Raw genomic sequence first — 57671 nt, 5'->3', positions numbered from 1 at the left:
GACGGCGCGGTGGGCGGCGGCGTCCTGGTGCCGAGTGCCTGCGCGGCGGTCACCGCACGCACGCGCTTGTCCGCCCGCAGGGCGGTCACCTGCTCGGCGGTCAGCTTCGCGGAGAACCCGTTGAAGGCGGCGGTGTACGCCGCCTTGACGGTGACCCCGGCGGCGGCAGCGACGGCCTTACGCTGCGCGTCGAGGTGCCCGCGGTAGGCCCGCGAGGGTGCCGAGGTCACGTCCAGCCGGGCGCCCACCTCCGGACGGGTCCGCGCCAGCCCGGACACACCGCCGGCGTACGCGGTCAGCGGGTCCTCGGCCAGTTCGACGACGTACATGCCCGAACCGGTTGCGTCCACGGCGGCCCGTTGGCTGGCCGCGTTCCGGCCGCCGGGTCGACGATCGGCCCCGTCGGTCAGGGTGACCTTCTTGTCCTGCCCGGTGGTGAAGTAGCCGGTGCCGCTGCCCGATGCCCCTCCGGGCGCCGCCGACGCCGATCCCGCAACCCCGGTGGTGCCAGTGATCAGGGCGACGACAAGCGTCGGTATCGCTAGTCGTCGCAGCCTGTTTCCGCTCGTGCCTGTAGCCACGAGGCTCCTTTCGATGGCTCCCTTGTGGAGCTGTTCCACGATCACGATCCGCTCATGGGAGCGCTCCCCCACCTAAGCCGCCGATGGTTAATCGATGGTTTGCGCGGTGTTACGGATCGCCGGTGCGTATAAGATCACGTTCGGTCGGCCGTGCCTAGATCAAGTTTCCCCGATGCGGCCTGAGCAGGGCGGACCCCGGCAAGCCCTCGAGGCGCACGGTCAGCGGTCCTGTCTGACCTTCGCGATGTCCAGATCCAGCCGGAGGCCGAAGGACCTGGTGAAGTCCTCCAGGCAGTCCGATCGGAAGATCTCCCGCGCACCGTCGAGGATGGCGACTGCCCCGGACGGGAGGTCGAAAAGGTAGCCGACAACCTCCTCGTCCCTGATGAGAACGAAGACCTGCGGCACTTCCGCCACGACAACCGTCGGGATCTCAGGCATCGGCGGCTTGCTCGCGGGTCGCAGCTAGCCTGGCTCGCGACGATTTCCAGTCATGTACGCCCGCCTCCTGAACATGCCGGTGCGCCCGGCTTCGACGGCTGACCCACCCTCGCGCCTCCGGACGCCAGATTGTCTTGGGACAATCGATACAAGATAGTCTGGGGACAATCTGGCTCAGAGTCAAGGATTGTCACGGGACAACCGGGAAGGGTGTGGGCGTGCCGGTGCACTCGCGCTACCTGAACATCGCGGCCATGATCCGCGAGCGGATCGAAGCCGGAGAGTGGGAACCGGGCGCGCGGCTTCCGACCCTCAACGAACTCGCTGCCGCATACGACGCCAACCGCGACACCGTCGGGCGGGCCATCGCCCTGCTGGAGACGGAGGGCTACGTGTGGGCTGTGCAGGGGCGGGGCATCGCCGTTCGATACGGCACCATGCGTCCACGTCGACCCCGCGGCGATCTGGTCAAGCGCAACGAGCAAGCAACCGGATACTCATTCCCTTCGGCTAGCAGCCAGGAGGTATGGGTTCGCCACGGCAAGGCCATCAATGCGCCGGCCCCACTGGACGATCCCCGCATCGCCAAGCTTCTTGGCGTGCAGCCCGGCACCGAAGTGCTTCGCCGGTTTCGGGTTACCGGACCAGTGTCGGAAGCCCCATTTCAGATCAACATCTCGTGGATTCATCCACGTGTCGCCGACATCGTCGCCGACCTGGACGCGAACCCGGCGGCGGGCGAGTGGCTGCACCACATCGAGGCCGCCGGCCACTGGCCCATCAGTTGGATGGAGATTCACCGCGCCCGGATGCCCAGCAAAGACGAAGCAGCCCTCTTGGAGATCCCCACCAACCTGCCCGTACTGGAGATCGTGCGAGTCGGCACCTCGGGAGGCGACAAGAAGCCGGTCGAGGTGACCGAGTACGTCGTGGCGAGCGACCGAGTCGAAACGGTCCACGTCCTGCACCGCGACTCGAACGCCAAGGAGCCGTGGCCCGACGCCGAACCGAGAAATGGGTCATGACCATGGCCCTCACGGTCGAAGCCGCCAGCCGCACGCACCAGGGCCTCATCCGCAAACGGAATGAGGACTCCTACAGCCAAGGGCAATGGCTCTATGTCGTGGCCGACGGTCTCGGCGGCCACGTCGCCGGTGACATCGCCAGCAGCACAGCCATCGCTGCCGTGCAGCCGTACGACCGCCCGGTAGATCCGGAGGATCTTGCTGATGTCCTGGGACGGGCCGTCAACGAAGCGAGCGAGGCGTTACGCCGGAAAGTCCGCGAGGACCCGAAGCTGGCGGGGATGGGGACCACGTTTGTCGCTTTACTGCGATCCGGCAGTCAGGCGGTCGTGGCGAACGTCGGGGACTCCCGCGCCTACCTGATCCGACGCCATGGTTCCCACGACAATCCCTTGCTCCAGATCAGTGAGGACCACACCTACGATCATCTCGTCGCCGGCGCTCGAAAGGTGCCCAACCTCCCCGAGAAGTTGACCCGCTTCCTCGACGGCCGCAACGACGGCCGGTCGGCCGACCTGACGCCACTCCGGCTCCATCCCGGCGACCGGGTCCTGCTGTGCTCTGACGGACTGAGTTCGTACGTGCCACACGAGCAGATAAGGGCTGCGCTCGACTCCGATGGCAGCTCGGGGGACGTCGCCGATCAACTCGTGGCCTCGGCGATCGATCAGGGTGGGCACGACAACGTCACCGTCATCGTCGTTGACGTGACATCGGCGCCCGGATCGATCCGTCATCGGTTCGTCGAGTCGATCCATTGAACCCGGGTCCTCGAATTCCGCGGCCCCGCCTACTCCCCTTGCCGTACTAGGCTTTCGCCATGCTGATCATCGATGGCGCGGGCCGGTGGACCGCGCCCGCCGGGGCCGCCAACGACTGGGTCGAACAGCTGCGAGTGCCGGACCTGTCGGTGGGGACGTACTGCATCCCGGCGGGCGGCCGCGACGACCAGAGCCCGCACACCGAGGATGAGATCTACGTGGTCACGGCGGGTCGGGCGCGGATCGTGACCCCGGACGGCGCGGCCGAGGTGCACCCGGGTTCGGTGATCTTCGTGCCGGCTGGCGAGGAGCACCGGTTCGAGGAGGTGACCGAGGACCTGGCGCTGCTCGTGGTGTTCGGCCCGGCGTACGGCTCGCGCGCTCCGGACCGGCCAGCCGACTAGGCGAGCCGAGGCGCTAGTCGGACAGGCCCGCCGGTACGGGCACCGTGAGGTGCGTCAGGAGGGCGGCGACCTCACGGTCGAGTTCCCGGCCCACCTCGTGGATCGCGTCCACCCCCAGGGAGCCGAACGCGCGGCTGGGTTGCTCGATGACGAACCGCGCTCCGCCGTCGGGTCTGTCGCTGATCAACGTGCGCAGCGGCGCGTACAGCATGACCGCCGGGTCGTGGCGGAACATGCGCTCAGCGGTGGTGTGGTTGCCCATCAGGTATTCGACGCAGTGCCTGGGGTCGCCCGCGAGATTCATCATCGGTCGCAGGTCGCCGCTGCTCCAGTAGATGAGGAAGTCGTGTGGCGCCCGCTCGCGCATGAGGGCGACCACGTCGTCCCAGGGCGCGCCGCGGGCCACCAGTGCGTTGAACGCCGCCGCGTCGTAGGGCGGGACGGCCTGCTCGTACTGCCGCCGGAAGTCCTGGTAGGAGCGATCGACGGCGATGTCCAGGCACCGGGCCTGGTAGCGACGTTCGGCCCATCCCTGTTCCATCAGACCCCCTTCACCTACCGGGCTACTTCCTGGAACCTAGCAGCAATAGTCCGAAATGCGAGTTTAGTATCGAATCACTGTTGATCCGGGCGGCGACGGGGTGACGTGTGTGAACGGCGCAGAAGCACTACTGCGGACGCTTGTCGACGGCGGGGTCGAGGTGCTCTTCACGAACCCGGGCACCACCGAACTGCACCTGGTCGGCGCGCTGGAGTCGGTGCCCGAGATGCGCGGCGTACTCGCTCTCTTCGAGGGCGTGGTCAGCGGCGCGGCCGACGGTTACGCCCGGATCGCGGGCAAGCCCGCCGCGACACTGCTGCACCTCGGGCCGGGGCTCGCGTACGGCCTGACGAACCTGCACAACAGTCGACGCGCCAACTCGCCGGTGGTCAACATCGTCGGAGACCACGCGACGTTCCACACCGCCTTCGACCCACCGTTGAACTCCGACATCGCCGCGCTGGCGGGATGGCTGCGCGGCCCCGTCCGCCGCCCCGAGGACGCGGCCGGCGCCGGCCCGGACGCCGCCGCAGCCCTCGCCGCCGTCCTGGAGCCCCCCGGGCAGATCGCCACCGTGATCATGCCGGCGGACGTGTCCTGGTCCGACGGAGGCGCGGCCGGTACGCCCGTGCCGCCCCGGCCGGCACCGACCATCGACCATGAGGTGATCACCCAGGTCGCGGCGGCTCTTCGGAGCGGCGAACCGACCGCGCTGGTGATCGGCGGAGCGGCACTGCGGGAGGCGGGCCTGCTGGCCGCCGGCCGGATCGCCGCGGCGACCGGTGCACGTGTCTTCTCGGAGCTCTACTCCAACCGGGTCGAACGAGGAGCGGGCCTACCCGCGTTTCCCCGGCTCGGCTTCTATCCCGACCAGGTGCTCGACCAACTGCACGGCGTGCGGCACGTCATCGTCGCGGGCACCAAGGCGCCGGTCTCGTTCTTCGCCTACCCCGACCAGCCGAGCCTCCTCGTGCCCGAAGGCGCCCAGACGCACGTCCTGGCCGAGGTCGGTCAGGACGCCGTCGACGCGCTGGTCCGACTCGCCGACCTGGTGGCACCGGACACCGCCGCCCCGGTCACCGACCCGCACCGACCGGCACTGCCCACCGGCGCACTCACCCTGCAGAACTGGGTCGACGTCATCGCGGCGCTGCTACCCGAGCGGGCCATCATCATCGACGAATCCGTCAGCTCCGGCATCGCCCTCGCCGCCGCCACCGCCGGCGCTCCCCGACACGACGTGCTCATGCAGACCGGTGGCGCCATGGGCGACGGCCTGCCCCTGGCCGTCGGCGCCGCCGTCGCCGCACCCGACCGGCCGGTGGTGGCACTGGTGGCCGACGGCTGCGTCATGTACACCGCCACGGCGCTCTGGACCCAGGTACGCGAGCAGTTGAACATCACCAACGTGATCCTCAACAACCACGCGTACGCGATCCTGCGCCAGGAGTGGGGATACTTCAGCAACCGCCCGGGCCGCGCCGAGCCCGGCGCCAATCCGATGTTCGACCTGACCAACCCTCAGATCGACTTCGTCGGGCTGGCGAACGCGTTCGGCATGCCCGCGACCCGCGCCACCACCGCAGAGCAACTCGCGGAGCAGTTCTCCCAGGCGCTGGCCCGGACCGGCCCACACCTCATCGACGCCACCATCCCGCCCGCCGCCTAGCCGGCGACAGCGCCCGGTCACCCCGCGGGAAAGGGCTTTCTCTGCGGTACCGTGGCGCTAGCCGGCACGGCGAGACGCCGTCGACAGACCGAGAGGGCGGGCCATGGCGACCCTGTCCGATGTGGCACGCCGGGCGGGCGTCTCACCCGCCACCGCCTCCCGCGTGATCAACTGCAGCAGCAAACCGGTGACCGACGAGCTGCGGGAGCGGGTGCTCGCCGCCGTCGCCGAGTTGCAGTACGTGCCGAACGCCCACGCTCAACTGCTGGCCCGCTCGCACCGCAGCGCGGTGGGCGTGATCGTGCACGACGTCTCCGACCCGTACTTCGCCGAGATCACCCGCGGCCTGCAACGCGTCGCCACCGACCAGGGCCGGCTGCTGATGATCTGCAACAGCTACCGGGATCCGGACCGCGAGCTGGAGTACGTGGAGCTGCTGCGCGGCCACCAGGTCGCGGCGCTGATCCTGGCCGGGTCCGGTTACCACGACGAGGCGTTCACCCGGCAGCTCAACGAGAAGCTCGCCGCGTACGAGGCCACCGGCGGGCGGGTGGCGGTGATCGGTCGGCACGAACACTCCGGCGACGCGGTGATGCCGGACAACCGGGCCGGCGGCTACCTCGCCGGACGGGAGCTGTGCGGGCTGGGGCACCGGGTGATCGGGGTGGCCGCCGGTCCGCGCATCCTGACCACCACGACCGACCGCCTGGCCGGCCTGCGGCAGGCCCTCGGCGAGCAGGGCCGGGACCTGCCGGAACGGCGCATCCGGTACGCCGGGTTCGACCGCGACGGCGGCGCCGAGGCGACCGCCCGACTACTCGACGCCGACCCGGAGCTGACCGCGATCGTGGCCCTCAACGACTCGATGGCCATCGGGGTGCTCGCCACCCTGCGGACCCGTGGGCTGGACGTGCCGCAGCAGATCTCCGTGGTGGGGTTCGACGACATGCCGATCGCCCGGGACGTCACCCCGGCGCTGACCACCGTGCGGTTGCCGCTCGTGGACCTGGGAGTCCGGGCGATGTCCCTGGTGCTCGGTGCGGAGGCCCCGACCCCGCGGGTCGAGGTGCTCCCCGCCGAGCTGGTCCGCAGGGACACCGCCGGTCCCGTTCCGCCCGCCGCACCGGTGACCGTCGGCGCCGCGCCGCGCGCTCGAGCGGGTGACACCGTCTCGTGACCGGCGTCAGCCCGACGCAGCGTCTGCTCACCGGTGACGACGTGGCGTATCTGGTCCGGGCGTCGTTCGGCCCGCACACCCGGGTCCGGGACGCCGGACCGCTGGCCGGCGGCGGATACGCGACGGTCTGGTGGGCACGCCTCGACGACGACCGCCGGGTGGTGCTGAAGCTCGCCCCGCCGGCCGGTACGCCGCTGCTGCGCTACGAACGCGGACTCTGCGCCGCCGAGGCCCGCTACTTCCGCCTCGTCGCGGAGCACGCCCCGCAGGTACCCGTACCCCCGGTGTTGTGGCACGGCACCGACCCCCCGTACGGCGAGTGGTTGGTCACCGCGCTGCTGCCCGGCCGGTCCCTGTCCGAGCTGGCCAAGGCCGACGTCGCCGTCGACGACGCGCGCTACGACCTCGGCGTCGCCCTCGCCGCGTTGCACCGGGTCACCGGCGACCGGTTCGGGTACGACGGCGACCGGGCCGGCGCAGCGACCTGGCGGGTGGCGTTCACGGCGATGCTCGACGCGCTGCTCGCCGACGCGACCGACTGGCACGTGCGGCTGCCGGTGACCCCGGATCGCCTGCACACGCTCGTCGGGCGGCACGCCGACGTGCTGGACGAGGTACGCCGACCGGCGCTGCTGCACTTCGACTGCTGGGACGGCAACGTGCTGGCCGCGCCCGACGCGCAGGGTCGGCTTCGGCTGTGCGGCCTGGTCGACGGCGAACGGTTCCTCTACGGCGACCCCCTGCTGGACCTGGTCTCGCCGCTGCTCTTCCGGCGCGTCGAGGACGAGCCGGAGCATCCGCTGTTGCGCGGCTACCGCGACGCCGCCGACACACCCTTGGTGCTGGACGCCTCCGCACGCCGCCGCCTCGGTCTCTATCGACTGCACCTGTACCTGCTGATGACCGTGGAGATGCCCAGCCGTGGCATGACCCCGAGCAGCCATCCGCAGCGGCACGCCCGGCTCGCAACGCTGCTGGACGCGGAACTTCGCGCGCTCACGGCCTGACCCCAATTCCGTTTGTCCGGGCGGCTCGCCGCTCCTACCCTTCTCGGCGTGCAGATTCGGGAGTTCGTGGCGGAGGACTGGTCGCAGGTGTGGCCGATCGTCGAGGACGTGATCCGGACCCGGGAGACCTTCCCCTACGACCCGGCGATGACCACCGAGCAGGCGTACGGCATGTGGGTGGAGACGCCGCCGGGTCGGACCGTCGTCGCGGTCGACGGCGAGCGGGTGCTCGGCACCGCGAAGATGGGCACCAACCGGCCCGGGCCGGGAGCGCACGTGTCCACCGCGAGCTTCCTGGTCGCCGCCGAGGCCCGGGGCCGGGGCGTGGGCACCGCGCTGTGCCGCGACGCCCTGACCTGGGCCCGCCTTCAGGGGTACGCCGGCATGCAGTTCAACGCCGTGGTGGAGAGCAACAGCTCAGCGGTCGAGCTGTACCGGCGGGAGGGTTTCGCGGTGGTCGGCACCGTGCCCGGCGCGTTCCGCCACCCCACCCTCGGCCGGGTCGGTCTGCACGTCATGTACCAGGAGTTCTGACCGGCGGCTGACCGGCCTCGGCCTCGGCCGGCGGACGACGCGCCTCGGCGCCGGCGCGGCGGACCGGGGTGAAGAGGCCACCGACCGCGACCAGCAGGCAGCCAGCGCCGGCCGCGAGGGTGACCGCCTGGACGCCGTACCGGCCGGCGGCCCAGGTCAGCGTGGCGGCGCCGATCGGCCCGAGGGCGTAGTGCGTGCTCCAGAACGCCGAGGTGACCCGACCGAGCAGGTGGTCGGGGGTGATCTCCTGGCGCAGCGACATCGAGCAGATCCCGCCGACACTCAGGCAGCACAGGTACACCGCGGTCAGCGCGGTGACCGCCGGCACGCTCGTCGCGAGGCCGACGCCCGCCACGGCGAAACCGCAGACCGAGTGCGCGCCGATCCAGGTCGCGCCGAAGCCACGTCGACGGCGCAGCGGGGCCACCAGCAGCGCACCGGCGACCGTGCCCAGCGCCGCCAGGCCGAGCACCGCGCCGACCGTGCCCTCGGAGCCGCCGAGGTCGTGGGTGACGTGGTAGATCAGCACGTCGGTGAAGCCGTAGGTCAGGAAGATGAACACCGACAACAGGACGGTCAGCGCGCGCAGCACGGGCTGCCGCCACAGGAACCGCGCACCGGCCAGGAACTCGGCCAGTGGCCGCTCGCGGGTCGCCGGTGCGGCGGCGTCGGCTCGTACGGGTCGCAGCCGGATCAGCCACAGACCGGTTGCCGAGAGGGCGAAGCTCGCCGCGTTGACGGCGATGGCGAGCGCCGGGCCGAAGCTGGCCGACACCACGCCGGCGAGCAGCGGCCCGAGGACGGCCGCCGCCGCGTACGTCGCCTGCAACCGGCCGTTGGCCTCGGTGATCCGGTCGGAGTCGACGAGGTTGCGGACCGCGGTCACCGCCGCGACCTGGAACAGCATGCCGACCGCCTCGCAGATCGGCAGCACGACGAAGAGCAGCCAGACCTGCGGGCCGGCGAGCCAGGCAAGTGGCACCAGGCCGTAGAGCACCAACCGAGCCAGGTCCGCCACGATCATCAGGGTGCGGCGGTCGTACCTGTCGACGAGCACCCCGCCGAAGATCCCGGCGACGACGGACGCCGCGCCCGCGACGGCGGTGAGCAGGCCCATCTGCGCCACCGACCCGGTGGCCTGGAGGACCAGCAGCGGCACCGCCAGGTAGGCGAACGAGTCACCGGCCGCGGAGAGCGACTGGGCGACCCAGTACGTGCCGAAGGTGCGGTCCCGCCACAGCGGAGGCCGGCCGAGGGCGGCGGATCGGCTCATCGCGACGAGGGTAGTGGACCCGGCCACCCAGTGCTGGCCGTGGCGGGCGTCACACCGACCCGATGTCACGAAGCCGGGGCCGCCGCGCATCTCGTGGTCGTCAATCCCCGCAGAGAGGCGACAACAATGAGCACAGCGCACACCACCGGCCCGGCGGGCACGCACCACGTCCTGATGCTCGGTGCGGGTTACGCGGGCATGGCCGCGGCGACCCAGCTCGCGGCCCGGACCAGGAATGCCGACGTGCGGGTGACCCTGGTGAACGCGCACGAGCGGTTCACCGAGCGCCTCCGGCTGCACCTGACGGCGACCGGGCAACGCGTCGCCGAGTTGGACATCCCCACGCTGCTGGCGGACACGGGCGCACACTTCGTCCGCGGCTGGGTGACGGCTGTCGACGCGCAGGCGAGGACCGTCCGGATCGACGACAGTCGGGTGCTGCGCTACGACACCCTGGTGTACGGGTTGGGCAGCGTGACCGACACGGCGGTGGTGCCGGGTGTCGAGGAGCACGCGTACACGCTGGACGGTCCGAGCGACGCGACGACGCTGGCGGATCGGCTGGCGCGGCTCGGCGGCGGCACGGTCGTCGTGGTCGGCGGCGGGTTGACCGGCGTCGAGTCGGCCGCGGAGATCGCCGAACGCCACCCGGAACTCGACGTCGTGCTGGTGGGCCGGCAGGATCCCGGGGCGAGGATGACCGCGAGGGCGCGGTCGCACCTGCGGGCCGCGCTCACCCGCCTCGGTGTCCAGGTGATCAGCGGGACAGCGGTCACGAAGGTGCTGCCCGACGGGGTCGAACTGGCCGGTGCGCGGACCATCGCGGCCGACGTCGTCCTCTGGACGGCCGGTACGCGGGTGTCGCCGCTGGCCGTCGCCGCGGGGCTGACCGTGGACGAACGCGGTCGCGTCGTCACCGACGCCACGTTGCGGTCGGTGTCGCACCCCGACGTGTACGCGATCGGCGACGCGGCGGCGATCCGGCAGGGCTACGGCGTCCTGCACGGAACCTGCCAGAGCGGCATGCCGACCGGAGTGCACGCGGCGGTGTCGATCGTCCGCTCGCTGCGGGGCAGGCAACCCCGGCAGTTCCGGTTCGGTTACTACCACACGCCGGTGAGCCTGGGCCGAAACGACGCGGTCGTGCAGTTCACCCGCCCCGACGACAGCCCTCGCCGCGGGTGCCTGACCGGGCGTCCGGCGGTCTGGTACAAGGAGACCGTGAGCGCCTCACCCTGGCCGACGTACCGGCGCATGACGACCATGCCCTCCTCCGGCGTCTTCTGGCCGCGTGGCGGCCGCTTCACCCGTCGGCGGGACGACGCGCGGTGACGCACCCGCCCGACCCGGACGAGCAGGTCTTCCACCGTCACCGCAACCTGCTGTTCTCGGTGGCCTACCGCATCCTCGGCACCGCGGCCGATGCCGAGGACGCGGTGCAGGACGCCTGGATCAGGTGGTCCTCGGCCGACCGCGCCCAGGTCGCCGACCCCAAGGCGTACCTGGCCCGCATCGTGGCGAACCTCGCGCTGGAGCGCCTGCGCTCGGCCCGACGGCACCGCGAGACCTATCCGGGACCGTGGTTGCCCGAGCCCGTCCTGACCGCTGGGGACACCGCCGACGCCGTCACCGACGCCGAGTCGGTGTCGATGGCGATGCTCGTGGTGTTGGAGACGCTCAGCCCGCTCGAACGCGCGGTGTTCGTCCTGCGGGAGGTGTTCGAGTTCAGTCACGCGGAGATCGCGGTGGCGGTGGAACGCTCCGAGGCCGCGGTCCGCCAGACCGCCCACCGTGCGCGCGAGCACGTACGGGCCCAGCGGCCCCGCTTCACCGTGGACCGGTCGCAGCAGCGCGGCGTGACCGAGCGGTTCCTCGCCGCCGCGACCGGCGGGGACCTCAACACCCTGCTGGAGTTGCTGTCCCCGGACGTGACGTTGTGGACCGACGGTGGCGGAAAGGTCCGCCAGGCCCGACGTCCCGTCCGGGGCGCGGAGTCGGTCGCCGCCTGGTTCGCGGCCATCGGCACCGTCACCTACCAGGGCGTCGAGCCGCACGACATGCACGCCGCCCTGGTCGAGATCAACGGTGGTCCGGGCCTGGTGTTCAGCGGTGCGGGCCGCGTGGTCGCCACCATCTGCCTCGACATCGACGCCGCTGGCCGCGTCACCGCCATCCACAACGTGGCCAACCCCGACAAGCTCCGAGCGGTCGCCGACGGCACCACCCACCATCTCCGGACGGGCTGAGCCGCTGACGGGCCGGCCGGTCAGCCGGTCCTGGTGAGGTCGGTCGTGGCCGCGAGGTCGGTTACCACGTCCAGGAGCCGGCGCAGGGCGGGCGCGGCGTCGCCCGGCAGCCAGACCATCTCGGTGTGGGCGTAGGCGCCGGTCAGTGGGACGAACACCACGCCGCTGCGGCGAAGGCTGGCTGCCGAGCTGGCGAGCCGGGTGACGCCGACTCCGGCGGCGACCAGGCCGAGGAGACTCTGCACGCTGGCGTCCTCCTGGACGACGTTCGGCACGAACCCGGCCTCCCGGAACTGCTCCTCGAAGGTGCGGTGCCAGGGTTCCCAGGAGGTGCGCGGCGTCGTCACCCACGGTTCGTCCGCCAGGTCGGCGAGCGTCAGCTCGGCGCGGTCCGCGAGCGGGTGGCCCTCGGGCAGCACCGCGCACACCGGTTCGGTCGTCAGCCTCCGGGACGTCAGGCCGGGGACCAGCGGGGTCCGGGTGAAGGCGACGTCGTAGTGGCCGCCGAGCACGCCCCGCACCAGCGGCGCGATGGCGGTGGACTCGGTGGCCAGGTGAAGATCGGGAAGTTGCCGGTGCACGGCCCGGACCACCGGGGGCAGGAGGTGGTTGGCGACGGTGGTCAGGAAGGCGAGTCGCAGGCTGCCGACCTCGCCCCGCAGGGCGCGCCCCACGACGGCGACGGCCTCGTCGGCGCGGTCCGTCACGGCCTGCGCCTCGGGCCGGAACAGGGCACCGATGTCGGTCAGGGTGGTGCCGCGGGAGTCGCGGTCGAACAGCTTCGCCCCGAGGGTGCGTTCCAGTGCGGTGATCTGCTGGGACAGCGACTGCTGGGCGATCATCAGCCGGGCGGCGGCACGGGTGTAGCTCAGCTCCTCCGCGAGGACCAGGAAGTATCGCAGTTGCCGCAGCTCAGGGGTGGCCACAGGGACAGACTGTAGCCAGGTCAGGAAGCGTGTGTTGGCCGTCTCGTCGGACCTCCGCGCAGGATCGTTCGGGAGGCGGTAACGGCCTCCCGACGACACCCACCGAAGGAAGCCGATCATGAGTGCAACACGACTCACCACGCCGTTCCACGCCCGGTCCACCGCCAGTGACGTGGTGGCCGGTGTCGACCTCAGCGGGCAGCGCGCCGTCGTCACCGGCGCCTCGTCGGGCATCGGCGTGGAGACGGCCCGAGCCCTCGCGAGCGCGGGCGCCGAGGTGACCCTACCGGTACGGGACATCCGGGCCGGGCAGCGGACAGCGCAGGACATCGGGGACGGCGCGTCCATCCGGGTCGTACCGTTGGATCTTTCCGACCAGCGGTCGATCGCGGCCTTCGTCGCGGCCTGGGCGGGTCCCCTGCACATCCTGGTCAACAACGCCGGTGTGTCGGCGACCCCCGAGACGCGCACGCCGGAGGGCTGGGAGTTGCAGTTCGCCACGAACCACCTCGGCCACTTCACGCTCACCACCGGGCTGCACCGGGCGCTCGCGGCGGCCGGCCGGGCCCGCGTGGTGTCGCTCAGTTCCATCGCCCACGTGCAGGCGCCGATGGTCTTCGAGGACGTCAACTTCCGCGCACGCCCCTATGACCGGCTGCTCGCCTACGGCGAGTCGAAGACCGCCACCGCGCTGTTCGCGGTCGAGGCGAACCGGCGCTGGGCCGACGACGGCATCACCGTCAACGCGGCCAACCCGGGAGCGGTCGCCACGAACCTGGGGCGGCACCTCACCGAGGAGGACTACGCGGGGCTGCCGGCGTTCGACTTCAAGACCCCGGAGCAGGGGGCGGCGACCTCGGTGCTGCTCGCCGCCTGGCCGCAGCTCGACGGCGTCGGCGGTCGCTACTTCGAGGACTGCGACCAGGCTGCACGCCACCGCCCGGAGACGCCGTTGCAGGGCGTCGCCGACCACGCGACCGATCCCGTGGCGGCGGCGCGGCTGTGGCAGGTCTCGCTCGACCTGCTCGCCGACGCGGGGCGGGCCTGACCACCCGGGAGGCGGACAGACGCAGACGGCCGCGGGAGGGATCCCGCGGCCGCCTACGGACGTGCTCGAGACGATCAGGCCTGGCGCAGCGGCGCGAGCGCGGCGCTCCAGGCGACCACCTGGTCGAGGGTGGTGGTGAGCGCGTCCCGCTGGAACTCGTTGGGCTTGAACACGCTGAAGTTCTCGAAGTCGGTGAAGAGCGACAGCGCGACCTGCGAACGCACGTCGGCCATCTGCAGCTCACCGGAGATCAACCGCAGGTGCTCCACGGCTCGCGCGCCGCCGACCGAGCCGTAGCTGACGAAGCCCACGGCCTTGTTGTTCCACTCGGCGTACAGGAAGTCGATCGCGTTCTTCAGGGCACCCGAGGTCGAGTGGTTGTACTCGGGGGTGACGATGATGAACCCGTCGTAGGAGGCGATCGTCTCGGCCCACCGCTTCGTGTGCGGCTGGGAGTACTGGCCCATCGACGGCGGGTACGCCTCGTCGAGGTGCGGCAGCTGGTAGTCGAGCAGGTCGATCAGCTCGTACTCCGCGTCGGAGCGCTGCTTGGCGATCTCGAGCACCCAGCGGGCAACGGCTTCACCGTTACGCCCCGGGCGGGTGCTGCCGAGAATGATCCCGATCCTGGTCATGGTGGCGCCTTTCCTCGGTGCTTGGGCTGACGGCCCGACGCTAGCCGGTGATTGCTTGGTCAAGCAAATGTCGCCTCTATGGTCGTGGTCACACGCTGAGTAATCAGTTGCTCAATCAAGCAAGTATGCTGTGAGGATGTCCAACCCCGCCGCAGAACCCCTGCAACCCCTCAACCCCGACGAGGAGGCCCTGGTCCGCGCCCTGGGTCAGGTGATGCACGTGCTGCCCCGCGCGATCGACGCCGACATGGTCGGTGACCGTCAGCTACCGCTCACCGAATACACCGCTCTGATGAACCTATCCGAGGCGCCGGACCGGCGGATGCGGATGAACGAGCTCGCCGCGGCCTGCTACCTCTCGCTCAGCGGCATGACCCGCACCATCATCCGGCTGGAGACACAGGGCCTGGTCAAGCGGGAGCGCTGCGCGGAGGACGCGCGCGGCTGGAACGCCGTGCTCACCGACGCGGGGTTCGCCCGCCTGGAGGAGTCCTGGCCCAGCCACCTGGACGCCGTCCGCCGGCGCTTCCTTCAGCACTTCGAGAGCTTCGACCTCGCCCAGCTGACCCGCGCGTTCCAGCGGGCCGGCACCGCCGAGAGCACCGAGACGACCGACTGAGCCCGGCCCGGCCCAGCCGGTCGTCCGGCGACTCAACCGGGTAGCCGCCCCGCCACGACCAGCGCCCACGCCAGCAGCCCGAAGGCGCCGGTCGACGCGACCGCGCGGAGCACGTTGCCGCGTACCCAGCTCACCTCGAAACGCTCCCGTAGGGCCGCGAGGTCGGTGCCCCCGTCCACGTCGCCGGCGCGGGCCAGCACGTTGTTGAGCGGCACGTTCACCGCGGCGGTGACACCGAGCACCACCAGGTACAGCAGCAGCCCGGCGACGATCCAGGGCAGCACCGCCCGGCGGTCGGCGGCCAGGTGCAGCGCCGCCGCCAGCAGCGTGAACAGCAGCGCACCGCCGAAGCAGACGGCGAACCACCCGTTGAGGATGGACTCGTTGATCCGTCGCATGGCGAGCACCAGCGTCCGGTCGTCGGTGCGGCCCAGGCCCGGCATGACCGCGTACGCGAAGGCGGCGAACAACCCGGCGGTCAGGCCGGTGGTCACCGTGGCGACGAACAGGCTCGCGGTACTCAGGAATCCCATGGGCACCATTGCACCCGCTGGCACGCCTGCTGACCAGACCCGATCATGGTCACCGGGTCGGAGCGTGGGCAGCCAACGGGTTGACGAGGGTGCCGACGAACTGCAGCGCCGCCGACGGGTCGGACAGGTCGATCATCTGCTGGTTGTCGCGCAACTGGAGCCGGTTGAGGCAGGACAGCGTGAACTCCGGTGCGAACAGGTCGTAGTGGCGGACCCGCTCGGCCAGGTGCGGCACCCGGTCGAAGTAGTCGGCGGCGCAGGTCGCGACCGTACGCCAGAAGTCGTCCTCGGCGAGCACACCGGCCTCGACCAGCACCGCGTTGAGGTGGCGCAGGAAGCAGTCCACCACGTCGGTGAAGATGGTCAGCAGCTTGGTGTCGTCGGGCACGTCGACCCGGATCCGTTCCACCTCGGCGGGCAGCTCGACCTCGTCGCTCATCACCGCGATCTCCTCGGCGATGTCCTTGAAGATCACCCGCTGGACCGTGTCGTGCTCGTCGAGGACCAGGATGACGTTCTCGCCGTGCGGCATGAAGGCCAGGTCGTGGGCGTAGAAGCTGTGCAGCAGCGGGGTCAGGTAGGCGTCCAGGTAGCGGCGCAGCCACACCTCGGGGGCCAGGCCGGACCGGGCGATCAGCGCCGCCGCCAGTGAGCCACCCTCGTCGTCGACGTGCAGCAGCGCGGCCATGGTGGACAGTCGCTGTCCCGGCGCGAGGTCGGGCACCGGGCTCTCCCGCCACAGGGCGGCCAACATCTTGCGGTAGGGGGAGGTGCGGTCGGTCGCCGCCTCGTACTGCCGGTGCCGGTAACCCACGGCGGCCCGCTCCCGGATGACGGTCAGGCCGGTGCCGGTCAGCACCTCGTCGGAGGCGATCAGCTCGGCCAGCCAGTCGTTGATCGCCGGGGTGGCCGCCATGTACGCCGCCGACAGCCCTCGCATGAAGCCCATGTTCAGCACCGACAACGCGGTCTTCACGTAGTGCCGGTGTGGCGCGGTGACGTTGAAGAAGGTGCGGATGGACTGCTGGGCGAGGTACACGTCCGGCCCCGGGCCGAGGTGCACCAGCCGGCGCGCGGCCAACTCCCCGGCGAAGGTGACCGCCAGCTTGTTCCACCACTGCCACGGGTGCGCGGGGATCAGGTGGTAGTCGGCGAGGTCCAGCCCGAGATCGGTCATCGTGGCCGCGAACCGGGCCCGGGTCTCGGCGTCCAGCTCGCTCTCGATCAGCGTGTCGTAGTCGAGGTCGGCGGCGCTGCTGAACGTCGAGTGGTCCCGGTGCGCGGCGAGCCACTCCAGCCGGACCGGTGCGGCGGCCTCCGGCGCGTACCTGTGGTATTCGTCGACGCCGAAGCCGAGCCGGCCGTTGTTGGCCACGAAGCACGGGTGGCCCTCGGTCATCGACGTCTCGATGGTCTGGAAGTCCGCGTCGGCCAGTTCGGCGGCGCTCGGCGCGGCCTGGGAGAGCTTGTACGCGGTGCCGGCCAGCGTCGAGGTGATCTCCTCCAGGTAGACCGGGAGCACCCGCGCGGAGAGCCCGAGGGTGCCGCGCAGCTCGACGATCAGGTCCACCGCGTCGGGCGGCAGCGTCGTGTCGTCGCGGTGCCGGGTGATGCTGTCCGCGTCGATCTGCCAGTGCGCCAGGGCCAGGACCCGCGCGGCGAACCGGTAGGTGACCGTGCCGTCGTCGCTGCGCACCTCGTACCACTGCCGGTCGTCCGGACCCGGCACCGGCTGCGGGGTGAGCAGCCGCTCGTGGGTGAACTCGGCGAGCGCCTTGCGGACCAGCAGCCGGTTGGCCCGGGCCCAACGCTGGGGGGTGAGATGCCCGACCGGGTCGCCGATGCTGTCATAGGCGGCGGCGGTCTGGGCGGGGACGGCGGTGGCGGTCACGCCGGGGCTCCTTCGGTTCGGGTGGCGGCGGCGCGGTCGGCAGCGGCGCGGTCGGCAGCGGCCTGGAACTGGGCTCGGGTGCAGACGCTGAGCAGCGCGTCCTTCTCGGGCTTGACGATCGGGCCGACGGCGGTGAAGCCGACGGCGGCGTTCAGCGCGTGCACCGCGGTGTTGCGGACGTCCGGCTCGACCACGACCCGACGGGTCGCCGGGTCGGCGAAGAGCCAGGCCATGACGGTGGTGAGCACCGCCCGGGTGAAGCCGTGCACCGGAGTGCCGACCGGCGCGCAGAGGAAGTGCATGCCCACGTCACCGGGCTGGTGGTCGTAGAGGCCGACCAGCTCGACGTGGGCCGGGTCGTAGCGTTCGGCGAGGAACGCGGGACTCCCCCGCCACAGCCCCAGGTACGCGTCGTGGTGCGGGTGCGCGGCGATCTGCCGGTACTCGTCGGCCACCCGGGTCACGTCGGCGTCCTGCATCAGCCAGAACGCCGCCTTCGGGTGGGTCACCCAGGTGTGCAGCAGCGCGGCGTCGGCGTCGGCGTCGAGCGGACGCAGCGCGAACCCACCGAGCCGATCGTCGAGGCGGGTGAAGACGGCGCTCACGACGTCACCCCGAACTCCTGGAAGGTGATGCTCTTCTCGATCGGGTAGTGCTCCCGGCCGAGCAGCTCCCGGATGATCCAGGAGTTGCGGTAGGCGCCCATCCCCAGGTCCGGTGAGGTGATGCTGTGCGTGTGGGTGCCCGCGTTCTGCAGGAAGATGCCCCGCCCGCTGTGGTCGATGCTGTAGTTGCGGGCCACGTCGAAGCGGCCGTGCGCATCCCAGCGGATCCGATCGCGCACCGGCGCGAGGAACTCCGGCACCCGGTAGTGGTAGCCGGTGGCCAGGACGAGGCCCTCCGTACGCAGCGTGAGGTCCCGTTCCTGCTCGACCTGACGCAACCCCAACGTGTACGCGCCGTCCTGGTGCGCGGCGCTGACCAGCTCGGTGTTGGTGAGCAGGCGGGTGTTCACCGGCCCGTTGACGCTCAGCGCGTACAGCAGGTCGAAGATGTCGTTGATCAGGTCGGCGTTGATCCCCTTGAACAGGCCCTTCTGGTCGGACTCCAGCCGGTAGCGGGTCGCCTCGGGCAGGGCGTGGAAGTAGTCCACGTAGTCCGGTGAGGTCATCTCCAGCGTCAGCTTCGTGTATTCCAGCGGGAAGAACCGCGGCGACCGGGTCACCCAGTTGAGTTGGTAGCCGTACCTGTCGATGTCGCCGAGCAGGTCGTGGTAGACCTCGGCGGCGCTCTGTCCGCTGCCCACCACGGTGATGCTGCGCTTGGTGCGCAGCGCCGTCCGTTGCTCCAGGTAGCGGGAGTTGTGCACGGCGTCGCCGGGCAGGTCGGCGACCGCGTCGGGCAGGTGCGGCGGCGTGCCCGTGCCGAGCACCAGGTGCCGGGCGCGATATTCGACGGTCTCCCCCGTGCCGGTGCTGGCCCGCACCACGTACCGCTGGTCGGCGGTGTCGAACTCCACAGTGGTCACGGTCTGACCGAAGCGCAGGTTCGGCAGCTTCGCCGCCGCCCACCGGCAGTACGCGTCGTATTCGCTGCGCAGGGGGTAGAAGCTCTCCCGGATGTAGAACGGGTAGAGCCGGCCGATCTCCTTGAGGTAGTTGAGGAAGGAGTACGGCGAGGTCGGGTCGGCGAGGCTGACCAGGTCGGCGATGAACGGGGTCTGCAACCGGGCCGACTCCAGCAGCATGCCGGGGTGCCAGGCGAGGCTCGGCCGGGCCTCCAGGAACACCCCGTCCAGGTCGTCGATGGGCGCGGTGAGGCAGGCCAGCCCCAGGTTGTACGGGCCCAGCCCGATGGCGATGAAGTCGTGGGTGGACATCCGGGTCTCCAGGCGCGAATTCGGGTTCACCGGCATCAGCCGACGTGGCAGGTCGGTCGGCATCAGCCGACGTGGCAGGTCAGCTCGGCGGCGACGTGGTCGTGCACGTACCGGCCGGCGTGGGTGGCGATCAGGTCCAGCACGTAGCCGACGTCGTCGACGGTGGTGGCCGGGTTGAGCAGGGTGAACTTCAGGAAGTGTCGGCCGTCGACCCGGGTGCCGGCGACCACGGCGAGACCGGACGCCGCGAGGGCCTCCCGGGCGTGCAGGTTGGCGGCGTCGGCGAGGCCCCGGCCCGCCCCGGTGGGGAGGTACCGGAAGACCACGGTGCTCAGGTCGGAGCGGGTCACCACCTCGAATCGGGGGTCCTCGCTGACCAACTGCCACGCGTCGGCGGCCCGGTCGATCACCTCGTCGAAGAGCGCGCCGAGGGCGTCCGGCCCCATCACCCGCAGGGTCAGCCAGAGCTTCAGCGCGTCGAAGCGGCGGGTGGTCTGCAGGCTCTTGTCGACCTGGTTGGGGATGCGCTGCTGCACCATCCGGGCCGGGTTGAGGTAGTCGGCGTGGTAGGTGGCGTGCCGCAGCGCCTGCCGGTCGCGGACCAGCAGCGCGCTGGAGCTGACCGGCTGGAAGAAGGACTTGTGGAAGTCGACGGTCACCGAGTCGGCCCGCTCGATGCCGTCGAGCAGGTGCCGCCGCGTCGGCGAGACGAGCAGCCCACAGCCGTACGCGGCGTCGACGTGCAGCCAGACGCCTGTCGCCGCGCGGATCTCGGCCAGCTCCGGGAGCGGGTCGATGGAGCCGAAGTCGGTGGTGCCGGCGGTGGCCACGACGGCCATCACCACCAGGCCGGCCTGCCGGCACCGCGCGATCTCCTCGCGGACGGCGGCCGGGCGGATCCGCCGCCGGGCGTCGGTGGGCACCGCGATCACGGCGTCCGGGGCGAGGCCGAGCAGCTTGGCCGACTTCTGCACGCTGAAGTGACCGGCGGCGGAGGTGAGTACGCGCAGCCGGGGCAGCAACTCGGCGCGCGCCGCCGGCCCGATCGCGTCGGCGCACGCCTCCTCCCGGGCCAGCAGCAGGGCCTGGAGGTTGGACTGGCTGCCGCCGCTGGTGAAGACACCATCCGCGGTGGGACCGAGGCCGATCCGTTCGGCGGTCCAGTCGATCAGCCGTCGCTCGATCAGTGTCGCTCCGGCGCTCTGGTCCCAGGTGTCCAGCGACGAGTTCACGGCGGTGAGCACCGCCTCGCCGAGCAGCGCCGGGATCGCCACCGGGCAGTTGAGGTGGGCCAGGTAGCGGGGGTGGTGGAACCAGACGGCGTCGCGCAGGTAGACGTCCTCCAGCTCGTCGAGCGCGGCGCTCGCGTCGCCCAGCGGCCGGTCCAGGTTTACCCGGTCCACCAGGGGGGCCAGCTCGGCCGGCGTGATGCCGGTGAGCGGGCGGTCCACCGTGGCCACCCGGCGGGCGACCCGGTCGACGCCCTCGGCGATGGTCCGCCGATACTGCTCGACCGAGCCGTCCTGCAACAGGTGGGCCCGCGCGGCGGCCGGCGCCGGTCGTGGCGCGGTGGTCTCGACGGGGTACGTCGGCACGGTCACTGGATGTCCTTCCACGTTCTCGACGAGGGCAGCCGGAACCACCCCCGGGGCGGTCGCGCGCCTCCCGGGGGCAGTGCTGTCGATCAAGGGGTGGTCGGGTCGACCGAGGCAGCGGGGTTAGGTTAGCCTAACCTCGGTCATTGTCAACAGCGGTTCGCCGTCACACCACTGGGGAGCCCCACACGTGAATGCTCGGCGTTTCCGCGACCCGTGGGGCGTACCGCACCTGCGGGCCGACGACCCCCTCGCGCTGGCGGCGGCGCAGGGCCGGGTGACCGCGTACGACCGGGCGTGGCAGCTCGAGGTGGAACGGCACCGCGCCCAGGGCAGCAGCGCCACCTTCCTCGGCGTCGACGCGCTCGGCTGGGACCGGTTCGCCCGGCAGGTCCGGCTCGACGACACCGCACGCCGCTGCCACGCGACACTCGACCCGGCGACCGCCGAGTGGGTGGGCGCGTACGTGGACGGGGTCAACGAGAGCCTCGCCACCGGGGCGGCACGCGCGCCGGAGTTCGCCAAGACCGGGCTGCGACCGGGCCGGTGGGAGCCGTGGACACCGCTGGCGGTCTGGCTGGGCCACCACATCCTGTTCGCGGGGTTCCCGAGCAAGCTCTGGCGTGAGCACGTGGCGCAGCGGCTCGGCCCGGACGCGGTCGACGCGTTCGCCACCGACGGTCCCGCCGTGGCCGGCAGCAACGGGTGGCTGCTCGCCGCCGCGCGCACCGGCACCGGCGCCGCGCTGCTCGCCGGTGACCCGCACCGGTTCCTGGAGGATCCCGGCGTCTACCAGCAGATCCGGTTGGCCTGCCCGGAGTACGACGTGGTCGGGCTGGCGGTGCCGGGCGTGCCGGGCATCGCGCACTTCGGGCACACCGGCGCGGTGGCCTGGTCGATCACCAACGCGATGGCCGACTACCAGGACCTGTACGTCGAGCAACTGCGCCGCGACGGCGAGCAGGTGCAGGCCCTCGGCCCGGACGGTTGGCGGCCGGTGCACGTCCACGTCGAGACGATCCTGGTGGCCGGGGCCGACCCGGTCCAGGTGGAGGTGGTGGAGACCGACCGGGGTCCGGTGATCAGCGGCGGGCCGGACGACGCGACGGCGATCAGCCTGCGCTACCCGCCCCGGGTCCGCGCCGAGCTGGGCTTCGCGACGCTGCCGGAGCTGCTGCGCGCCCGCACCGTGACCGATGTGGACCACGCGCTGCGGCACTGGGTGGAGCCGGTCAACGTGGTGCAGGCGGCGGACACCGCCGGTGGGCTGCTGCACCGGGTCGCCGGGGCGGTGCCGGTACGGCATCCGGACAACGGCCGGCGGGTGGTCCCCGCCTGGGAGGCCGCGCACGCCTGGCAGGGTTGGTACGCGCCGATGCCCCGGGCCGAGGTGGTCGGCCGGGCGGTGATGGCCAACGAGCGAGGGCTGGCGGCGCCGCTCGGCGTCGAGTTCGCCCCACCGCACCGGGCAGACCGGATCGCCGAACTGCTCGACGCCGGGCACGCCTGGACGGCCGACGCGGTGGCCGCGGTGCACACCGACACACACCTGGGCTCCGCCGGACCGCTGCTGGCGGTGCTGGCCGAGTCGACCGGCCTCGGTCCGACCGCCGCCGCGCTGCGTGAACGGCTGCTGCGCTGGGACCGGCGGATGGCCGCCGACAGCACCGACGCGGCGGAGTTCGCCCTCCTGCGGGCCGCGGTCGTCCGCCGGTTCGCCGCCCACCCGGCGCTGGCCGCGCTGGCCGAGCCGCCCGCGTACCCCGAGGTTTTCGCGCCCTGGTTGGCACTGACCCCGCGCGTCGGTCACGCGCTGGAGCACCTGGTCGGCGCGGCCCCGCTGCCTGGTGTGGACGTGGCCGCGCTGGTGCGCGCCGCGGCCGAGGAGGTCGCCGAAGCGGCGGACTGCCCGGTGCGGTGGGGGGACCTGCACCGGCTCGCGGCGTGGCGGGCGCTGCCCGACCCGGATCTCGGACCCGGCCCCGGACTCGACGGCGACCACGACTGTGTGCTGGCCACCTCCAGCGTGCCCGGGGTCACCCACTGGTGCTTCCGGGGGCCGGCGGCGCGCTTCGTCTGGGACCTGGCCCGGCGCGAGGACAGCCGTTGGGTGGTCCCGCTGGGCGCCAGCGGGGTGCCCGGCGACCCGCACCACGACGACCAGACCGCCGCCTGGCTGGCCGGAAGACTGTTGCCGGTGACCACCTCCTGGGACCAGCTCATCGAGGAGCGGGACTGACACGGCCGCCGGCCGGGATGCCGAGGCACCCGACCGGCGGCCGGTCACACGGGCGTCAGCGCAGACCGAACGCCCGGGTGATGTGCTGACTCACGGTGTTGCCGGCGGCGTCCCGCGCGGTGGTGCGCAGGCTCACGAAGCCGGCCTTCGCCGGTGCGGCGAGCGAGGTACGCCAACCGTCCCCGTGCCGGCTCAAGCGCTGCTTCTGCCAGGTCGCCCCGTCGTCGTAGGACACCTCGACGGTGACCGCGCCGACCGTGCCCGAGACACCGGGCAGGTGGGCGGCGACCACCGTCAACGGTGCCCGCCGCGACGCCGTGCCGGCGGAGTCGAGGGCCACCCGGTAGTCCACCTGGATCATCGGCAGCACCGCCGACGACTCCTCCCCGGTGGCGGCCGAGGTGAAGCCCCACTCGGTGCGGGTCTGCCGGGAGTACGGGTTGGTCCAGGCGGCCCGGTCGTTCTCCACCACCAACCGGTACGGCAGACGCTGCGCCGCCAGGCCGGAGACCTGGAGATACTCGGCGTTGCCCCAGTTCAGCTCCCGGTCACCCTGGTAGAGGGTGGTCCGGTTGACCATGTCGTAGTTGGCGCGCGCCTCACCGATGTGACCACCCCCGTCGCCCCAGCCGGGCGCGGGCAGGTAGAGGGTGTCCAGGTAGCGCACCGGCACGTAACCCCCACCCATCCGGGGTCGCTGGATCGGCCCGAACCACTCGACGGCGCTCGGCCGGCCGGCCGGATAGGTGGCCACCTCCATCAGGTGCTGGCCCGTCTCGCCGACGATGTACGCGTCGTCGATCCACCGCTCGCCGGCGGTCACCCAGTCGGTGCGCCGACCCTGGGCCGGGACGGTCTCCTGGTTGCCCGAGGCCATGCCCTTCCAGACGTCGGTGCGGAACTCCAGCGCCTTGCCCGGCCGGTAGTTGCGGAACTCCACGTCGACCCGGGCCAGGTCCCGCTTGGCCGGCCGGTAGGTGGGGTCGGCCGGCACCGTTCCCGTCCAGTGGTGCGCCACGTCGTACAGGTAGGTGGTCTCCGGGTGCGACTCGGCGGTCAGCCGCACCGGGCCGTGGCCCAGCGCCGCGATGAGCTGGTCGCCCTCGTCGGCGGTCAGCGTCGCCACGGTCACCGGGGCCGGACTCTGCGGGCTCCACGGCGTCTCGTCCCAGGGGTCGAGCCGACCGACGCCGTCGTTGACCACCAGCAGCAGCGTCGCCCCGGCCGCCGCGACGGCCCGCGCCTGGGTGGCGATTTCCACGGTGTCGCTGCGCCGCACCACCACCGCCCGGTCCCGGACCGGACGCTTGGCCAGCCCGGCCGCCGAGGTGTCGGCGACGTAGACCGCGTCCAGCTGGCGACGACCGGCCGGCAGCGCGGGGGTCGCCCGCTTCACCAGCAGATCGTCGTACGCGCGGCCGGCCGCGGAGATCGTCAACGCCGGCTGTTCGAGCCGCCACCGGGCACCGAACTCGAACTCGCCGTCGGTGACCTTGCGGCTCGTCGGCAACGCCCACATGCTGTCGTACGAGTCGTTGGGCAGCACCTGACTCTCGGTGAGGCCGTTAGCGGTGGACCGGTGGATGTCCATCCGCAGCGAGGTGGCTGTGACCTGCTGCGGCACCGTGGCCCGTACCTGCCGGGCGGCCCGCGCGTCCAGGGTGACGGTGCGGTCGCGGTCCAGGTTGACGTCGGTGAAGCTGAGCATCGCCATGCCCTTGGAACGCGGACCGTTCACGCCGCGCACGTCCGCGGTGATCCAGCCGGTCCAACTCGCCACCGGCAGCCGCAGCGTGGCGGTGCCGCTCTCGGGCAGGTCCACGGCGGTGAACAGCCCGTCGGTGGTGAGGATGACCTTGCCGACGAGCGGTTTGCCGTCCCGGTCCTTGGCGACGAGCGTCAGGTTCTGCCGCTGACCCTCCTTGCCGGCGCCGATCAGGGTGCGACCGCGGACCACACCGGCGTCGTCGGTGGCGACGATCATGCCGCTGACCTGCTTCTCCACCGGCAGCTTGTCGTACGCCGCGGTCAGCGTGACCGTGGCGGTGCCGCCGGTGGGCACGGTCACCCGGTCGGCGGAGAGGGCGAAGAGGCCGGTCGGCGCGGTGGTCGCGTCGAGGGCCAGCTTCAGCGTGACCGGCGCGGTGCCGAGGTTCGTGTAGGTGACCGTCCGGTCGACGGTCCTGCCCGGCTGCTGCGGCCAGGCCTGGAAGCCGGAGTACGCGCTCGGGGTGGCGAAGACGGTGGCCCGGGTGGCGGCGACCGCGTCGACGCGGCCGGCACCCGCCTGGTACGGGGTGTACTCCGGAGTGGTCTTGACCGTGCTGACCAGCGCCTCCTTGATGCGCTGACCGGTCCAGTCCGGGTGCGCCGCGGCAACCAGCGCCGCCGTGCCGGCCACGTGCGGGGTGGCCATCGACGTGCCGCTCATCAGCGTGTAGTCCCCCGACCCACCGCGTACGTAGTGGGAGCGGGCCGCCAGGATGTCCACGCCGGGCGCGGTGATCTCGGGCTTGAGCCCGCCGTCGCCGGCCCGGGGTCCCTGGCTGGAGAAGTCGGCGAGGTGGTCGGTGGCGTCGACGGCGCCCACGGTGAGCGCGGAGTCCGCGGCTCCCGGGCTGCCGATGCTGTTCGGCCCGCCATTGCCGGCGGCGATCACGAACAGCGCGCCGGTCTCGGCGCTGAGCCGCTCGACAGCCTGGCTCATCGGGTCACTGCCGTCGGTGGCCTCGCCGCCCAGGCTCATGCTGACGACCCGGGCCTTCTGCTCGCGGGCCGCCCACTCCATGCCGGCGATGATCCAGGAGTCCTGCCCGCTGCCCTCGCTGTTGAGCACCTTGCCGATGTGCAGGCGGGCACCGGGGGCGACGCCCCGCTCGACCCCGCCGGACGCGGCGCCGGTGCCGGCGATCGTCGAGGCGACGTGTGTCCCGTGGCCCTTGTAGTCGAGGATGTCCGGCTCCGTGGGCACGAAGCTACTGGACTCGGCGATCTGACCGGCGAGGTCCGGGTGCTCGGCGTCGGCGCCGGAGTCGAGGACCGCGACGTCGACACCGGTGGCGGTGTTGCCCCCGGCCCAGACCGTCGGGGCGCCGATCTGCGCGGTGGAGTCGGCCAGGTCGGCGTGGACCCGTCCGTCCAGCCAGACCTTGGCGATGCCGTTGGCGAGGGTCGGGGCGGCACCCGTACGCCGGGCGGTGCCGGCGGTGAGAGCGGTCCAGAACCGGTCGGCGGTGGCGCGCTGGCGCGTCAGCGCGGCACCCCGCACGCTGTCGAGCGGGCGGACCAGCTCGGAGCCGTCCACTGTGGGGCGGGTGCGGGCGCGGACCGCCGCGTCGGTCATCGTGACGATCAGCGGCAGCTTGTCCGTGTGGGTGTCGTCGTAGCCGTCGGCGATCAGCTCGGTGACGTTGAACAGCTGCCGGTCCAGCGCGCCGCTGGTGACGTACGGCAGCGCGCTGTCCGGGTAGACGTACGTGTCGCCGTTTTGCACGGTGCGGTGGAAGGTCGGCGTACTGCCGTCCGGGCGGCGCACGGTCGACACGGTGCTGCCGTCCGCCGCGGTGCTCACCGTGACCGTGTCACCGGTGATCAGCGTGACGGTGGACGCGCGTCCGGCGGCGGCCGGAGGAAGGCCGACCGGGCGGTCGGGGGTGGTCGGCGGGGCGGCGGACGCCCCCGCGGCGGGTGGGGTGAACCCGGCCGCCAGGGTGAGGGCGGTGCCGAGGGCGATCAGCCCGGATCGGCGACGCCGGCGAGACAGAGCCAAGATGACCTCTTTGCGTCGAGAAGTGGTACGCCGCACAGCATCGACGCAACACCCACCCCCGACGCCCACCAACCCCCGACGCACTTACGCCATGGCACAAACCCGCCACCCGCCCTGGCGGCCGCGCCCCGCCCCACCGGGTTGATCAAGAGATTTGCGTCAGGATTCCGGCTTCCGGTGACGCAAACTTCTTGATCAACCCGGTCGTGGGTGGGGGTGGGTGGGTTAGCTGGAGGGGCGGGTTAGCAGGGCGGCTAGCCGGTCGAGTTGGGTCGGGTCGGACAGGGCTGAGCCGACCGCCGCCACCCGTACGCCGGCTTGCAGGAACGCCTCGGCGTTGCCCGCGTCCAGGCCGCCGGTCGCGACGAAGCGCAACTGCGGCAGCGGGCCGGCCATGGCCTTGAACCAGGCCGGTCCGAGCGAGATCGCGGGGAACGCCTTGAGCCAGGTGAGCCCGTGCCGCAGCGCCTGCTGGGCCTCGGTGGGGGTGGCCACACCGGGCAGGTGCGGCAGACCACGGGCGGCCGCCGCGTCGGCGATCGCGAGGTCCAGGCCGGGCGCCACGGTGAACCGGGCGCCCGCGTCGGCGGCAGCGGCGACCTGCTCGATGTCGAGCACGGTGCCCGCGCCCACGATCCGGCCCCGCGCGGTGCCCGCCTCGACGGCGGCGCGCAGCGACGCTACGGCGTCCGGGGTGGCCACCGGCACCTCCACCACGTCGATGCCGAGGTCCCAGGCTCGCTCGGCGAGCCGAACGGTCTCGGCGACCGGCAGGCCGCGCAGGATCGCCATCACCCGGGCGCTGCCGAAGATGTGCTCGAAGTCCGCTGTGGTCATGGTGCACTCCATCCGAGATCGCGGTGAATCTGTTGCCTGCTGGCCGGATCGAACGCCGACCTGGCCGGGTCGAACGCCGACCTGGCCGGGTCGAGCGCCGACCTGGCCGGGTCGGACTGCGACGGTATGACTCAGGTCGTCGCCAGGGCGCCGGTCAGGTCGAGCGGCGACCAGGCCTCGACGGGGGCGTCGATCAGCCTCTCGAACCAGGCCCATGCCGGGACCGGGGCGTTGTCGCCGCTGCTGGTCAACGCCTGTGCCGCGACGAGGTGCCCGAGGCGCAGGCGTCGCACGGGATCCAGGCCGCGGAGCAACCCGGCCAGGTAGCCGGCCGCGAACGCGTCTCCGGCGCCGACCGGCTCCACCACCTTCACCAGGGGCGCGGACACGAAGACCGGCTCGGCGTCCCGGCACAGTGCGGTGGCACCCACCGCGCCATCCTTGACCACCACCGTCTCCGGCCCGGGCAACAGCCGGCGTACGGCCATCGGGTCGGCGGTGCCCCACAGCGTCTCCGCCTCGTCCTGCCCGACGAAGACCAGGTCGCTGCGGTCGGCCAGGTCGCGCAGCACCGGCGCGGCCTGCGCGGCGGGCCACAACCGGCCCCGGTGGTTGACGTCGAAGCTGACAAGTGCCCCCGCCAGCGGCCGGTCCGCCACGGCGTGCTCGACAAGCGCCCGGCAGGAGGCGGAGAGCACCGGCGTGATGCCGGACAGGTGCAGCACCCGGGCACCGGTCAGCTCTGGTGCGGCAAGCGTGCCGGGATCCATCCGGGAGGCCGCCGAGCCCGCCCGGTAGTAGTGCACGGCGGTGCCCTCCGGGCTCGGGTCCTTGACGTACAGGCCGGTGGGGGCGGCCGGGTCCACGCTGACCTGGTCGACGTGGACGCCGGTGGCGGCGACGTGCCGGACGACGGCCCGGCCGAAGGGGTCGTCGCCGACCCTGCTCACCCAGGCCGCCCGGTGCCCCAGCCGCGCCAGGTAACCGGCCACGTTGGATTCCGCGCCGCCGACCGACACAGCGACCCGGTCGGCGTGCTCCAACGGCTCGCCCGGCGCGGGGCAGAGCACCACCATCGTCTCCCCGACCGTGGCCACCTCGATCGGCGCGGAGCCCGGGACGGTCGCGTCGTCAGGTGGGGAGTCGGTCGGCATCGGGCACACGTCCTCGCGGCGGGGGTGCTGGGCGTCGCCGAGCCTAGGTGTTGGAACGCGAGGCGAGCAACCCGTCATACGTCACACCCATCGGCGCTCAGGGCAATGTCAACGAGTAAGCGGCGAGCACCTCCCCGATCGGCTGGTAGTAGGTGGTGCCGCCGGAGGTGCAGTTGCCGCTGCCGCCGGAGAGGATGCCGAGGATGGTGCCGGTGGAGGCCACGTAGAGCGGCCCGCCGCTGTCGCCCGGCTCGGCGCAGATGTTGGTGCGGATCAGGCCGTAGATCACGCCGGTGGCGTAGTTGACGGTCTGGTTGAGGCCGGTGACGGTGCCGCACCGCACGCCGGTGGTGACGCCGCTGCGACAGACCGCCTGACCGACGTACGCGGTGCCGGGTCCGTGGATGGTCAGCAGACCCGGGTACGTGTAGACCGCGCTCGGGTGGGCGATCCGCCCGGTGTAGCGGATCAGCCCGTAGTCGTTGGTGGGGTAGCTGGTGGCGGTGCGGGTGCCGAGCACGGTGGTCTGCGCACTGTCGGTGTACCAGGTGGCGGCGGCGGTGGTGCAGTGCCCGGCGGTGATCACGTAGTAGGTGCTGCCGCTGCGCGCGTTCGCGCCGAGCGAGCAGCGCGCGCCACCGCCGTAGATGCCCTGCCCACCGGCGATCAGGGGGCGCAGCGTTCCGGGTTCGCGGCGCAGCGCCACGCCGGCCCGGTCGGTCACCGCCCGCAGTGCGGCCAGCTCGCTCGGGGCCACGGTGTCGTCGACGGTGAGGGTCATCCGGCCGGTGGCGGGGTCGAGGCCCCAGGCGGTGCCGGCGGTGCGTACCCCGGAAAGCACGGCGGCCGCGTCGGCGGCCCGGTGGGGGCCGGCGGCCCGCGCCGTGCTGGGCGTGCCGAGCAGGAGGGTGGTCAGGACGAGGGCGACGAGCGGGGAGCGGCGCATCCGAACCTCCGCGAGGATCGAGCATGATGGATGCCCCCAAGCATCGCCCCGGGTCCGCCGCCGTGGCAACCTCCGGCCGTCCCCTCGCCGACCGGCGGGAATCGCCGATCCGGAGACGGAGCCCACCGACGCCGCCGATAATCCTCGGGAACACGGCGGGAGGCCGGGCATGACCACCGGAGAAGACGCGGCGCTGGTACGCCGGATGGAGGGGTCGACCCGGGCCACGCTGCTGGAGTTGCTCTTCGACGTCGTCTTCGTGGCCGCCCTCGCGTTGCTGTCGACACTGTTGACCGAGGAGCGCACCTGGGCCGGCAGCGCCAAGGTGCTGCTGATGCTGACCGCCATCTGGTGGACCTGGTCGCTCACCGCGACCACCACCGAGTTCTACGATCCGCGGCAGCGCCCGATCCAGGCCGTCCTGATGATCGCCATGGTCGGCTCGGTGGGGATGGCGGTGGCGCTGCCGATGGTCAGCGTCGCCCACCTGCTGCTCTTCGTGATCTCGTACGTCGGCACGCACGTGACGCGCTGCATCATCCTGGTCGTCGCCCTGCACCGGCAGGGGCACCGGACGGCCAGGGAGCGGGCCACCCGTTTTTTGTTCTGGTTCACGGTGTCCGGCGTCTTCTGGTTCGCCGGGGCGCTGTCCCACCGTCCGAACTGGGTGCTCTGGACCATCGCCATCACGATCGACCTGGTGGCCGGGGCAGCGCGCTACCCCACCCCCCGGCTGGGCAAGGTGCCCATCGAGCAGTACAAGCGGATCACCGGGCACCTGGGCGAGCGGTACCAGCAGTTCGTCATCCTGGCCCTCGGCGACATCATCCTGTTGCCGACCCTGCAGGTCAGCCGCGGCGAACTCGAATTTCTCCGGGTCGTCGCCCTGCTCTGCGCATTCGCCACCATGCTGCTGCTCTGGCAGATCTACGTGTTCCGCGCCAGCGAGTTGTTGGTGGCGGCCGAGGCCAGGGCGCCCCGGCCGGTACGGCTGGCTCCGTACACCCACCTGGCGCTGCTCGCCAGTGTGGTCGCCACGGCGGCCTCGTTCGAGATGGTCGTTCGCCATCCGACCGGAACGACACCGGTGCGGTGGCTCGTGTTGATCATCGGCGGCCCGGCGCTGTTCGTGCTCGGTCGCGTCCTGTTCGCCCTGCTGGTGGGCTGGACCGTGCCGTGGCGGCGGGTGGCCTGGCAGCTCACGCCCCTGCTGGTGCTGCCGTGGGCTGGCGGCTGGCCGCCGCTGCTGGTCGCCGCCGTCGTGGCGCTCGCGCTGGCCGGTCACGTCCTCGTCCCCGTCGGAGACCGGGAGACCACGCCGGGGCTGGACGTCCGGCGAACCGACGACTGACCTCGGACGAGGTGCGGGCCGGCCGGCACCGCCCACCTCCCTGACCGGCGGGAATCGCCGATCCGGGGACGGTCTCCACCGGCACCGCCGATAATTCTCGGGAGACACGGCGGGAGGCCGGGCATGACCACCGGAGGCACCGCGGCACTGGTACGCCGGCCGGACGGGTCAACTCGGGCCACGCTGCTGGAACTGCTCTTCGACGTGGTCTTCGTGGCCTCACTCGCGCTGACCTCGACGCTGCTCGCGGAACGCCACACCTGGGCCGGCGCGGCGACGGTGCTGCTGATGTTGACGGCGATCTGGTGGACCTGGTCGGTCACCTCCACCACCACCGAGTTCTACGACCCGCAGCAGCGCCCCATCCAGACCATCCTGATGGTCGCCATGGTCGGGTCGGTGGGGATGGGCGCCTCGCTGCCGAAGGTCACCAGCGGGCACGCGCTGGTCTTCGCCACGGCGTACGTCGGCACGCACGTGATTCGCGGCATCATCCTGATCACGAAGTTGCACCAGCAGCGGCACCGGTCCGCCATGATCCGCGCCACCCGGTTCCTGTTCTGGTTCCTGGTGTCCGGCGTCTTCTGGATCAGCGGCGCGCTGTCCGACACGGCCCTCTGGACCCTCTGGACCATCGCCATCACGATCGACCTGGTCTCCGCGGCGGCCCGCTACCCCACGCCCGGGTTGGGTCGGGTGCCCTTCGACCAGTACGAGCGGACCACGGCGCACCTGGGAGAGCGGTACCAGCAGTTCGTCATCCTGGCCCTCGGCGACATCATCCTGGTGCCCACCCTGCAGGTCAGCCGGGGCGAGTTCGCCGGGCTCCGGGTCGCCGCGCTGTTCTGCGCGTTCGCCATCATGTTGCTGCTCTGGCAGGTCTACGTGTTCCGGGCCGGCGAACTGCTGGAGGCCGGCGCGAGGGCGGGGCGGCCGGCGCGGGTGGCCCCGTACACCCATCTGGTGATGCTGGCCGGCGTGGTCGCCACGGCGGCCTCGTTCGACCGGGTCGTCAGCCGGCCGACGGGCACGACACCGGTGGGGTGGCTCCTGCTGATCCTGGGTGGTCCGGCGCTGTTCGTGCTCGGCCGCGTCCTGTTCACCCTGCTGGTGTCCATGGTCGTGCCGTGGCGGCGAATGCTCTGCCTCCCCCTGCCGCTGCTGACCCTGCCCTGGGCCGGCCGGTGGCCGCCGCTGCTGGTCACCACGACCGTGGCGCTCGGGCTGGCCGCGCACATCCTGATACCGGGAGCGGCCCGGGAGACCACGCCGGGTCTGCGGGTGCGGCAACCCGACGACTGACGCGGCCCGGTCAGCCGAGGTGTTGGCCGGCCCACTCGGCGAGGTCCCGGGCGCACGCGTCCACCGACTCCCGCCAGGTGCGCGCCGCGCCGTCCCCCGCCTCGTCGCTGACCTGCTTGACCAGTCGGCACGGCACACCCGCCTGGGCGGCCGCCCACGCCACCGCGTACCCCTCCATGTCGACCAGGTCGGCGCGCTGCGCCAACCGGTCCCGCGCCGCGTCGTCGGCCACGAACGTGTCACCGGTGGCCAGCACCGCACCCTCGGCGGCCAGGGCCAGCGGCGCCCCGTAGGTCTCGCCGGTGAGCGTCCGCAGCAGGTCGGTGTCCAGGTCGTGCTGGAGCACGGTGGCGACCTCGTGGATGCCGGCCCATCCGGGGCGCAACGCACCCGCCGTACCCAGGTTGAGCAGCAGGCTGGGGCGCGGCCCGGCAGCCAGCACGGCGGCCACCGCGCTGGCGGCGTTCACCTTGCCCATGCCGGTCAGCAGCACCGGTAGCTCGGGCGGGAGGTAGCGGGCCTCCTCCCCGACGGCGAGCACCACCAACGGACGATCGGCGCGGACCGTACCCCGAAGATTCACCGGAGCATCGTACGAGCCGGCTTCGGGGCCGGTGACGTCAGTCCGTGGTGAAGCGGTACACGACGAAGTCCTTCTCCGCGCCGCAGGCGATCACGTGGGTGTTCCACGAACAGGACGAGCTACGGACGTCCTTCAGCTCGCCCAACTCGTCCACCTCCCCGGACTCGGCCCACACACCGGCCAGCACCCGGTTGTCCGCGACGACGCTGGGCGCCTTGGCGAAGACCAGCAGGTTGCCCGCGTCCAGCCGGACCCCCACACCGCTCCGGTCGCGCAACACCGCCTTGCCGGAGGCGTCGAAGAGGGTGAACGCCGGCTCCGGGTACTCCCGCTGGGCGAGCAGTTGCTCCCCCACCGGCACCAGGTCGGTCACACCCGGCGCCGGCCAGTGGTCCGCCTGTTCGCCCTCGGTGGCCGCCACCACCTCGGTGCGCTGGACGTCGCTGTTCGGCACCTGCAACAGGCAGGCCCGCCGCTCACCGCAGGCCACAAGTGCCTTCGGGCGCTGCTCGTCGTTGCCGGAGCGGTAGAGCACCACCGGTTCCGCGGTGGAACCCAGGTCGTACGCCAGCAGCTGGTAACCGCCCTCGTTGGCGGCCACGAACAGGCGGTCCTCGTGGGCGACCACCAGATCGTCGAGGTCGGCGACGTTGCCCCACTGGCGGAGCACCTTGCCGGATGCCAGGTCGAGCACCCGCACCGACCGGTCCGCACCCACCTGGACCAGTCGCCGCCCCTTGCCCGCCCACGGGTGGCGGGGCGTCCCGTCGAGGAAGGCGGGTCCACCCGCCGCCTCGTCGCTGCCCACCGGCCGGACCACGGTGCGACTGCCGTCGTACTGGTCGCGGAGGTTCGGCTGGTTCCACTTCTCGGTGCCGTCGCTCAGGCGCAGCCCGACCAGCCGGGCCGCCCCCCGGTCCACCAGCACCGCCGTGTCGTCCGCGACGTAGATGTCGTCGTCACCGCGCACCGTGCGCTGCCAGCGCTGCGTGCCCGAACGACCGTCCAGGACAGCCAGCGGGCGCGGGGTGCTGTCGCCCGGTGCGTCGCCGAGGACCGCGACCGCCCCGGGGGCGGCGATGATCGCCTTCCAGTCGTCGGCCCGCACGTCGGTCGCCCTGCGCCACAGCTCGTCGCCGGTGCCGGTGTCGACCGCCACCACCTCCAGCCGGTCGTCCGGCAGGGGGAAGCCGAGGTAGGCCCGGTCGCCGAGGACCGCCGTCCACATCTCGGGCGGTCGCTCGCCGCCGGCCGTCGGCCGGGACAGTTCGCGCAGCGACGACGCGAACTCCAGGTCCGGGTAGCGGTCCCGGGTCAGGTACAGCGTCGCGGCGGCGCCCACCCCGAGCAGGGCCAGCACCGCGCCCAGCACCACCCAGCGCGCCCGCCGCCAGCGCGGAGCGCCCGCCGGACCGGCGGGCGGGCCGCCCTTCCAGCCCGGCGGGGGCGGACCGGCCGGTGGGGCGCCCGCCCAGCCCGGTCCCGGCGGCGTGGGCGAGCCCGGCCAGGGCTGCTGCGACGGCACGGCCCCCGCCGGCCCCGCCGGCGCGGGCGGACTCACCGCAGCCGGTGGGGCAAGCTGCGGCCCGGCGTACGCCGGTGTCGGCACCTGTCGGCGCAGCGGGAGGTCGGTCAGCGCACCCTCGGCCACCGGCAGTTCGGGCTGGTCGAGCACCGTCGGCGCCACTCCCAGTTCGGTGTGCACCATGCGGGCCACCAGGGGGATCCGCGACGAGCCACCGACGAGGAACAGCCCGGCGAGCTGGTCGGGGCTGAGCCCGGCGGCGGCGATCACCTCCCGGGCCCGGTCCACCGCGCGGCGCAGCAGCGGCGTGGCCGCCCGCTCGACGTCGGCCCGGGTGAGCTGGACAGCTTCGGCCACCCCCGGCACCGCGACCGGCGCCACCGTCGAGCGGGACAGGGTCTCCTTCGCACCTCGTACCTCGTCCCAGAGCCGCACCTGGTCGCGGCGTTGCGTCGGGTCCTCCGGTCGGATCAGCCGGGACCACTGCGCGGCGTGCCGCTCCCCGACCAGCTCGCCGACCCGCCGCACCAACGCGGCGTCGAGATCCAGGCCGCCCAGGTCCGGCAGGCCACCGTCGGCGACCACGCTGAACCCGGAGTCACCCCAGGGGTCCGCTCCCTCGTTGCGCAGCACCGCGACGTCGAGGGTCCCGCCGCCGAAGTCGAACACCGCTATCGCTTCGCCGACCGGCACCGGACGATGCAGCACCTGCGTGTAGTAGCGGGCGGCGGCCACCGGTTCCCGCAGCAGCCGGGTGCCCGGCGGCGTCGGCCCGGCGAGGGTGTGCTCGGCCACCTGCGGCCAGCCCGCCAGCAGCAGGGCGTCGGCGAGCACCTGCCGCCGCGTCGCGTCCCAGGCGGCCGGGCAGGTGAGCACGGCCGGGGGCAGGAACCCCACGGCGCCCACGGCGGCCCGCGCGACCGCCGCCAGCACCGCGGCGAGCAGGTCGGCCGGTGGGTACGAGCGGTCCCCGAGCACGATCGTCGGCTCGTCCACCCGGCGCTTCGGGTTCGCCTCGAACCGGGCCGGGTCCGTCTGGGCCAACCGGCGGGCGTCCCACCCGGTGTGCAGGGTGCCGTCCGGGTCGGCGTACACGGCGGACGGACTGAGTGGCTGACCGTCCATCAGCAGCGGACGGGTCCGCCCGTCCGGCCAGCGCAGCACCGCGACCGTGTTGGACGTACCGAGGTCGACGCCGAGGGCGAAACCCTCGTGCTGGCCTGCCATCTGCCCGATACCTCCGCCGCGACGAGGGGAACTCGACCCCGCATCGTACGCAGGCCCCGCCGCCCCGCTGATCAGTCGGTCAGGTGCCGTACCCCGACGATCTCGCCGCCGCTGGTCTCCCCGGTGGGGCGAAAGCCGAGCTTCAGGTAGAACCGCTCCGGGCCGTCCGTCCCCGGTTCCCACGTCGTGAACACGCGGTCGTGCCCGCGGTCGCGCGCCTCGGCGCAGACGGCCCGCACCGCGAAACGGCCGTACCCGCGACCCTGGTGCTCGGCGGCGATGTTCAGCCGCCACAGGCCCGAGCGCCTGTCGTCCGGGCTGGCCGGGTCCCACACGATGTCGAAGAAGCCCATCAGGAAGCCGACGATGTCGTCACCCTCGACGATCAGCCGTGGCCACGCGACGTCGGGCTGCGCGTACGCCTCGGCGAGAGACCAGGCGACCGGAGACGAGAACTTCTCCTGCCCCGGTCGCACGCTCACCCGGCAGGCGGCTTCGACGTTGTCCGGGGTGATCTGCACGAGTCGCGGCACGCCGGCCACCCTATCGGGGCGGGCCGGTGCGGGCCTACTGCCAGCTCGGCCGCTCGGCGAGGACGCGGTCCCAGTCGACCGTGCGGACCCACTCCGCGTAACGGTGCCAGGTCACCTCCGGGTACCTGGCGCGCAGCCCGTCGATGTCGACGAAGTCGGTGTTGTCCTCGAACCGCTGGAACATGTCGGCGATCTCGTCGCCGGCCCACTGCCGGACCTGGTCCAACGGCATCTGCTGGTACGGGATCTCACGGCCGAGCACGTCGCTGAGGATGCCGGCCGCCTCGTCGCCGGTGATCCGGTCGGAGGCGACGTCGATCCGTTCGCCGACGAACCGGTCCGGGTGCTCGACGGCGTGCACGGCGAGACCGGCGATGTCGCGGACGGTCACCTGGTCCAGCGGCTTGCCGGCGGTCAGCGGATTGGCCAGGACACCGTCGGTCAGGCGGCTGAACCCGACGTTGAGCGCGTTCTCCATGAAGTACACCGGCCCGAGGACTGTGGCCCGGACCTGCTGATCCCGCAGGTACGCCTCCACGAGTTGCTTGCTGTCGGCATGGTCGAGCTCGGTGGGCACGAACCGGCCGGCACCGCGTACGGACGAGTAGACCAGGTGCGCGTCGACACGCGCCGCGACGTCGACGAGGTGGCGTCCCTGGGCGACCTCCTCGTCCTTCCCGCCGGATCCGAACGGGACGGACAGGCCGAAGATCGCATCGACGTCCTTGGCGGCGTCGGCGAGGCCCTCGGGGTGGGCCAGGTCCCCGGCGACGAGCCGGACTCCGGCGGTGGACAGCGCCACCGCGGCGGGCGAATCGGGCGACCGCACGTAGGCGACGACGTCGTGGCCGTGGTCGAGCAGCAGGTCGGCGACGGCGCCGCCCTGCTTGCCGGTGGCGCCGATGACGAGAACGTGTGCCATGAGGGTGCTCCCTGACTCGCGGTTGTGGACGCCGCCGAGTCTCTGGCCTCAACCTCGATTGAGGTCAAGTCCTAGGCTTGGTCCCATGCCCAGGGCGCGCACCACGTTTCACGAACTCACCGTCGGCCAGGTCGCCGACCGCAGCGGCGTCGCGATCTCCGCGCTGCACTTCTACGAACGCAAGGGCCTGATCAGCAGCAGCCGGACGGCGAGCAACCAGCGCCGGTACGCCCGCGACACGCTGCGCCGGGTGGCATTCATCCGGGCCTCCCAACACGTCGGCATCTCGCTGACGGTGATCCGGGAGGCCCTCGATCAGCTGCCGAGCGAACGCACCCCGACCCGCGACGACTGGGCTCGTCTGTCCGCCGACTGGCGCAACGTCCTCGACGAGCGCATCGAGCACCTGCGGGCGCTGCGGGACGACCTCACCGCGTGCATCGGGTGCGGCTGCCTCTCCCTGCGGGACTGCCACCTGACCAACCCCCGCGACGTGCTGGGCCGCGAGGGTCCCGGCGCCCGCCGCCTACCCACGCCGCAACCCCCGCTCCCCCCGGGTCAGCTTTCCGTGCAGCGGTCGGAGAGGGCGTAGCGCAGGAGCACCACATCGCCGATCTGGCGGGCCTCGACCAGCCGGGCGCGGCGGCCCGGGTGCCAGGGGAAACTCCCCTCGCCGACGAACCGGGGCGCCCGGCCGTCGCCGACGAAGAACGGGGCGACCACCAGGTGCAGTTCGTCGGCGAGACCGGCCGCGAGGAACTGGGCGTGCACCGTCCCGCCGCCCTCCACCATCAGCCGCCGCACGCCCCGCGCGGCCAGGTCGCTCACCAGCCACGCGGGGTCGACCGGCTCCCCCGCGTCGACCACCGTGGCCAGTCGACCGATACGTTCCCGGGTCTTCTCCAGCGCGCCGGTGGCGCAGTAGACGAGCCGGGTCGAGTCGCCGGCGGTGAAGAACCGGGCGGTCGGGTCGAGGTCACCGCGGGCGGTCAGGGTGACCTTGGCGGGCGAGGCGGGCCGACCACCCGCCACCCGTTCGGCCCGGCGGCTCGCGGAACGCACCAGCAGTCGAGGATCGTCACGGCGGACGGTGCCGGCGCCGACCAGGATCGCGTCGCAGCTGGCCCGAACCGCGTCGACCCGGTCCAGGTCGTCGTCGTTGGACAGCAGCAACCGCTTGTCGGACGTGTCGTCGATGTACCCGTCGATCGAGGCGGCGCAACTGAGCAGCACGTACGGCCGCGTCGGCGCCGGGGTGCGGCTCACTTGTCGACGGGCAGGTCGGGCGCGACCGAGACGACCTCCGCCGCCTTGGCGGCCTTGGCGGCCAGGTAGTCGGCGTTGGCCGGCGAGAGGAAGACGCTTGTGGGTACCTGTTCGGTGACGTCCACCCCGAGGCGGGTCAGCTGCACGGCCTTGTCCGGGTTGCTGCTCAGCAGTCGGATCCGCGGCACCCCCAGCGTGCTCAGCATCTGCGCGGCGGCGGTGTAGTCCCGCTCGTCCTCACCCCGGCCCAGCGCGACGTTCGCCTGGTAGGTGTCCAGCCCGGCGTCCTGCAACGCGTACGCGTCGAGCTTGGCGTACAGGCCGATGCCGCGGCCCTCCTGCCGCAGGTAGAGCAGGAAACCGCCGGTCTCGGTGATCCGCTGCACCGCCTCGCGCAACTGCGGCCCGCAGTCGCAACGTTGGCTGCCGAACACGTCGCCGGTCAGGCACTCGCTGTGCGGGCGGACCAGCGGCGGCTCTCCCCCGGCGGCGAGCCGGTCCAGGGCGCCCGCCCAGTCGCCGAGGCCGAGCGCGAGGTGCTCCCGACCGTCCACCAGGCCCTTGAACGAGAACACCCGGACCGTCGTGGTGTAGCCGTCGGGAAACGTCAACGGCACCGTGACCTGCGTACGGATCGTGGCTACCGGCAATGCTTCGGGCATGGGACTCCTCTGTCCGGCGTCACCGGCGCGCGGCGACGCGTGTTCCTCACCACCGACTCAACAACCGCCAACGGGGGCGGCTTCCCGGGCGGCGACCGGATGTCGGTTCCGTCGCACCAGCAGCACCGCGGCCCCGGGCAGGCTCGCGACCAGGATCAGCGCACCGTAGACGGTGGCGGTGGCGACGCCCTCGGCCGCGCTGAGGCCGGCCGCGCCGAACACCCACGCGGCAACTCCCTCGCGCGGTCCGAAACCGGCGACGTTCAGCGGCAGGCCCATGGCGAGGAGTGCGAGCAGCGTCAACGGCAGCAGCCGCGTCAGCGGGGCGTCGGATCCGGCGGTGCGGGCTGCCACCAGGAAGGTTGCCAGGTGACCGGCGACCATCACCGTGGAGGCGATCAGCACGCCGAACCAGGTGCGCCGGGACAGCAGCCCGGACCGCACGTCCGCCCCGGCGGTGCGCAACGCCCGCGCCCAGCGCGAGGGGCCGGCGTTCGGCACGGCCCGGGCCAGCAGCACCGCGACCAGTCCGGCCGCGACCAGCAGCGCGGCGGCGAGCGGCAAATACGTCCGCACCGGGGACGGGAAGGCGGCGAGCACCACGAGCGCGACGCCGACGAGCACCACCTGCCCGGCGGTACGTTCCCAGACCACCGCGCGGATGCCCCGGCTGACGTCCCCGGCGTCGCGGCCGTGGCGGACCGCCCGGTGCACGTCACCGAGCACCCCGCCGGGCAGGGTGGCGTTGAGGAACACGGCCCGGTAGCAGTGCGCCACCGCGGTCGCCAGCGGCAGCCGCACGCCCAGGCCACCGGCGACCAGACTCCACCGCCACGCCGCGCAGACCGTGGTGAGCACCCCGATGACAAGCGCGGCGGCCAGAGCCGGCGCGTCGATCAGCTGGACGCCGGCGACGAACGGGCCGCTGCCCACCTGCCACAGCAGGACGGCGAGCAGACCCACCCCGCCGACCACTCGTGCCCAGGCCCAGAACATCGACGCCGGCCCTCCCCTTGAAGATCGTCCACTTGTTCTAGTGCACGTACCCAGGGTGGGAACGGTTCATCCACCCGCGAGGAGGTCACTGTGTTCGACAAGCACGCCGAGGCGACCGGCCGCCGCGTCGGCCAGCCGCCGCCGGGCGTACGCCTCGGCCGGGCCGGCCAGGTCGGGACGCTGCGCGCAGGCCGCACTCAGCCAGCCCCGGAACCACTCGGCGGCCAGGTCGGCCTGCTCCGGGCCGAGCCGCCACGGGCTGGGCCGTTCCCGCACGTCCACGCCGCGTCGGGCGAACGCGGCGGCGGTGGCGGCGACGGCGTCCGGGCCGAGCAGTCGTCGGCCGTCGACGGTACGCCGTTGGTGGTCGTTGAACGCGGCCTCGACCGCGGCGTCCAACGGGTCGGCCGGGGTGAGTCGAACCCGCCCGGTCACCGAGACGGCGAACAGGGTGGGCCGGCCGACGCAGGCGGCCACCACCCGTTCGACCTCCTCGGCGGTCAGCATGTCCAGCAGGGCGGACGCGGTGACCAGTGACCCGTCGGCCAGGTCGGCGGCGCTGAGCCGGGTGAGGTCGCCGCACCGGGTGTCCACGGTGACCGGGGCGCCGTCGGCGGCGACCACGCCGGTCATGCCCGCGGCGGCACGCGACAGCAGGTCGGCGTCGCGGTCGTGCAGCACCCAGTGCTGCGGGCCGGGCAGCCGGGTGGCCAGCCAGCGGCTCATCGAGCCGGTGCCACTGCCCAGGTCGTGGATCACCGTCGGCGTGCCACCGGTCAGCCGGGGGCGGACGGCGTCCAGCAGGTCCTCGGCCCGCGCCGCCGCGTCGGCCGGCTCCCGCAGCCGCAACCAGTCGGCGAACGGCAGGGTCTCCTCGACGGTCATGCCGCCACCTCCTCCAGTACGGCGGCCAGCGACGCGGTCGTCACCGTCCAGTCGGTCAGGGTGTGCCGCCGGGCGAGAGCCGACCAGCGCAGCCGGGCCCGCAGCAGCTCGTCGCCCAACCACCAGCTCAGCGCGCCGGCCAGGGCGGCCGGATCGTCCGGTGGCACCAGCAGCCCCGGCACGTCACCGTCGGCGGTCCGGCCGAGCGCCTCGGGCAGGCCACCCACCTGGGTGGTCAGCACCGGCAGGCCCCGGGCGAGCGCCTCGGTGACGACCATGCCGTACGTCTCGCCCCGCGACGGCAGCACCAGCAGGTCGGCGGCGGCATACGCGGCGTCGAGCGCGGCGCCGGTCAGCGGCCCGGCGAACCGCACCCGGTCGGCGAGGCCCGCGTCGACGAGCCGGTCGCGCAACCGGTGCACCAGCTCGGGTTCCCGGGTCAGCGTGCCGGCGCAGACAAGCGTCCAGGTCGACTCGGCCCGGATGGTCAACGCGTCGACGAGCACGTCGTGGCCCTTGTGGTGGGTGACCGCGGCCACGCAGAGCAGCCGGTCTCCGGCGGCCGAGCCGGGGGGCGCCAGCGGAGCGGGCGTCACGCCCGGCGGCGCGACCCGGATCCGGTCGCGGCGCAGCGGGTGGCGCAGCAGCAGGCGGCGGCGGGTCCACTCGCTGGTGGTGACGACGGCCCGCGCGGCGGCCAGCGCCCGGCCCTCCGCCTCGTCGTCGAACGGCATGTGCACGAGGACGACCAGGCGCAACCGGTCGGCGTGCGGGGCGAGCAGGTCCGGCACGGTCGAGGCGACCAGACCGTCGAGCAGCACCACGGCGTCGTCCGGGGCGGCGGTGAGCACCGCGGCCAGGGCCGCCCGATCGGCCGGCCCGGGGCTCGGCCAGGCCCCGGGCACCGCGTGTTCGTGCACCGCCCAGCCTCGGTCGGTGAGCCCCGCACAGACGCGCCGGTCGTAGGTGTTGCCGCCACTGGGTGCGGCCGGGTCGTCGATGTCGCCGGGCAGGACGACGTGCACCGTACGGCTGGTGCTACCCGAGCCGGCGGAGAGCGTCGCCCGGCCCGCATCGATCACAGTGACCGCTCGTAGCTGGCCCAGGCGACGTGCGACTCGTGCAGGGTGACGGTGATGCCGGCCAGCTCGCGGGCACCGGCCCCCAACTGGCCGGCGTGCACGCGCTCGGCCAGCCGGTCCGCGACCGTACGGGCCAGCACCTCGGTGGTGGTGTTCACCCCGGCGAAGGCCGGCTCGTCGTCGAGGTTGCGGTAGGTCAGCTCGCCCAGGACGGCCCGCAGCTGCTCGGTGGCCAGGCCGATGTCGACCACGATGCCGTCGGCGTCCAGGTCGGCACGGCGGAACGTCGCGTCCACCACGAACGTCGCCCCGTGCAGGCGTTGGGCGGGACCGAACACCTCGCCCTGGAAACTGTGGGCGATCATCATGTGATCCCGAACGGTCACGCTGAACACGGTCACTCCCCGTCGTCGTAGGTGATGAGGTGGCAGAGGGCGGTCAGGTCGCCCGCGCTCAGTCTGGCGAGGACGTCGGGCAACTCCGCGAACCGGGACGCGCCGGTGATCAGCGCGTCGAAGGCCGGATCGTCGAGCAGGTCCAGGGCGAGCGCCAGCCGGTCGGTGTAGCTGCGCCGTCCCCGCCGGGCGGGAGCGACCATGCCGACCTGGCTGCTGCGTACGGTGAGCCGACCGGAGTGGAACGACCCGCCCAGCGACACCTGCACCGGGCGGTCGCCGTACCAGCTCAGCTCGATGACCGTGCCCTCCGGCGCGAGCAGGTCCAGGGCGTGTTGCAGGCCGGCGCCGGTGGCGCTGGCGTGCACGACCAGGTCGCGGTCGCCGCTCGCGTCGGCCGGTTGGGCGAACCCGACGCCGAGCGCGCCAGCCACCCCGGCCCGGCGAGTGTCGACGTCGACGAGTTCGACCTGCACGCCGGGGAACCGGGCGAGCAGGGCGGCGACGCAGCAGCCCACCATGCCCGCGCCGATCACGGTGACCCGGTCGCCGACCAGCGGCGCGGCGTCCCACAGCGCATTGATCGCGGTCTCCACCGTGCCGGCGAGCACCGCCCGGGCGGGCGGCACCCCGTCCGGCACGGGCACCACGGCGGTGGCCGGCACGACGTACGCGCTCTGGTGCGGGTGCAGGCAGAACACCGTGCGCCCGAGCAGCTCCGGCGGACCCTGTTCGACCTCCCCGACGCTGAGGTAGCCGTACTTGACCGGGCCGGGGAAGTCACCCTCCTGAAAGGGCGCGCGCATCGCGGCGTACTGGTCGGTGGGCACCCGGCCGGCGAAGACGAGCGTCTCGGTGCCCCGGCTTACCCCGGAGTAGCGGGCGCGGACCAGCACCTCGTCGGGGCCGGGCGTCGGCAGCGACACCGGCCGGATCTCCGCCGTGCCGGGCTCGCGCACCCAGCAGGCGTACGCCTCGCGGATCACCGTCGCACACCTCACCTCGTACTCCCGGCCGCACAGCGCGGCCGTCCCCGGTCGGGTCGTCGATCATAAGCACGGAGGTACCGAGTCCACAGTTCGACGGTCTCCGGTGATCGGCCCAGGGCGCTGCCAGCCGTGCTGGCGACGCGTCACCGGTCCCGTGCCTCGACTGTGCTCAGAAGTCCGATGCCGCCCGGGGTGCCATCGCCTGTCCCGATGCGTTGAGCGTGGATCAAGGGGCGTTGGCTTCCGGGCGTTGGCCGCCCTATGGTGGGGGCATGCCGTGGGTGAACTTCCGCTCGCCAGCCGTCACCGACGTGACGGCTGGCAGTGCTGCCCGCGTCGTGACGGCTGCGCGCGGCAAGGCGTGCATGGGGGTTCCGGTCGTCGGTGCCCTCTACATCGTGCCCACGCTCGGGACGTCCAGCCCGGCGCGCACCGGCCGAGGCCCTCCCGCGGAATCGTTGCATCCCAGAACGACCGCAGGGCGAAGCTACTCAGGCTTCGGCCCTTTTTCTTTTTCCTCGTCTTTCTGAAGGGCAGACCATGAGCATCGATCAACGCGCTGTCGAGCACGGTTGGCTGGCTGATCTACGAGCGTCCCTGACGGACGAATTCGCGACGCAGACGGCTCGGCTACGGGAACTGACCGAACTCAACGCCGACACCGGCGACCCGGGCGAGGCCCACAACCAGGCCGCCCTGCTGGTGGCCACCCGCCGCCACATCGAGCAGATCACCGCTGCGCTGAGCCGGATCGCCGATGGCACCTACGGCGCCTGCGAGAGGTGCCGCGCGAGCATCCCGGCCGAGCGCCTCGAAGTCCTCCCGCATGCCCGCTTCTGCGTGCCGTGCCAGGAGAAGCACAAGGGGTGACACCTGGGCTGGTGCGAACTCGCGCGGGCCGGACCGGAGGGGATCCGATCCGGCCCGCGCGGCCCGCGACCCGGGACGATCTCGGCTACGGCCAGCCGCCCGGCTAAACGGACAAAAGCCCATCAAATACTCTTTTACCCCTATACGCTCCCCTGGCACATTCGAACCAACGGGGGCGTGATGAGGATTTCTTCGTGGGGTAGGCGCAGGTCACGGGGCGCGGCGCTGGTCGCCGTCGGCGGCGTGCTGGCAGTCAACACTCTGCTGGCGTTGACGCCGGCCGAACCCCCGCTGGGCCAGGTGCTGGTCGCGGCCGAGGACATCGGACCGGTCAACCCGGTCGCCGAGGCGCTGAGCTTCGGGGTGATGACCGAAGGCAACGCCGGTGTGTTCAGCGACGAGAACGAGGGCACCCTCGCCGTCGGTGGCGACCTCACCTTCGGCGGCTACCAACTGGCCGGGGCCACCGCCGGGTCGTTCGTCGTGCCGGGCGACGCCAACCCGACCGCGCTGGTCGTGGGTGGACGGGTGAACTTCGCCGGCAGCGTCGGCGGCAGCCGGCTCCAGGTGCTCAACGGCGGGTACGCCAAGGTCGGCGACCTGACCGGCACGTTCGTCCGGGACACCGACAACAACGGCGCCCAGGTCAACACCCGGATCCTGCCGTCGGACAACTACGACGCCGCACCTCGCGTCGAGTTGGTCACCCGGCAGCCGGTCGCCAGCGTCGGACCCGCCTCCCCGATCAACTTCGTCGGCGCCTTCGCGAGTTTCCGCGACACCACCGCCGGGCTGGCCACCTGCGACAACACGGTGGTGCTACGCACACCGAACGGTGACGTGCTGCCCCGGCCGATCCCGGCGGGCAGCAACGCCGTGGTCACCCTGACACCCGGTGTGACGAACGTGCTCAACCTCAGCGCGAGCGATCTGAGCAACATCCAGACGCTGACCTTCGCCAGCCAGCCCACCGCGGACACTCCGTTGCTGGTCAACGTGGACACCAGCGGTGTCGGCAACGACTTCGCCTGGACCGCCCCGAACTTCTCCGGCATCGGCGGCCCGCAGGCGCGCTACATCCTCTTCAACTTCCCGACCGCCACCACGCTCACCCTCACCCAGGGAGCGGCCACGGTCGAGGGCACCATCTACGCCCCCAACGCCAGCCTCACCGACCTCTCGGCCAGCAACACCGAGGGCAGCGTCATCACCCGTACGCTGGACCACCGCGGCGGCGAGATCCACTACTTCCCGTTCAGCACCACGCTCGCCTGCGCGGGTGGCACCCCGGCGGACATCGAGCTGGTCAAGTCGTCGACCACCACGGTGATCACCAGCGTCGGCCAGCAGGTCCCGTACTCGTTCCACGTGGTCAACACCGGCGGCGTCCCGCTCACCAACATCTCGGTCAGCGACACGCAGACCCCGCCGTCGTCGAACGGCAACCTGGGTCCGATCAGCTGCGCCGCCACCACCCTCGTCCCCGGGGCGCGGACCGCGTGCACCGCCACCTACACCGTCACCCAGGCCGACCTCGACAACAACGGGGTCACCAACGTGGCCACCGCCCAGGGCACTCCGCCAGGTGGTTCCCCGGTGGTCTCCGAACCGGAGACCCTGACCATCCCGGCGCAGGGGCTCACCGCCGCCGTCACCGTGGTGAAGTCGTCCACCACCGCGTCGATCGGCTCGGTGGGCCAGCAGGTGCCCTACCGCTACCTGGTCGCCAACACCGGCGGCGTGACCCTGACCAACATCGGTATCACCGACGTGCAGGCACCGCCGTCGTCGAACGCGAACCTCGGCCCGATCACCTGCCCGCTCACCACGCTGACTCCCGGCCAGACCACCACCTGCACCGCCACCTACACGGTCACCCAGGCCGACCTCGACAACAACAGGGTCACCGACACCGCCACCGCGCAGGGCACGCCGCCCAGTGGCACCCCGGTCACCTCACCACCCTCGACGCTGACCATTCCCGAGGCGGGTCTGACGCCGTCGATCACGGTGACGAAGACCTCCACCACCGCGTCGATCACCACGGTCGGACAGCAGGTGCCGTACTCGTTCCACGTGGTCAACACCGGCGGGCTCACGTTGACGAACATCAACGTCACGGACGTACAGGCGCCGCCGTCGTCGAACGCCAACCTCGGCCCGATCACCTGCCCCGTCACCACCCTCGCCCCCGGCGCGCGGACCGGGTGCACCGCCACCTACACCGTCACCCAGGCCGACCTCGACAACGACGGCGTCACCAACACCGCCGTCGCCCACGGCACCCCGCCCGGGGGTGGCACACCGGTGGACTCGCCGCCCTCGACGCTGACCCTGCCGGAGACCGGCCTGGTCGCCTCGATCGCGGTGGTGAAGACGTCCACGACCACCACGATCACCACCATCGGGCAGCGGGTGCCGTACTCGTTCCACGTGGTCAACACCGGCGGGTACACCCTGACCAACGTCGGCGTCACCGACGTTCAGACACCGCCGTCGTCCAACGCCAACCTGGGGCCGATCACCTGCGCCGCCACCACCCTCGCCCCCGGAGCGCGGACCGCGTGCACCGCCACGTACCTGGTCACCCAGGCCGACCTGGACGCCGGCTCGGTACGCGACACCGCCACCGCGCACGGCACCCCGCCCGGCGGCCGCCCGCCCGTGCAGTCGCCGCCGTCGACGCTTGTCATCCCGACCGGTGAGGTGGCCCCGGCCATCGCGATCGTGAAGTTCTCCACCACCGAGGCGATCAGGTCGGTGGGTCAACAGGTGCCCTACCAGTTCCTCGTCGCGAACACCGGCGGCCTGACCCTGAACAACGTCAACGTCACGGACGTGCAGGATCCCCCGTCGTCGAACGCGAACCTCGGGCCGATCACCTGCCCGCAGACCACGCTCGGCCCCGGCCAGACCACCACGTGCACCGCCACCTACACCGTCACCCAGGCCGACCTGGACCACGACGAGGTGACCGACATCGCCACCGCGCACGGCACCCCGCCGGGCACGGAGGAGCCGGTCGACTCGGACCAGTCGGTGCTGACCATTCCGGCGGCCGACGTCACCCCGTCGATCGCGGTGGTCAAGTCGTCCACCACCACGTCGATCACGACGGTCGGGCAGCAGGTGCCCTACCAGTTCCTCGTGATCAACAACGGGAACCTCACGCTGACCAACGTAAATGTCACCGACGCGCAGACCCCACCCTCGTCGAACGCGAACCTCGGGCCGATCACCTGCCCGCAGACCACGCTCGCGCCCGGTGCGGTGACCGCCTGCACCGCCACCTACACCGTCACCCAGGCCGACCTGGACAACAACACGGTCGTCGACGTCGCCACCGCGCACGGCAACCCGCCGGGCAGTGACACGCCCATCGACTCGCCACCGTCCACGCTGACGATCCCGGAGACCGGCCTGGTCGCCGCGATCTCGGTGGTCAAGGTCTCCGAGACCGTCATGATCGGCGCGGTCGGGCAGCAGGTGCCCTACCGGTTCCACGTGGTCAACACCGGCGGGCTCACGCTGACCACCGTCAACGTCACCGACGTTCAGGCACCGCCGTCGTCGAACGCCAACCTCGGGCCGATCACCTGCGCGACCACCACGCTCGCGCCGGGCGAGGCCACCGGCTGCACCGCGACGTACACCGTCACACAGGCCGACCTCGACAACGGCGGGGTCACCGACACCGCCACCGCACACGGGACGCCGCCCGGCGCCGCGCCGGTGAACTCGCCGCCCTCGACGCTGACCATCCCCGAGGCGGGGCTCACCGCCGACATCGAGGTGATCAAGTCGTCGACGACGGTGGCGATCACCGCGCCGGGGCAGCAGGTGCCGTTCACCTTCCTGGTGGTCAACACCGGTGGCCTCACCCTCACCGGCGTGACCGTCAACGACACCGTGCTGCCGCCGTCCGTGGGCAACGGGCTCGGGCCGATCACCTGCGGTCCGCAGAACACCCCGAACGGCGAGGTGACGCTGGCTCCGGGCGCTGACATCCAGTGTCGGGCGACCTACACGGTGACCGCGGAGGACTTCGCCGGCACGGCGCTGATCAACGTCGCCACCGCCACGGGCACACCACCGAGCGGAACGCCTCCGGTCTCCCCGCCGTCGTCGCTGGACATTCCGATCCCGCACCCGGAGATCGCCATCACCAAGGCGGTGACGCCAAGCGTGGTGTCCGCGGCCGGTGACACGGTCACGTACCAATTCGTGGTGACCAACACCGGCAACACCTCGCTCAGCGCGGTGACGGTCGACGAGACCGAGTTCTCCGGCACCGGCACACCCGGGGCGATCACCTGCGGCACGCCGCCGGTGGCCAGCGGCGACGTCACCCTGCCGGCCGGAGGAAGCACCACCTGCACGTCGACCTACACCGTCACCGCGGCCGACATCGAGGCCGGCAGGATCACCAACACCGCCGTCGCCGCCGGCACGCCGCCGACCATCCCCGGGCAACAACCACCGGGGCCGGTACGCTCCCAGCCGGCGACCGCCGAGGTCACGGCCACCCGCGGTGCGGCGATCGCCGTGGTGAAGTCCAGCAGCACCGACAAGATCGGTCGGCCGGGCCAGCAGGTGCCGTTCCAGTTCGTGGTCACCAACACCGGGCAGGTGGCCCTGACCGACGTGACGGTCACCGACACCCTCACCGCGCCGGCCGCGCCGACGAACCTCGGCGCGATCACCTGCGGTCCAGACCGGACACCCAACGGGGCCGTGACCCTCGCGGCGGGCGCCGCCGTCACCTGTTCGGCGACCTACACCGTCAGCAAGGCCGACTATCACCACGGGTCGGTGCGCAACACGGCGACCGTGACCGGCACCCCGCCGGACGGTCCGGCACCGGTCTCCCCGGAATCGACCATCACCATCCCGGTGAAGGGCAAGCTCCCGGTGACCGGCGAGTCGTTCCCGATCGGGGGCTGGATGACCGCCGGCCTGCTGGCGGTACTCCTCGGCGCCACGTTGCTGCTGATCGTCCGGCAGCGTAGGGCCCGCGCCTAGCGCGGAACGATCGCGAGGGTCGGACCGGAGGGGAACCGGTCCGGCCCTCGCGCCACGTCACCACCGGCGGACTCTCTCATTCAGCCGGCGCTGTCGTCCCGCAACCAGTCGACGAAGGCGCCCATTCGCTCGGCGCTCCAGCGTCTCCGGGCCGGGTAGCCGTACCGTCGACCTTCTGCCAACTCGAAGCGCAACCGCGTGATGAGCCCGGGTCGATAGGCGGGGAGGCTGATGCCCAACTGCCTCACGTATTCCTCCGCGCCGCTGATCAGCCGATCGAGGTGGCCGGGCTTGAGCTCCAGATCACGCACGGCGGTCATGACCACCACCAACTCCGCGATGCCCGGATGCGCGGATGGGACGTCGTCGTCCGGCACCTCTCCCATCTCCCACAGGATGAGTTGCGACACCTCGTCCGCGGGCACGCCGTACGTCGCGTAGGTGTACCTGGTCACCCGCTCGGCGAACTGGCGAATCTCGGCATGGTTGCGTGGGTCGGGGTCGAGCCATTCGAGCGCGACCCGGAACATCCCCCTCACCACACCCCCCAAGGCTCGTCGGTCCAGGAACGCCCTCGGTTGCAGGCGACGCGCCAGCGAGCGATTTCCGAGCAGGACGGCGTGCCAGTAGTAGCCCTGCGCCGAACTCAGCCCGCTCGCCCGTCCCGTGGTCATGCCCGGAGGGTACGAACAGGCCGCCAAGGTAGATCTGTGGATCAGGCCGGTCGGGCCCGGACGTGCAGCCGCTCGCCCTGCGGCCCGAAGAGGCTGAGGGCCTCGGCGACACCGGGCCCGGGGTTGAGCACGAGGTGCGGGATGCGGGTGTCGAACTCGGCCACCTCGCCCGGGGCCAGGGTCAGGTCGCGGTCGCCGAGCAGCAGGCGCAGCCGGCCGGAGAGCACGTAGAGCCACTCGTACCCCTCGTGGGTCTGCGGGGTCCGCTCCCCCGCCGTCGGATCCGGCGGGAAGATCTGTTTGAACGCCCGCAGGCCACCCGGTCGGCGGGTCAGCGGCAGGAACGTGATGCCGTGGATGACGATCGGCTTGGGGCGGACCCGGGGGTCGCCGGTGGCCGGCGCGTCCACCAGCTCGTCCAACGCCACCTGGTAGGCACGGGCCAGCGGGAGCAGCAGCTCCAGGGTGGGCCGGCGACTGCCGGACTCCAGCCGGGACAGGGTGCTCACGGAGATGCCGGTCAGGTCGGCGAGCTGCGTCAGGGTGGTCCCGCGTTGGTGGCGCAGGGCGCGCAGTCGTGGGCCGACGGCCGCCAGCGCGGCAGTGTCCTCGTTTGCCATAACAGCAAGATTAGTTGCCACCTTGCCGGAGACGACGGATGGTGGGCTCAGCCGACGAGGTCAGAGGGAGATACCGGTGGACGAGACATACGACGTGGTGGTGGTGGGCGGCGGCGCCGCGGGACTCAGCGGAGCCCTGGCGCTGAGCCGGGCGCGACGGTCGGTGCTGCTGATCGACGCCGGCGAGCCGCGCAACGCGCCCGCCGGCCACGTGCACAACTACCTGGGACGGGAGGGAACGCCGCCGGGCGAGCTGCTCGCGGTCGGGCGGGCCGAGGTCGCCGGGTACGGCGGGCAGTTCCGCGCCGGACGGGTGGAGACCGCGACCCGCGACGACGACGGATTCCGGCTCGACCTCGACGACGGGAGTGCGGTGCGGGCCCGTCGGCTGCTGGTGACCACCGGGCTGACCGACGAGCTGCCCGGCGTGCCCGGCGTGGCCGAGCGGTGGGGCCGCGACGTGCTGCACTGCCCGTACTGCCATGGCTGGGAGGTCCGGGACCGGCGCATCGGCGTGCTGGCGACCGGGCCGCTGGCCGTGCACCAGGCCGAGATGTGGCGACAGTGGAGTTCCAGCGTGCTGCTCCTCCTGCACGACGCCCCGGCGCCGGATGCGGAGACCGCCGAACGGCTCGCCGCCCGGAGCATCGCGGTGGTGCCGGGTCCGGTCGCCGCGCTGGAGGTGACCGAGGACAAGCTGACCGGCGTACGGCTGGCCGACGGCCGGGTGGTGGCGCTGGACGCGGTGGTGGTCGCGACCCGGCTGACTCCTCGCGCCAGCCTGCTGGTGGGGCTGGGCCTCGCGCCGGAAGAGCTGATGATGGGCGAGCACGTCATCGGCGCCCAGATCCCTGCCGATCCCACCGGCGCGACGAGCGTCCCGGGCGTCTGGGTGGCCGGCAACGTGGCCGACATCCGTGGCCAGGTGATCACGTCCGCCGCGGCCGGCCTCACCGCCGCCGCGGCGATCAACGCCGATCTCATCGCCGAGGACACCCGTGCGGCGGTGACCGCGTACCGCCAGGTGGTGGCCACGGCGTTCGAGGAGCCGGCGTGGGAGGAGCGCTACCAGTCCCGGCCCTCGGTGTGGAGCGGCCGGCCCAACCCGCAGTTGGTCGCCGAGGTCGCGGACCTGACGCCGGGGCGCGCGCTGGACGTGGGCAGCGGTGAGGGCGGTGACGCGGTGTGGCTGGCCGAGCGGGGCTGGCGGGTGACGGCGGTGGACATCTCCAGCACCGCGTTGAGCCGGGCCGCCACGCACGCCGACACCGTCGGCGTCGGCGACCGGATCGAGTTCACCCATGCCGACCTGCGCGACAAGCCGCCCGCCGAGCAGGCGTACGACCTGGTGTCGTCGCAGTTCATGCACCTGCCCCCGGTGCAGCGGCGGGAGTTGTTCGCCCGGCTGGCCGAGGCGGTGGTGCCGGGAGGCCTTTTGCTGATCGTCGGGCACCACCCGTCGGATCTGTGGACGTCGGCGCGCCGGATGCACATGCCGGACATGATGTTCACCGCGGAGGACGTGGCCGCCACCCTGGACCCGACGGTTTGGGAGGTGCTGACCGCTGAGGCCCGCCCCCGCCCAGCCAACGACCCGGACGGCCAGCCCCTCACCCTGCACGACGCGGTCCTGCTGGCCCGCCGCCGCTAGCCCCACCCGAAACCCGTCGATCATGGAGTGGTGGTGCCGGAATGATGGTGGTCCACCACCTATGTCAGCCACCACAACTCCATGATCGATGCGGGAGCGGGGGACGATACGAGACGTGGTGGGGCGGGACTTCGCATGTGGTGGGCTCGGCGGTAGCGTTGCGCCACACTGACGGCCCGCGGGGCAGGCGACCGCCCACCCGCACGCCCCCGATCGTACGGAGGATGGTGCATGTCCATCGGCGCTGAGCCGCACGCAGCACGCGACGATGCGGCCTCGCGGCCGAGCTTCGAGCTCGCCCTGCGCGGCTATGACAAACGCCAGGTGGACCGGCACCTGGAGCAGCTCGACGGCCAGATCACGATGCTGAGCGGCGAGCACGGCCGCTCCGCGGTCCGGGTCCGGGAGCTGACCGCCGAGGTGCAGCGGTTGCGCACCGAACTGGCCGAGATGCGGGAGCAACCAGTGCAGGTGGACCGCGCCTCGATCCACGATCTGGGTCCGATGGTCGCCGAGATCATGACGCTCGCCGACAAGCAGGCCGCGATGATCATCGAGTCGGCCACCGACCGGGCGAACGAGTTGCGCAGCGAGTCGGAGCGGATCCTCACCGACACCCGGGAGCGGGCCGCGCAGGCACGGCAGGACCTGTCCGAGGAGTTGGCGACGCGACGTTCCGAACAGGAGCAGGCGCACGAGGAGCGGCGCACGCTGGCCGAGGCCGAGTTGACCGCGATCCGCGAGCACGCCGAGCAGTTGCGCGCCGACGGTGAGGCCGCCCACGAGCGCGCCCAGCACGAGGCGAAACGGATCACCGAGCAGAGCGCCCAGCAGCTCAACCAGACCCGGGTCGCCGCCGACGCGCTGATGAAGTCGGCCCGTACCCAGATCCAGCAGGAACTCCAGTCGGCCCGCGCCAAGAACCAGCAGGAGATGGCCCAGTGGCAGGCCAGCGTGGAGCGGGAGGTCAACGAGCGGCGGACCGCCGCCGAGCAGGACATCGCCGAGCAGCAGGCAGCCACCGAGCAGGAGCTCGCCGAGCAGCGCAGCGCCACCGAGCAGCAGATCGCCGCTCTGCTGGCCGAGGCCGAGCAGCACGTCACCGAACTGCGTAACCGGGCCGACGAGCAGGCTGCCAGTCACCAGGAGCAACTCACCGCCCTCCAGCAGGACATCGAGGAGCGCCGGCAGGAGGCCGAGGAGCTGCACGCCGAACTGGACACCGCCCGCCAGCAGCTCGCGGAGATCCAGCAGGAGGGTGAGACGCTGGAGAACGAGCTGTCGCGGATGCAGCAGCGGCTCAGCGAGGTCCGCCGGGACCTCACCGCCGAGAGCGCCCGGCTGGAGGAGGCCCGTCGCGCCGGCGACTCCGCCGAGCGGCACGCCAAGGAGGTACGCGCCCGGGTGCAGCGCGAGGCGAAGCGGGTCGCCGACCTCGCCGCCGCCGCGGTCATGGCGGCGGCAGCCGGTGGTCCGGAGACCGCCGAGTACCCTATGGTCGGCACCCGGTCCCACCTCGACCGGCCGACCGCTGACCGGCCGAGCACCGACCGGCCCTTCGTCGACCGGGACGGGGGCGGGCGGGCCGAGAGCGACCAACCCGGCAACGACCAGTCCGTTACTGATCAGTCGAGGGGCGACCGGTCCGGTGCCGACCCGTCCGACGGTGAGCGCTCCGACCGACCGACCACGGTGGACGAGCCGGTGACCGCGTCCGCCGACCGGGCGACCGGCCCCGACGGGCACGTCCAGGAGCCCGAGCGGATCTTCACCCGACCGGACGCCCCGACGCCCGTGCCGTTCCTCGCCTTCGGACAGCCGGTCAGCGAGAACGGCGCGGCCCGGCACTGACCTCGACCACGGTCGTCCCGGGTCCGCAGCGAACTCGCACGGTCCCGGGACGACAACCCGATCGCCAGCCACCGAACTGAACACGATCAGCCGCGCCGTGGTGGCCGTGTGAATCAGCGCTCGCCCTCCCGGTCGACGCAGGAGAGGTGGATGGCTCTGATTGCCCAGAACAGCGCGGCCGCACCCCGGACTGGTGCCTCGTCGGCCGACGCCCCGCCTCACGAGGGAGGTGGGGCTGACCGAGCCAGATAGCTCCGCAGCTCGGCGACCTCCGCAGCGGTGAGGACGGGGGCGAAGTCGAGGTGCTCGCTGGGGTGGATGGCGGTGCCGGAGCCGGCCACCGTGACGAACCAGGCACCCTCGTGCCCGAACCAGTGCGCCTGCCCCGCCACCCCGAGGTCGGCGAGGTCGTCCGCGGCGGTGGATGCACCGGCCGAGACGATCCGCACCCACTGGCCGTCGCGCCCGTAGGGCGGCTGCGGGATCTCCACGTCCAGGTGCCGCTCGGCGATCCGATCCGTCGGCACGTCGAACAGGCGTGCCGCGCCCTCGCGGGCGAGCGTGCGCACCTCCCTCGTGCTGCGGGTGACGCCGACCTGCACCTCTCCCTCGGGTCCTTCGACAAGCACCGCGTAGGAGCGGTCCGGCTCGTGGCGGACCCGGGCCCGGACCCGAAGCGGGATGTCACCCATCCACGAATGATCCCCTACCAACACTGGCACCGCCCGCCCTGACCAGGTCGAGAGCGGTGCCGACCCGGAAACCTTGACGACCGCCTTCGACGGCGGCGACCTGGGACGATTCTGCGCGGAACGGGGCCGCCGACCTGCTCTCAACTGGCAGGCTGGGCTGGCCGCCGCGCACCAGCGGTGGCCGCCGGCCTGCCCGGTGACCGAGAGGAGCACCCGGTGACCGACCAACCGGAGGAGTTCGACCTGCTCGTCGTCGGCGGCGGCAAGGCCGGGAAGACGTTGAGCATGGACGTCGCCCGCTCCGGGCAACGGGTCGCCATGGTCGAACGCGGCATGATCGGCGGCAGCTGCATCAACGTCGCGTGCATCCCGACGAAGGCGCTGGTGACCAGCGCACGGGCGGCGCGCCTGCTACGTGACGCGTCCGCGCTCGGCCTGACGGTCGACGGCGGCCGGGTCGACGTGGACCTGCTGCGCGCGCACAAGCAGGACGTGGTCGAGGGGATGGTGGCCGCCAACCGGCAGCAGTTCCTCGACTCCGGCCTGCACCTGGTGATCGGCGAGGCCCGGTTCGTCGGCCCCCGGACCGTGCGGGTGTCCCTCGCCGACGGCGGTGAGCGGCTGCTGCGCGGCGACGACGTGGTCATCAACACGGGTACGCGTCCGCATCTGCCCTCGGTGCCCGGGATGGCCGAGGCCGGGGTGCTGACAAGCGACGAGCTGCTGCATCTGGATCGGCTGCCGGCCCGGCTGGTGGTGCTCGGCGGCGGCACCGTCGGGGTGGAGTTCGCGCAGATGTTCGCGTCGTTCGGCAGCGCGGTGACGCTCATCGAGGGCGGCCCGCGGCTGCTCCCCCGGGAGGATCCCGACATGAGCGACGCGGTGCTGCGCGTGTTCCTCGACGACGGCATCGACGTCCGCGTCGGCATCGCCGTCGCCCGCGTCGACCGTGACGTCGACGGCAGGCTCCGGGTGACGCTCGACGACGGCAGCCTGGTGACCGGGGATGACGTGCTGGTGGCGGCCGGCCGGGAACCGGTCACCGACGGACTCGGCCTGGACGTGGCCGGCGTACGCCTCAACGAGCGGGGCTTCGTGCTCGTCGACGAGTACCTGCGCACCAGCGCCGAGCGGACCTGGACGGCCGGCGACGTCGCCGGCAGCCCGCAGTTCACCCACGTCTCGCTGGACGACTACCGGATCATCCGCGCCAACCTCGCGGGTGGGGAACGCAGCACCGCCGACCGGGTGATCCCGTACACCGTCTTCACCACCCCGGAGCTGGCCCGGGTCGGGCTCACCGAGACCGAGGCGAGCCGCGCCGGGTACGACATCCAGGTCGCCCACCTGCCGGTCGCCGCGATCCCCCGGGCGCGCACCCTGCGCCAGACCCAGGGCATGTGGAAGGCGGTCATCGACACCAGCACCGACCGGATCCTCGGCGCGGCGCTGCTCGGCGCCGAGGCCGGTGAGGTGATCACCTCGGTGCAGCTGGCCATGCTCGCCGGGATGCCGTGGACCGCACTGCGCGACGCGATCATCACCCACCCGACCATGACCGAGGGGCTCAACCTGCTCTTCGCCTCGCTCCAGTCCCGCCCGGTCCGCTGAGTGCCGCAAGACCCGCCTACGCGGCGGCGATCTCGTCGCGTACCCGTTGTTGGAAGGCGCGGGCCTGCGCCCCGGTGGGTGGCGGGCCGCCGTGCCGTGCGGCGATCGCCTGACGGATCACCTCGGCCGGGTCGTCGGCGGCGATCAGCCGCTGACCTGCCGCGACCTTGGCCAGCCAGACGCCGTCGCGGTGGCGCACCAGCGACCGGCAGGCGCCGAGCACGGCGTCCTCCGTGCCGGGTGCGGGTTGGTCGTCCGGCGGTGTCGGTAGGGCCAGCCACCAGGTGAGCGCGTCGACGAGCAGGCGGCGCAGGTCGGCGGGGGCGAGGTCGGCGAAGACCTGCCGCGCCGGCGGGCCGAGCAGCGGCAGTCCACTCTGGTGCAGGATGCTGCGGTCGAGGCCGTACCAGAAGCGGCCGTCAGCGGCCGGCCGGTCGGCGGGGTCGAGGGTGCACCGGAACGGCATGCCGGGGCCGGTGTTCAGTTCGACCTCGAAGCCCGGCTCGGGGGTCCCGGAGGCGGCCACCGCACGCCGGTACGCGACCAGCTCCAGCCCGCGCGCCGGGCAGGGCAGGGCTTCGTGCCGCAGCCGGGCCACCAAGGTCCGTTTGGTGGCGTCGCTGAGCGGCCCGGCGCTGACCAACGCCACGTCCACGTCGCTGCGGCCGGCCTGGTACGCGCCGAGCCCCACCGAACCGGCCGCGTACGCGCCGACCAGGTCGGCTCCGAGCACGTCGCGGGCGGCGGCGACCAGGTCGTCGAGGTAGTGCTGAAGATCGGTGTCCACGGGTCATCATGACGCACTGGTCGGAGCCGGACGGGACTACCCCGCGTAGAGCAGCAGCAGACCGCCGACGGTGTACGCGACCATCAGCGCCAGCAGCGGGAGTTGACCGGCCACCGCCCGAGCCCTGGGGAACAGGTACAGGGCGCGGTCGTGGGCGAGCAGCGTGCCGACCAGGTGTCCCAGGATGATGACGGTGATCTGGAGGGTGGCCACCCCGGAGGGCGTGACCAGCCCGGTGTGCGGCTCCCAGCCGGCGGTGCCGAGCCAGTTGGCGCCGGTGCCCAGCGGGTCGGAGAGCAGCGCGACGGTGCGTTGGCCTTCCAGGATCAGCAGCGAGTAGTAGTGCGCCACCACGTAGCCCACCGCGATCGGCACGATCGAGTGGGCGATCTCGCCCGGCACCGCCCGGGCGTCGGCCGGGTCGGCCCGGCCGATGCGCGCCGCC

50 protein-coding genes and 2 pseudogenes (1 of these 52 running past the window's edge) are annotated in these 57671 nt (G+C 72.3%); 21 read left to right on the top strand and 31 right to left on the bottom strand.

The window, feature by feature from the left end:
- Together AB0C01_RS25615 and AB0C01_RS25610 are read right to left on the bottom strand one after the other, a co-directional pair.
- Positions 1–581: the start of a S8 family serine peptidase gene (locus tag AB0C01_RS25615; protein ID WP_357572323.1), read on the bottom strand. It extends 2476 nt beyond the left edge of the window; only the first 581 of its 3057 coding nucleotides appear in the window; its start codon is at positions 579–581; its stop codon lies beyond the left edge, outside the window.
- Between the two features lie 219 nt (positions 582–800).
- Entirely contained in the window at positions 801–1022 is a 222-nt protein-coding gene (locus AB0C01_RS25610; RefSeq protein ID WP_357253153.1) for a hypothetical protein, read from the bottom strand.
- Between the two features lie 212 nt (positions 1023–1234).
- Between AB0C01_RS25610 and AB0C01_RS25605 the strand changes: the two genes are divergently transcribed.
- The 3 genes from AB0C01_RS25605 to AB0C01_RS25595 are packed head-to-tail and all read left to right on the top strand — an operon-like array spanning position 1235 to position 3212.
- Positions 1235–2047 carry a GntR family transcriptional regulator gene (locus tag AB0C01_RS25605; protein WP_357572322.1) on the top strand — a complete coding sequence of 271 codons (813 nt, stop codon included), beginning with the start codon at positions 1235–1237 and terminating at the stop codon, positions 2045–2047.
- Positions 2048–2049: 2 nt separating this feature from the next.
- Entirely contained in the window at positions 2050–2808 is a 759-nt protein-coding gene (locus AB0C01_RS25600) for a protein phosphatase 2C domain-containing protein (RefSeq protein ID WP_357253441.1), read from the top strand.
- Between the two features lie 59 nt (positions 2809–2867).
- Positions 2868–3212 carry a cupin domain-containing protein gene (locus AB0C01_RS25595; RefSeq protein WP_357253156.1) on the top strand — a complete coding sequence of 115 codons (345 nt, stop codon included), beginning with the start codon at positions 2868–2870 and terminating at the stop codon, positions 3210–3212.
- Between the two features lie 13 nt (positions 3213–3225).
- Here the strand turns inward: AB0C01_RS25595 and AB0C01_RS25590 are convergent, their stop codons facing one another.
- Complete coding sequence (locus AB0C01_RS25590) at positions 3226–3753, bottom strand: hypothetical protein (protein ID WP_357572321.1); 528 nt, start codon at positions 3751–3753, stop codon at positions 3226–3228.
- Positions 3754–3862: 109 nt separating this feature from the next.
- On the opposite strand from AB0C01_RS25590, the gene AB0C01_RS25585 reads away from it, so the two are divergent.
- The 4 genes from AB0C01_RS25585 to AB0C01_RS25570 all read left to right on the top strand — a co-directional run bounded on the left by AB0C01_RS25585 (position 3863) and on the right by AB0C01_RS25570 (position 8140).
- Positions 3863–5422 carry an acetolactate synthase large subunit gene (locus tag AB0C01_RS25585; RefSeq protein ID WP_357572320.1) on the top strand — a complete coding sequence of 520 codons (1560 nt, stop codon included), beginning with the start codon at positions 3863–3865 and terminating at the stop codon, positions 5420–5422.
- Between the two features lie 103 nt (positions 5423–5525).
- Entirely contained in the window at positions 5526–6599 is a 1074-nt protein-coding gene (locus tag AB0C01_RS25580; RefSeq protein WP_357572319.1) for a LacI family DNA-binding transcriptional regulator, read from the top strand.
- Positions 6596–7606 (top strand): aminoglycoside phosphotransferase family protein, encoded by a 1011-nt coding sequence (locus AB0C01_RS25575; RefSeq protein ID WP_357572318.1) that lies wholly within the window; start codon positions 6596–6598, stop codon positions 7604–7606. The genes AB0C01_RS25580 and AB0C01_RS25575 overlap by 4 nt, the downstream gene beginning before the upstream one ends.
- A gap of 48 nt (positions 7607–7654) precedes the next feature.
- Complete coding sequence (locus AB0C01_RS25570) at positions 7655–8140, top strand: GNAT family N-acetyltransferase (protein WP_357572317.1); 486 nt, start codon at positions 7655–7657, stop codon at positions 8138–8140.
- Here the strand turns inward: AB0C01_RS25570 and AB0C01_RS25565 are convergent.
- Positions 8121–9413 (bottom strand): MFS transporter, encoded by a 1293-nt coding sequence (locus tag AB0C01_RS25565; protein ID WP_357572316.1) that lies wholly within the window; start codon positions 9411–9413, stop codon positions 8121–8123. The genes AB0C01_RS25570 and AB0C01_RS25565 overlap by 20 nt on opposite strands.
- 126 nt (positions 9414–9539) lie before the next feature.
- Here AB0C01_RS25565 and AB0C01_RS25560 point away from each other — a divergent pair, with 126 nt between their 5' ends.
- Entirely contained in the window at positions 9540–10745 is a 1206-nt protein-coding gene (locus AB0C01_RS25560; protein ID WP_357572315.1) for an FAD-dependent oxidoreductase, read from the top strand.
- On the top strand, positions 10742–11659 hold the full coding sequence (locus tag AB0C01_RS25555) for an RNA polymerase sigma-70 factor (protein ID WP_357572314.1): 918 nt from the start codon (positions 10742–10744) through the stop codon (positions 11657–11659). The genes AB0C01_RS25560 and AB0C01_RS25555 overlap by 4 nt, the downstream gene beginning before the upstream one ends.
- Positions 11660–11679: 20 nt before the next feature.
- Here the strand turns inward: AB0C01_RS25555 and AB0C01_RS25550 are convergent, their stop codons facing one another.
- Positions 11680–12585 (bottom strand): LysR family transcriptional regulator, encoded by a 906-nt coding sequence (locus tag AB0C01_RS25550; protein ID WP_357572313.1) that lies wholly within the window; start codon positions 12583–12585, stop codon positions 11680–11682.
- A 118-nt stretch (positions 12586–12703) separates the two neighbouring features.
- Here AB0C01_RS25550 and AB0C01_RS25545 point away from each other — a divergent pair, with 118 nt between their 5' ends.
- Positions 12704–13633: an SDR family NAD(P)-dependent oxidoreductase gene (locus tag AB0C01_RS25545; RefSeq protein ID WP_357572312.1), complete on the top strand. Its 930-nt coding sequence runs from the start codon at positions 12704–12706 to the stop codon at positions 13631–13633.
- A gap of 74 nt (positions 13634–13707) precedes the next feature.
- Here the strand turns inward: AB0C01_RS25545 and AB0C01_RS25540 are convergent, their stop codons facing one another.
- A complete protein-coding gene (locus tag AB0C01_RS25540; RefSeq protein WP_357253187.1) occupies positions 13708–14268 on the bottom strand; it encodes an NAD(P)H-dependent oxidoreductase in 561 nt (186 codons plus the stop codon).
- Positions 14269–14404: 136 nt separating this feature from the next.
- On the opposite strand from AB0C01_RS25540, the gene AB0C01_RS25535 reads away from it, so the two are divergent.
- Positions 14405–14887, top strand: coding sequence for a MarR family winged helix-turn-helix transcriptional regulator (locus AB0C01_RS25535; RefSeq protein WP_357253189.1), 483 nt, complete (start codon positions 14405–14407; stop codon positions 14885–14887).
- A gap of 32 nt (positions 14888–14919) precedes the next feature.
- Here AB0C01_RS25535 and AB0C01_RS25530 read toward each other — a convergent pair whose 3' ends face one another.
- The 5 genes from AB0C01_RS25530 to AB0C01_RS25510 form a co-directional block, all read right to left on the bottom strand.
- Positions 14920–15420 (bottom strand): anthrone oxygenase family protein, encoded by a 501-nt coding sequence (locus tag AB0C01_RS25530; protein WP_357253190.1) that lies wholly within the window; start codon positions 15418–15420, stop codon positions 14920–14922.
- Between the two features lie 49 nt (positions 15421–15469).
- Positions 15470–17311, bottom strand: a complete 1842-nt coding sequence (locus AB0C01_RS25525; protein ID WP_357572311.1) for an IucA/IucC family siderophore biosynthesis protein — start codon at positions 17309–17311, stop codon at positions 15470–15472.
- Complete coding sequence (locus tag AB0C01_RS25520; protein WP_357572310.1) at positions 17308–17916, bottom strand: GNAT family N-acetyltransferase; 609 nt, start codon at positions 17914–17916, stop codon at positions 17308–17310. The genes AB0C01_RS25525 and AB0C01_RS25520 overlap by 4 nt, the downstream gene beginning before the upstream one ends.
- Positions 17913–19190: a SidA/IucD/PvdA family monooxygenase gene (locus AB0C01_RS25515; protein ID WP_357572397.1), complete on the bottom strand. Its 1278-nt coding sequence runs from the start codon at positions 19188–19190 to the stop codon at positions 17913–17915. Before AB0C01_RS25515 ends, AB0C01_RS25520 begins: the two co-directional genes overlap by 4 nt.
- A 62-nt stretch (positions 19191–19252) precedes the next feature.
- Positions 19253–20791: an aspartate aminotransferase family protein gene (locus AB0C01_RS25510; protein ID WP_357572309.1), complete on the bottom strand. Its 1539-nt coding sequence runs from the start codon at positions 20789–20791 to the stop codon at positions 19253–19255.
- A gap of 184 nt (positions 20792–20975) precedes the next feature.
- Here AB0C01_RS25510 and AB0C01_RS25505 point away from each other — a divergent pair, with 184 nt between their 5' ends.
- A complete protein-coding gene (locus AB0C01_RS25505) occupies positions 20976–23024 on the top strand; it encodes a penicillin acylase family protein (RefSeq protein WP_357253198.1) in 2049 nt (682 codons plus the stop codon).
- Between the two features lie 55 nt (positions 23025–23079).
- Here the strand turns inward: AB0C01_RS25505 and AB0C01_RS25500 are convergent, their stop codons facing one another.
- The 4 genes from AB0C01_RS25500 to AB0C01_RS25485 all read right to left on the bottom strand — a co-directional run bounded on the left by AB0C01_RS25500 (position 23080) and on the right by AB0C01_RS25485 (position 29730).
- A complete protein-coding gene (locus AB0C01_RS25500) occupies positions 23080–26793 on the bottom strand; it encodes a S8 family serine peptidase (protein ID WP_357572308.1) in 3714 nt (1237 codons plus the stop codon).
- 225 nt (positions 26794–27018) lie between these two features.
- Positions 27019–27630, bottom strand: a complete 612-nt coding sequence (locus AB0C01_RS25495; protein ID WP_357572307.1) for a bifunctional 4-hydroxy-2-oxoglutarate aldolase/2-dehydro-3-deoxy-phosphogluconate aldolase — start codon at positions 27628–27630, stop codon at positions 27019–27021.
- A gap of 131 nt (positions 27631–27761) precedes the next feature.
- The gene (locus AB0C01_RS25490) at positions 27762–28784 is read right to left on the bottom strand and encodes a sugar kinase (RefSeq protein ID WP_357572306.1); all 1023 of its coding nucleotides are present in this window, start codon (positions 28782–28784) and stop codon (positions 27762–27764) included.
- A gap of 97 nt (positions 28785–28881) precedes the next feature.
- Entirely contained in the window at positions 28882–29730 is an 849-nt protein-coding gene (locus AB0C01_RS25485) for a S1 family peptidase (protein ID WP_357253206.1), read from the bottom strand.
- A 169-nt stretch (positions 29731–29899) separates the two neighbouring features.
- On the opposite strand from AB0C01_RS25485, the gene AB0C01_RS25480 reads away from it, so the two are divergent.
- Together AB0C01_RS25480 and AB0C01_RS25475 are read left to right on the top strand one after the other, a co-directional pair.
- Positions 29900–31081, top strand: coding sequence for a low temperature requirement protein A (locus AB0C01_RS25480; protein ID WP_357572305.1), 1182 nt, complete (start codon positions 29900–29902; stop codon positions 31079–31081).
- Between the two features lie 123 nt (positions 31082–31204).
- Positions 31205–32383, top strand: a complete 1179-nt coding sequence (locus tag AB0C01_RS25475) for a low temperature requirement protein A (RefSeq protein ID WP_357253210.1) — start codon at positions 31205–31207, stop codon at positions 32381–32383.
- Positions 32384–32393: 10 nt separating this feature from the next.
- Here AB0C01_RS25475 and AB0C01_RS25470 read toward each other — a convergent pair whose 3' ends face one another.
- From AB0C01_RS25470 to AB0C01_RS25455, 4 genes are all read right to left on the bottom strand, one after another.
- The gene (locus tag AB0C01_RS25470) at positions 32394–32966 is read right to left on the bottom strand and encodes a nucleosidase (RefSeq protein WP_357253212.1); all 573 of its coding nucleotides are present in this window, start codon (positions 32964–32966) and stop codon (positions 32394–32396) included.
- Between the two features lie 37 nt (positions 32967–33003).
- Positions 33004–35718, bottom strand: a complete 2715-nt coding sequence (locus tag AB0C01_RS25465; RefSeq protein WP_357572304.1) for an Hsp70 family protein — start codon at positions 35716–35718, stop codon at positions 33004–33006.
- A gap of 71 nt (positions 35719–35789) precedes the next feature.
- Positions 35790–36251, bottom strand: a complete 462-nt coding sequence (locus AB0C01_RS25460; RefSeq protein WP_357572303.1) for a GNAT family N-acetyltransferase — start codon at positions 36249–36251, stop codon at positions 35790–35792.
- Between the two features lie 34 nt (positions 36252–36285).
- Positions 36286–37173 (bottom strand): NmrA/HSCARG family protein, encoded by an 888-nt coding sequence (locus AB0C01_RS25455; RefSeq protein ID WP_357253218.1) that lies wholly within the window; start codon positions 37171–37173, stop codon positions 36286–36288.
- 85 nt (positions 37174–37258) lie between these two features.
- On the opposite strand from AB0C01_RS25455, the gene soxR reads away from it, so the two are divergent.
- Complete coding sequence (gene soxR / locus AB0C01_RS25450; protein WP_357253220.1) at positions 37259–37765, top strand: redox-sensitive transcriptional activator SoxR; 507 nt, start codon at positions 37259–37261, stop codon at positions 37763–37765.
- On the opposite strand, the gene AB0C01_RS25445 is transcribed toward soxR, so the two are convergent.
- From AB0C01_RS25445 to AB0C01_RS25415, 7 genes are all read right to left on the bottom strand, one after another.
- Entirely contained in the window at positions 37732–38439 is a 708-nt protein-coding gene (locus AB0C01_RS25445; protein ID WP_357253222.1) for a dihydrofolate reductase family protein, read from the bottom strand. The genes soxR and AB0C01_RS25445 overlap by 34 nt on opposite strands.
- Positions 38436–39101: a GTP cyclohydrolase II gene (gene ribA, locus AB0C01_RS25440; RefSeq protein WP_357253225.1), complete on the bottom strand. Its 666-nt coding sequence runs from the start codon at positions 39099–39101 to the stop codon at positions 38436–38438. The genes AB0C01_RS25445 and ribA overlap by 4 nt, the downstream gene beginning before the upstream one ends.
- A gap of 57 nt (positions 39102–39158) precedes the next feature.
- The gene (locus AB0C01_RS25435; RefSeq protein ID WP_357253227.1) at positions 39159–40097 is read right to left on the bottom strand and encodes a lysylphosphatidylglycerol synthase transmembrane domain-containing protein; all 939 of its coding nucleotides are present in this window, start codon (positions 40095–40097) and stop codon (positions 39159–39161) included.
- A gap of 66 nt (positions 40098–40163) precedes the next feature.
- Positions 40164–40982 (bottom strand): class I SAM-dependent methyltransferase, encoded by an 819-nt coding sequence (locus AB0C01_RS25430; protein WP_357572302.1) that lies wholly within the window; start codon positions 40980–40982, stop codon positions 40164–40166.
- A complete protein-coding gene (locus tag AB0C01_RS25425; RefSeq protein WP_357572396.1) occupies positions 40979–42061 on the bottom strand; it encodes a glycosyltransferase family 4 protein in 1083 nt (360 codons plus the stop codon). The genes AB0C01_RS25430 and AB0C01_RS25425 overlap by 4 nt, the downstream gene beginning before the upstream one ends.
- A complete protein-coding gene (locus AB0C01_RS25420; RefSeq protein WP_355029810.1) occupies positions 42061–42459 on the bottom strand; it encodes a 6-carboxytetrahydropterin synthase in 399 nt (132 codons plus the stop codon). Before AB0C01_RS25420 ends, AB0C01_RS25425 begins: the two co-directional genes overlap by 1 nt.
- Before the next feature lie 2 nt (positions 42460–42461).
- A complete protein-coding gene (locus AB0C01_RS25415; protein WP_357253231.1) occupies positions 42462–43445 on the bottom strand; it encodes a dehydrogenase in 984 nt (327 codons plus the stop codon).
- Positions 43446–43988: 543 nt separating this feature from the next.
- On the opposite strand from AB0C01_RS25415, the gene AB0C01_RS25410 reads away from it, so the two are divergent.
- The 3 genes and pseudogenes from AB0C01_RS25410 to AB0C01_RS25400 all read left to right on the top strand — a co-directional run bounded on the left by AB0C01_RS25410 (position 43989) and on the right by AB0C01_RS25400 (position 49340).
- Positions 43989–44318, top strand: a complete 330-nt coding sequence (locus AB0C01_RS25410) for a TraR/DksA C4-type zinc finger protein (protein WP_357253233.1) — start codon at positions 43989–43991, stop codon at positions 44316–44318.
- Between the two features lie 270 nt (positions 44319–44588).
- Positions 44589–45608: pseudogene (locus AB0C01_RS25405) on the top strand (choice-of-anchor A family protein); the annotation flags it as partial.
- A gap of 36 nt (positions 45609–45644) precedes the next feature.
- A complete protein-coding gene (locus tag AB0C01_RS25400; protein ID WP_357572395.1) occupies positions 45645–49340 on the top strand; it encodes a hypothetical protein in 3696 nt (1231 codons plus the stop codon).
- Positions 49341–49420: 80 nt separating this feature from the next.
- Here the strand turns inward: AB0C01_RS25400 and AB0C01_RS25395 are convergent, their stop codons facing one another.
- Both AB0C01_RS25395 and AB0C01_RS25390 read right to left on the bottom strand, forming a co-directional pair.
- Positions 49421–50014, bottom strand: coding sequence for a hypothetical protein (locus AB0C01_RS25395; RefSeq protein ID WP_357253235.1), 594 nt, complete (start codon positions 50012–50014; stop codon positions 49421–49423).
- A 41-nt stretch (positions 50015–50055) separates the two neighbouring features.
- Positions 50056–50634, bottom strand: coding sequence for a helix-turn-helix domain-containing protein (locus AB0C01_RS25390; protein WP_357253236.1), 579 nt, complete (start codon positions 50632–50634; stop codon positions 50056–50058).
- Positions 50635–50710: 76 nt separating this feature from the next.
- On the opposite strand from AB0C01_RS25390, the gene AB0C01_RS25385 reads away from it, so the two are divergent.
- Positions 50711–52285 carry a bifunctional NAD(P)/FAD-dependent oxidoreductase/class I SAM-dependent methyltransferase gene (locus tag AB0C01_RS25385; RefSeq protein ID WP_357253238.1) on the top strand — a complete coding sequence of 525 codons (1575 nt, stop codon included), beginning with the start codon at positions 50711–50713 and terminating at the stop codon, positions 52283–52285.
- A gap of 231 nt (positions 52286–52516) precedes the next feature.
- Positions 52517–54136, top strand: a complete 1620-nt coding sequence (locus tag AB0C01_RS25380) for a DivIVA domain-containing protein (protein WP_357253240.1) — start codon at positions 52517–52519, stop codon at positions 54134–54136.
- A 218-nt stretch (positions 54137–54354) separates the two neighbouring features.
- Here AB0C01_RS25380 and AB0C01_RS25375 read toward each other — a convergent pair whose 3' ends face one another.
- Positions 54355–54828 (bottom strand): hypothetical protein, encoded by a 474-nt coding sequence (locus tag AB0C01_RS25375; protein WP_357572301.1) that lies wholly within the window; start codon positions 54826–54828, stop codon positions 54355–54357.
- A gap of 216 nt (positions 54829–55044) precedes the next feature.
- Here AB0C01_RS25375 and AB0C01_RS25370 point away from each other — a divergent pair, with 216 nt between their 5' ends.
- Entirely contained in the window at positions 55045–56439 is a 1395-nt protein-coding gene (locus AB0C01_RS25370; RefSeq protein WP_357572300.1) for an FAD-dependent oxidoreductase, read from the top strand.
- A 16-nt stretch (positions 56440–56455) separates the two neighbouring features.
- On the opposite strand, the gene AB0C01_RS25365 is transcribed toward AB0C01_RS25370, so the two are convergent.
- Both AB0C01_RS25365 and AB0C01_RS25360 read right to left on the bottom strand, forming a co-directional pair.
- A complete protein-coding gene (locus AB0C01_RS25365; RefSeq protein WP_357572299.1) occupies positions 56456–57226 on the bottom strand; it encodes a nucleotidyltransferase domain-containing protein in 771 nt (256 codons plus the stop codon).
- A 36-nt stretch (positions 57227–57262) separates the two neighbouring features.
- A pseudogene (locus tag AB0C01_RS25360) lies at positions 57263–57671 on the bottom strand (hypothetical protein); the annotation flags it as partial.

Source organism: Micromonospora sp. NPDC048905 (assembly GCF_040649655.1).
Taxonomy (GTDB): domain Bacteria; phylum Actinomycetota; class Actinomycetes; order Mycobacteriales; family Micromonosporaceae; genus Micromonospora.
The sequence above is the reverse complement of the archived record's forward strand: the minus strand, read 5'-3'. Positions and strand labels throughout refer to the sequence as shown.

What these genes read in the sequence shown, in the direction of transcription:
- AB0C01_RS25610 (WP_357253153.1), bottom strand. Translation starts at nt 1,022, where the DNA reads ATGCCTGAGATCCCGACGGTTGTCGTGGCGGAAGTGCCGCAGGTCTTC.
- AB0C01_RS25600 (WP_357253441.1), top strand. Translation starts at nt 2,050, where the DNA reads ATGGCCCTCACGGTCGAAGCCGCCAGCCGCACGCACCAGGGCCTCATC.
- AB0C01_RS25595 (WP_357253156.1), top strand. Translation starts at nt 2,868, where the DNA reads ATGCTGATCATCGATGGCGCGGGCCGGTGGACCGCGCCCGCCGGGGCC.
- AB0C01_RS25590 (WP_357572321.1), bottom strand. Translation starts at nt 3,753, where the DNA reads ATGGAACAGGGATGGGCCGAACGTCGCTACCAGGCCCGGTGCCTGGAC.
- AB0C01_RS25580 (WP_357572319.1), top strand. Translation starts at nt 5,526, where the DNA reads ATGGCGACCCTGTCCGATGTGGCACGCCGGGCGGGCGTCTCACCCGCC.
- AB0C01_RS25565 (WP_357572316.1), bottom strand. Translation starts at nt 9,413, where the DNA reads ATGAGCCGATCCGCCGCCCTCGGCCGGCCTCCGCTGTGGCGGGACCGC.
- AB0C01_RS25560 (WP_357572315.1), top strand. Translation starts at nt 9,540, where the DNA reads ATGAGCACAGCGCACACCACCGGCCCGGCGGGCACGCACCACGTCCTG.
- AB0C01_RS25545 (WP_357572312.1), top strand. Translation starts at nt 12,704, where the DNA reads ATGAGTGCAACACGACTCACCACGCCGTTCCACGCCCGGTCCACCGCC.
- AB0C01_RS25540 (WP_357253187.1), bottom strand. Translation starts at nt 14,268, where the DNA reads ATGACCAGGATCGGGATCATTCTCGGCAGCACCCGCCCGGGGCGTAAC.
- AB0C01_RS25535 (WP_357253189.1), top strand. Translation starts at nt 14,405, where the DNA reads ATGTCCAACCCCGCCGCAGAACCCCTGCAACCCCTCAACCCCGACGAG.
- AB0C01_RS25530 (WP_357253190.1), bottom strand. Translation starts at nt 15,420, where the DNA reads ATGGGATTCCTGAGTACCGCGAGCCTGTTCGTCGCCACGGTGACCACC.
- AB0C01_RS25515 (WP_357572397.1), bottom strand. Translation starts at nt 19,190, where the DNA reads ATGTCCACCCACGACTTCATCGCCATCGGGCTGGGCCCGTACAACCTG.
- AB0C01_RS25495 (WP_357572307.1), bottom strand. Translation starts at nt 27,630, where the DNA reads ATGACCACAGCGGACTTCGAGCACATCTTCGGCAGCGCCCGGGTGATG.
- AB0C01_RS25490 (WP_357572306.1), bottom strand. Translation starts at nt 28,784, where the DNA reads ATGCCGACCGACTCCCCACCTGACGACGCGACCGTCCCGGGCTCCGCG.
- AB0C01_RS25485 (WP_357253206.1), bottom strand. Translation starts at nt 29,730, where the DNA reads ATGCGCCGCTCCCCGCTCGTCGCCCTCGTCCTGACCACCCTCCTGCTC.
- AB0C01_RS25480 (WP_357572305.1), top strand. Translation starts at nt 29,900, where the DNA reads ATGACCACCGGAGAAGACGCGGCGCTGGTACGCCGGATGGAGGGGTCG.
- AB0C01_RS25475 (WP_357253210.1), top strand. Translation starts at nt 31,205, where the DNA reads ATGACCACCGGAGGCACCGCGGCACTGGTACGCCGGCCGGACGGGTCA.
- AB0C01_RS25465 (WP_357572304.1), bottom strand. Translation starts at nt 35,718, where the DNA reads ATGGCAGGCCAGCACGAGGGTTTCGCCCTCGGCGTCGACCTCGGTACG.
- AB0C01_RS25455 (WP_357253218.1), bottom strand. Translation starts at nt 37,173, where the DNA reads ATGGCACACGTTCTCGTCATCGGCGCCACCGGCAAGCAGGGCGGCGCC.
- soxR (WP_357253220.1), top strand. Translation starts at nt 37,259, where the DNA reads ATGCCCAGGGCGCGCACCACGTTTCACGAACTCACCGTCGGCCAGGTC.
- ribA (WP_357253225.1), bottom strand. Translation starts at nt 39,101, where the DNA reads ATGCCCGAAGCATTGCCGGTAGCCACGATCCGTACGCAGGTCACGGTG.
- AB0C01_RS25435 (WP_357253227.1), bottom strand. Translation starts at nt 40,097, where the DNA reads ATGTTCTGGGCCTGGGCACGAGTGGTCGGCGGGGTGGGTCTGCTCGCC.
- AB0C01_RS25430 (WP_357572302.1), bottom strand. Translation starts at nt 40,982, where the DNA reads ATGACCGTCGAGGAGACCCTGCCGTTCGCCGACTGGTTGCGGCTGCGG.
- AB0C01_RS25410 (WP_357253233.1), top strand. Translation starts at nt 43,989, where the DNA reads ATGAGCATCGATCAACGCGCTGTCGAGCACGGTTGGCTGGCTGATCTA.
- AB0C01_RS25395 (WP_357253235.1), bottom strand. Translation starts at nt 50,014, where the DNA reads ATGACCACGGGACGGGCGAGCGGGCTGAGTTCGGCGCAGGGCTACTAC.
- AB0C01_RS25390 (WP_357253236.1), bottom strand. Translation starts at nt 50,634, where the DNA reads ATGGCAAACGAGGACACTGCCGCGCTGGCGGCCGTCGGCCCACGACTG.
- AB0C01_RS25380 (WP_357253240.1), top strand. Translation starts at nt 52,517, where the DNA reads ATGTCCATCGGCGCTGAGCCGCACGCAGCACGCGACGATGCGGCCTCG.
- AB0C01_RS25375 (WP_357572301.1), bottom strand. Translation starts at nt 54,828, where the DNA reads ATGGGTGACATCCCGCTTCGGGTCCGGGCCCGGGTCCGCCACGAGCCG.